This is a genomic window from Mycobacterium sp. C31M, assembly GCF_053345865.1.
This window is the reverse complement of sequence record NZ_JBKFAX010000021.1, coordinates 57,672-114,171: the sequence shown is the minus strand read 5'-3', so window position 1 is coordinate 114,171 and position 56,500 is coordinate 57,672. Positions and strand designations below refer to the sequence as shown.

General features: G+C 66.3%; 60 protein-coding genes (2 of these 60 only partly in view). 37 read left to right on the top strand and 23 right to left on the bottom strand.

The genetic code is table 11. The annotated features are described in order from the left end of the window. Positions 1-476, top strand: the 3' end of a protein-coding gene (locus ACLBYA_RS26880; RefSeq protein ID WP_447712518.1) for a zinc-dependent dehydrogenase. The gene continues 604 nt to the left of window position 1, outside the view; only the last 476 of its 1,080 coding nucleotides appear in the window; the start codon falls outside the window, past its left edge; it ends in the stop codon at positions 474-476. Here the strand turns inward: ACLBYA_RS26880 and ACLBYA_RS26875 are convergent, their stop codons facing one another. Continuing rightward, positions 477-842: a hypothetical protein gene (locus tag ACLBYA_RS26875; RefSeq protein WP_447712517.1), complete on the bottom strand. Its 366-nt coding sequence runs from the start codon at positions 840-842 to the stop codon at positions 477-479. Between the two features lie 32 nt (positions 843-874). Between ACLBYA_RS26875 and ACLBYA_RS26870 the strand changes: the two genes are divergently transcribed. From ACLBYA_RS26870 to ACLBYA_RS26810, 13 genes are all read left to right on the top strand, one after another. Then, on the top strand, positions 875-2,287 hold the full coding sequence (locus ACLBYA_RS26870) for an NAD(P)H-hydrate dehydratase (protein WP_447712516.1): 1,413 nt from the start codon (positions 875-877) through the stop codon (positions 2,285-2,287). Continuing rightward, positions 2,284-3,666 (top strand): glutamate decarboxylase, encoded by a 1,383-nt coding sequence (locus ACLBYA_RS26865; RefSeq protein ID WP_447712515.1) that lies wholly within the window; start codon positions 2,284-2,286, stop codon positions 3,664-3,666. Before ACLBYA_RS26870 ends, ACLBYA_RS26865 begins: the two co-directional genes overlap by 4 nt. Positions 3,667-3,696: 30 nt before the next feature. Beyond that, positions 3,697-4,842, top strand: a complete 1,146-nt coding sequence (gene alr, locus ACLBYA_RS26860; RefSeq protein WP_447712514.1) for an alanine racemase — start codon at positions 3,697-3,699, stop codon at positions 4,840-4,842. Between the two features lie 4 nt (positions 4,843-4,846). Then, on the top strand, positions 4,847-5,944 hold the full coding sequence (locus ACLBYA_RS26855) for an alpha/beta fold hydrolase (protein ID WP_447712513.1): 1,098 nt from the start codon (positions 4,847-4,849) through the stop codon (positions 5,942-5,944). Further along, on the top strand, positions 5,937-6,404 hold the full coding sequence (tsaE, locus tag ACLBYA_RS26850) for a tRNA (adenosine(37)-N6)-threonylcarbamoyltransferase complex ATPase subunit type 1 TsaE (RefSeq protein WP_447712512.1): 468 nt from the start codon (positions 5,937-5,939) through the stop codon (positions 6,402-6,404). Before ACLBYA_RS26855 ends, tsaE begins: the two co-directional genes overlap by 8 nt. Beyond that, on the top strand, positions 6,401-7,033 hold the full coding sequence (gene tsaB, locus ACLBYA_RS26845) for a tRNA (adenosine(37)-N6)-threonylcarbamoyltransferase complex dimerization subunit type 1 TsaB (RefSeq protein ID WP_447712511.1): 633 nt from the start codon (positions 6,401-6,403) through the stop codon (positions 7,031-7,033). Before tsaE ends, tsaB begins: the two co-directional genes overlap by 4 nt. A 17-nt stretch (positions 7,034-7,050) precedes the next feature. Beyond that, the gene (gene rimI, locus ACLBYA_RS26840; protein ID WP_447712526.1) at positions 7,051-7,494 is read left to right on the top strand and encodes a ribosomal protein S18-alanine N-acetyltransferase; all 444 of its coding nucleotides are present in this window, start codon (positions 7,051-7,053) and stop codon (positions 7,492-7,494) included. Next, positions 7,491-8,510, top strand: coding sequence for a tRNA (adenosine(37)-N6)-threonylcarbamoyltransferase complex transferase subunit TsaD (gene tsaD / locus ACLBYA_RS26835; protein WP_447712510.1), 1,020 nt, complete (start codon positions 7,491-7,493; stop codon positions 8,508-8,510). The genes rimI and tsaD overlap by 4 nt, the downstream gene beginning before the upstream one ends. A 26-nt stretch (positions 8,511-8,536) precedes the next feature. Continuing rightward, positions 8,537-8,965, top strand: a complete 429-nt coding sequence (locus ACLBYA_RS26830; protein WP_447712509.1) for a nuclear transport factor 2 family protein — start codon at positions 8,537-8,539, stop codon at positions 8,963-8,965. A 52-nt stretch (positions 8,966-9,017) separates the two neighbouring features. After that, entirely contained in the window at positions 9,018-9,290 is a 273-nt protein-coding gene (locus ACLBYA_RS26825; protein ID WP_447712508.1) for a diol dehydratase reactivase ATPase-like domain-containing protein, read from the top strand. Between the two features lie 159 nt (positions 9,291-9,449). Next, a complete protein-coding gene (gene groES / locus ACLBYA_RS26820; protein ID WP_036421278.1) occupies positions 9,450-9,752 on the top strand; it encodes a co-chaperone GroES in 303 nt (100 codons plus the stop codon). Between the two features lie 108 nt (positions 9,753-9,860). Further along, positions 9,861-11,486, top strand: a complete 1,626-nt coding sequence (gene groL / locus ACLBYA_RS26815; RefSeq protein ID WP_447712507.1) for a chaperonin GroEL — start codon at positions 9,861-9,863, stop codon at positions 11,484-11,486. A 133-nt stretch (positions 11,487-11,619) separates the two neighbouring features. Further along, positions 11,620-11,907, top strand: coding sequence for a DUF1883 domain-containing protein (locus ACLBYA_RS26810; RefSeq protein WP_447712506.1), 288 nt, complete (start codon positions 11,620-11,622; stop codon positions 11,905-11,907). On the opposite strand, the gene ACLBYA_RS26805 is transcribed toward ACLBYA_RS26810, so the two are convergent. Both ACLBYA_RS26805 and ACLBYA_RS26800 read right to left on the bottom strand, forming a co-directional pair. Next, on the bottom strand, positions 11,904-12,467 hold the full coding sequence (locus tag ACLBYA_RS26805) for a hypothetical protein (RefSeq protein ID WP_447712505.1): 564 nt from the start codon (positions 12,465-12,467) through the stop codon (positions 11,904-11,906). The genes ACLBYA_RS26810 and ACLBYA_RS26805 overlap by 4 nt on opposite strands. A 54-nt stretch (positions 12,468-12,521) precedes the next feature. Continuing rightward, entirely contained in the window at positions 12,522-13,046 is a 525-nt protein-coding gene (locus ACLBYA_RS26800) for a hypothetical protein (RefSeq protein ID WP_447712504.1), read from the bottom strand. Between the two features lie 287 nt (positions 13,047-13,333). On the opposite strand from ACLBYA_RS26800, the gene ACLBYA_RS26795 reads away from it, so the two are divergent. From ACLBYA_RS26795 to ACLBYA_RS26745, 11 genes are all read left to right on the top strand, one after another. Further along, complete coding sequence (locus ACLBYA_RS26795) at positions 13,334-13,606, top strand: hypothetical protein (RefSeq protein WP_447712503.1); 273 nt, start codon at positions 13,334-13,336, stop codon at positions 13,604-13,606. Positions 13,607-13,797: 191 nt separating this feature from the next. Further along, complete coding sequence (locus tag ACLBYA_RS26790) at positions 13,798-14,088, top strand: hypothetical protein (RefSeq protein ID WP_447712502.1); 291 nt, start codon at positions 13,798-13,800, stop codon at positions 14,086-14,088. Then, the gene (locus tag ACLBYA_RS26785; protein WP_447712501.1) at positions 14,085-14,864 is read left to right on the top strand and encodes a hypothetical protein; all 780 of its coding nucleotides are present in this window, start codon (positions 14,085-14,087) and stop codon (positions 14,862-14,864) included. Before ACLBYA_RS26790 ends, ACLBYA_RS26785 begins: the two co-directional genes overlap by 4 nt. Positions 14,865-15,301: 437 nt before the next feature. Further along, a complete protein-coding gene (locus ACLBYA_RS26780) occupies positions 15,302-15,970 on the top strand; it encodes a hypothetical protein (protein ID WP_447712500.1) in 669 nt (222 codons plus the stop codon). A gap of 88 nt (positions 15,971-16,058) precedes the next feature. Continuing rightward, the gene (locus tag ACLBYA_RS26775) at positions 16,059-18,686 is read left to right on the top strand and encodes a hypothetical protein (protein WP_447712499.1); all 2,628 of its coding nucleotides are present in this window, start codon (positions 16,059-16,061) and stop codon (positions 18,684-18,686) included. A gap of 148 nt (positions 18,687-18,834) precedes the next feature. Then, positions 18,835-19,587: a hypothetical protein gene (locus ACLBYA_RS26770; protein ID WP_447712498.1), complete on the top strand. Its 753-nt coding sequence runs from the start codon at positions 18,835-18,837 to the stop codon at positions 19,585-19,587. 34 nt (positions 19,588-19,621) lie between these two features. Next, positions 19,622-20,104 carry a hypothetical protein gene (locus ACLBYA_RS26765; RefSeq protein ID WP_447712497.1) on the top strand — a complete coding sequence of 161 codons (483 nt, stop codon included), beginning with the start codon at positions 19,622-19,624 and terminating at the stop codon, positions 20,102-20,104. Between the two features lie 307 nt (positions 20,105-20,411). Then, positions 20,412-20,813 (top strand): hypothetical protein, encoded by a 402-nt coding sequence (locus ACLBYA_RS26760; protein ID WP_447712496.1) that lies wholly within the window; start codon positions 20,412-20,414, stop codon positions 20,811-20,813. 203 nt (positions 20,814-21,016) lie between these two features. After that, positions 21,017-21,313 carry a hypothetical protein gene (locus ACLBYA_RS26755; protein ID WP_447712495.1) on the top strand — a complete coding sequence of 99 codons (297 nt, stop codon included), beginning with the start codon at positions 21,017-21,019 and terminating at the stop codon, positions 21,311-21,313. Positions 21,314-21,425: 112 nt separating this feature from the next. Further along, complete coding sequence (locus ACLBYA_RS26750) at positions 21,426-21,761, top strand: hypothetical protein (RefSeq protein WP_447712494.1); 336 nt, start codon at positions 21,426-21,428, stop codon at positions 21,759-21,761. Positions 21,762-21,787: 26 nt separating this feature from the next. Beyond that, the gene (locus ACLBYA_RS26745; RefSeq protein ID WP_447712525.1) at positions 21,788-22,063 is read left to right on the top strand and encodes a DUF5403 family protein; all 276 of its coding nucleotides are present in this window, start codon (positions 21,788-21,790) and stop codon (positions 22,061-22,063) included. Positions 22,064-22,207: 144 nt separating this feature from the next. Here the strand turns inward: ACLBYA_RS26745 and ACLBYA_RS26740 are convergent, their stop codons facing one another. The 5 genes from ACLBYA_RS26740 to ACLBYA_RS26720 all read right to left on the bottom strand — a co-directional run bounded on the left by ACLBYA_RS26740 (position 22,208) and on the right by ACLBYA_RS26720 (position 28,101). Further along, positions 22,208-23,809 carry a recombinase family protein gene (locus tag ACLBYA_RS26740; RefSeq protein WP_447712493.1) on the bottom strand — a complete coding sequence of 534 codons (1,602 nt, stop codon included), beginning with the start codon at positions 23,807-23,809 and terminating at the stop codon, positions 22,208-22,210. A gap of 221 nt (positions 23,810-24,030) precedes the next feature. Next, a complete protein-coding gene (locus ACLBYA_RS26735; protein WP_447712492.1) occupies positions 24,031-24,666 on the bottom strand; it encodes a hypothetical protein in 636 nt (211 codons plus the stop codon). 624 nt (positions 24,667-25,290) lie between these two features. After that, positions 25,291-26,478, bottom strand: coding sequence for a hypothetical protein (locus ACLBYA_RS26730; protein WP_447712491.1), 1,188 nt, complete (start codon positions 26,476-26,478; stop codon positions 25,291-25,293). Between the two features lie 182 nt (positions 26,479-26,660). After that, positions 26,661-27,302, bottom strand: a complete 642-nt coding sequence (locus ACLBYA_RS26725) for a cutinase family protein (RefSeq protein WP_447712490.1) — start codon at positions 27,300-27,302, stop codon at positions 26,661-26,663. A gap of 40 nt (positions 27,303-27,342) precedes the next feature. Beyond that, positions 27,343-28,101, bottom strand: a complete 759-nt coding sequence (locus ACLBYA_RS26720) for a hypothetical protein (protein ID WP_447712489.1) — start codon at positions 28,099-28,101, stop codon at positions 27,343-27,345. Positions 28,102-28,184: 83 nt separating this feature from the next. On the opposite strand from ACLBYA_RS26720, the gene ACLBYA_RS26715 reads away from it, so the two are divergent. Continuing rightward, complete coding sequence (locus tag ACLBYA_RS26715; protein ID WP_447712488.1) at positions 28,185-29,240, top strand: acyl-CoA dehydrogenase family protein; 1,056 nt, start codon at positions 28,185-28,187, stop codon at positions 29,238-29,240. Between the two features lie 6 nt (positions 29,241-29,246). Here the strand turns inward: ACLBYA_RS26715 and ACLBYA_RS26710 are convergent, their stop codons facing one another. The 7 genes from ACLBYA_RS26710 to ACLBYA_RS26680 form a co-directional block, all read right to left on the bottom strand. Then, positions 29,247-30,071 (bottom strand): IclR family transcriptional regulator, encoded by an 825-nt coding sequence (locus ACLBYA_RS26710; RefSeq protein ID WP_447712487.1) that lies wholly within the window; start codon positions 30,069-30,071, stop codon positions 29,247-29,249. Positions 30,072-30,153: 82 nt separating this feature from the next. Next, positions 30,154-31,470 (bottom strand): histidine phosphatase family protein, encoded by a 1,317-nt coding sequence (locus ACLBYA_RS26705; protein ID WP_447712486.1) that lies wholly within the window; start codon positions 31,468-31,470, stop codon positions 30,154-30,156. 105 nt (positions 31,471-31,575) lie between these two features. Next, a complete protein-coding gene (locus ACLBYA_RS26700) occupies positions 31,576-32,058 on the bottom strand; it encodes a hypothetical protein (protein WP_447712485.1) in 483 nt (160 codons plus the stop codon). 30 nt (positions 32,059-32,088) lie between these two features. Next, complete coding sequence (locus tag ACLBYA_RS26695) at positions 32,089-32,565, bottom strand: nuclear transport factor 2 family protein (protein ID WP_447712484.1); 477 nt, start codon at positions 32,563-32,565, stop codon at positions 32,089-32,091. Between the two features lie 64 nt (positions 32,566-32,629). Next, positions 32,630-33,844 (bottom strand): L-2-hydroxyglutarate oxidase, encoded by a 1,215-nt coding sequence (lhgO, locus tag ACLBYA_RS26690; protein WP_447712483.1) that lies wholly within the window; start codon positions 33,842-33,844, stop codon positions 32,630-32,632. A 108-nt stretch (positions 33,845-33,952) separates the two neighbouring features. Further along, entirely contained in the window at positions 33,953-34,168 is a 216-nt protein-coding gene (locus tag ACLBYA_RS26685) for a three-helix bundle dimerization domain-containing protein (protein ID WP_447712482.1), read from the bottom strand. A gap of 160 nt (positions 34,169-34,328) precedes the next feature. Continuing rightward, positions 34,329-34,619, bottom strand: a complete 291-nt coding sequence (locus ACLBYA_RS26680; protein WP_447712481.1) for a WhiB family transcriptional regulator — start codon at positions 34,617-34,619, stop codon at positions 34,329-34,331. A 397-nt stretch (positions 34,620-35,016) separates the two neighbouring features. Here ACLBYA_RS26680 and ACLBYA_RS26675 point away from each other — a divergent pair, with 397 nt between their 5' ends. From ACLBYA_RS26675 to ACLBYA_RS26665, 3 genes are all read left to right on the top strand, one after another. Next, positions 35,017-35,811: a hypothetical protein gene (locus ACLBYA_RS26675; RefSeq protein ID WP_447712480.1), complete on the top strand. Its 795-nt coding sequence runs from the start codon at positions 35,017-35,019 to the stop codon at positions 35,809-35,811. Positions 35,812-35,899: 88 nt separating this feature from the next. Further along, positions 35,900-36,478 (top strand): sigma-70 family RNA polymerase sigma factor, encoded by a 579-nt coding sequence (locus tag ACLBYA_RS26670; protein WP_447712479.1) that lies wholly within the window; start codon positions 35,900-35,902, stop codon positions 36,476-36,478. Continuing rightward, positions 36,471-37,679: an anti-sigma-D factor RsdA gene (locus ACLBYA_RS26665; protein WP_447712478.1), complete on the top strand. Its 1,209-nt coding sequence runs from the start codon at positions 36,471-36,473 to the stop codon at positions 37,677-37,679. The genes ACLBYA_RS26670 and ACLBYA_RS26665 overlap by 8 nt, the downstream gene beginning before the upstream one ends. 7 nt (positions 37,680-37,686) lie before the next feature. Here ACLBYA_RS26665 and ACLBYA_RS26660 read toward each other — a convergent pair whose 3' ends face one another. Further along, positions 37,687-38,091: a DUF5319 domain-containing protein gene (locus ACLBYA_RS26660; RefSeq protein WP_447712477.1), complete on the bottom strand. Its 405-nt coding sequence runs from the start codon at positions 38,089-38,091 to the stop codon at positions 37,687-37,689. Positions 38,092-38,246: 155 nt separating this feature from the next. Here ACLBYA_RS26660 and guaB point away from each other — a divergent pair, with 155 nt between their 5' ends. The 3 genes from guaB (at position 38,247) to ACLBYA_RS26645 (ending at position 42,872) form a co-directional block, all read left to right on the top strand. After that, positions 38,247-39,788 (top strand): IMP dehydrogenase, encoded by a 1,542-nt coding sequence (gene guaB, locus ACLBYA_RS26655; RefSeq protein ID WP_447712476.1) that lies wholly within the window; start codon positions 38,247-38,249, stop codon positions 39,786-39,788. Between the two features lie 21 nt (positions 39,789-39,809). After that, a complete protein-coding gene (locus tag ACLBYA_RS26650) occupies positions 39,810-40,949 on the top strand; it encodes a GuaB3 family IMP dehydrogenase-related protein (protein WP_447712524.1) in 1,140 nt (379 codons plus the stop codon). 177 nt (positions 40,950-41,126) lie between these two features. After that, a complete protein-coding gene (locus ACLBYA_RS26645) occupies positions 41,127-42,872 on the top strand; it encodes a GMC family oxidoreductase N-terminal domain-containing protein (protein ID WP_447712475.1) in 1,746 nt (581 codons plus the stop codon). 15 nt (positions 42,873-42,887) lie between these two features. Here ACLBYA_RS26645 and ACLBYA_RS26640 read toward each other — a convergent pair whose 3' ends face one another. Beyond that, positions 42,888-44,336, bottom strand: a complete 1,449-nt coding sequence (locus tag ACLBYA_RS26640; RefSeq protein ID WP_447712474.1) for a catalase — start codon at positions 44,334-44,336, stop codon at positions 42,888-42,890. A gap of 200 nt (positions 44,337-44,536) precedes the next feature. On the opposite strand from ACLBYA_RS26640, the gene ACLBYA_RS26635 reads away from it, so the two are divergent. From ACLBYA_RS26635 to ACLBYA_RS26615, 5 genes are read left to right on the top strand one after another with little or no spacing between them, the layout of a single operon-like run. After that, entirely contained in the window at positions 44,537-45,793 is a 1,257-nt protein-coding gene (locus tag ACLBYA_RS26635; RefSeq protein WP_447712473.1) for a GTP cyclohydrolase II, read from the top strand. Next, on the top strand, positions 45,790-47,001 hold the full coding sequence (locus ACLBYA_RS26630) for a URC4/urg3 family protein (RefSeq protein WP_447712472.1): 1,212 nt from the start codon (positions 45,790-45,792) through the stop codon (positions 46,999-47,001). Before ACLBYA_RS26635 ends, ACLBYA_RS26630 begins: the two co-directional genes overlap by 4 nt. Positions 47,002-47,019: 18 nt before the next feature. Continuing rightward, positions 47,020-47,646 (top strand): uracil phosphoribosyltransferase, encoded by a 627-nt coding sequence (gene upp / locus ACLBYA_RS26625; protein WP_447712471.1) that lies wholly within the window; start codon positions 47,020-47,022, stop codon positions 47,644-47,646. Between the two features lie 56 nt (positions 47,647-47,702). Next, on the top strand, positions 47,703-49,283 hold the full coding sequence (guaA, locus tag ACLBYA_RS26620) for a glutamine-hydrolyzing GMP synthase (RefSeq protein WP_447712523.1): 1,581 nt from the start codon (positions 47,703-47,705) through the stop codon (positions 49,281-49,283). A 50-nt stretch (positions 49,284-49,333) separates the two neighbouring features. Then, entirely contained in the window at positions 49,334-50,143 is an 810-nt protein-coding gene (locus ACLBYA_RS26615; protein WP_447712470.1) for a hypothetical protein, read from the top strand. Here the strand turns inward: ACLBYA_RS26615 and ACLBYA_RS26610 are convergent. The 6 genes from ACLBYA_RS26610 to ACLBYA_RS26585 all read right to left on the bottom strand — a co-directional run. Next, on the bottom strand, positions 50,133-51,035 hold the full coding sequence (locus tag ACLBYA_RS26610) for a MerR family transcriptional regulator (protein ID WP_447712469.1): 903 nt from the start codon (positions 51,033-51,035) through the stop codon (positions 50,133-50,135). The genes ACLBYA_RS26615 and ACLBYA_RS26610 overlap by 11 nt on opposite strands. A gap of 9 nt (positions 51,036-51,044) precedes the next feature. Continuing rightward, complete coding sequence (locus ACLBYA_RS26605; protein ID WP_447712468.1) at positions 51,045-52,565, bottom strand: flavin-containing monooxygenase; 1,521 nt, start codon at positions 52,563-52,565, stop codon at positions 51,045-51,047. 1 nt (position 52,566) lies between these two features. Next, positions 52,567-53,487 (bottom strand): ferritin-like domain-containing protein, encoded by a 921-nt coding sequence (locus ACLBYA_RS26600; protein WP_447712467.1) that lies wholly within the window; start codon positions 53,485-53,487, stop codon positions 52,567-52,569. Positions 53,488-53,496: 9 nt separating this feature from the next. Continuing rightward, positions 53,497-54,336, bottom strand: a complete 840-nt coding sequence (locus ACLBYA_RS26595; protein ID WP_447712466.1) for an SDR family NAD(P)-dependent oxidoreductase — start codon at positions 54,334-54,336, stop codon at positions 53,497-53,499. Next, positions 54,333-55,310, bottom strand: a complete 978-nt coding sequence (locus tag ACLBYA_RS26590) for an alpha/beta hydrolase (RefSeq protein ID WP_447712465.1) — start codon at positions 55,308-55,310, stop codon at positions 54,333-54,335. The genes ACLBYA_RS26595 and ACLBYA_RS26590 overlap by 4 nt, the downstream gene beginning before the upstream one ends. A 177-nt stretch (positions 55,311-55,487) precedes the next feature. Next, positions 55,488-56,500: the 3' portion of a zinc ribbon domain-containing protein gene (locus ACLBYA_RS26585; protein ID WP_447712464.1), read on the bottom strand. Its footprint extends 919 nt past the window's final position; 1,013 of the gene's 1,932 nt are visible here — the last part of the coding sequence; the start codon falls outside the window, past its right edge — the gene reads right to left on this strand; the stop codon is at positions 55,488-55,490.

Genomic DNA, 56,500 nt, shown 5'->3' with positions numbered 1-56,500 from the left:
TCGACGTCAACGACGCCCGCCTGACGATGTCGGCCGACGCGGTGAACCCGGACGGGGTCATCAACGCCGCCGACGTCGACGTGGTCGAGAAGGTCATGGAGCTCACCGGCGGCCGCGGCGCAGATATCGTCATCACCGCCACCGCAGCCAACGTCGCCCAGGAACAGGCCATCGCGATGGCCGCCCGCAACGGCCGCATCTCGTTTTTCGGTGGTCTGCCCAAGACCGATCCGACGATCACCTGCGACTCCAATGTCGTGCACTACCGGCAGCTGCACATCCACGGTGCCAACGGGTCCGCCCCCGAGCACAACAAGCGTGCGCTGCAGTACATCTCGACCGGTCAGGTGCCGGTCAAGGATCTGATCACGCGGCACATCCCGCTCGACAATGTGCTCGACGCGTTCGAGATCGTCAAAAAGGGTGAGGCCATCAAGGTGACGGTGGAACCGGCGTCGGTGCCCGCCACCGTCTGATCAGGCTCCCACCGCGGCGATGTACCCCGCGATCCCGAGCACGCACGCCCCGGCGCACAACACAAGTGTGCCGAGGGCGTACGGCCACGCCCGGGAGCGGCGCACCAGCAACACGATCGTCAGTGTCGTGCCGGCAATCCACAGCAGGGCGGCCGCGATGAAGCCGGCGAACATCGCGCTGACCCCGGCATCGATATCGCATGTCTCGGGTGGGCAGTAGTCGGTGAACGCCATGAAGAAGATCCCGAAGAACGCGGCCACGCCACCGCCGCACACGGCCAGCAGCAGCGCCAGGATCGAGAACGCGAGATCGATACCTGAGACGGGGCGCTTGGTCACCGGAGGCGGGTAACCGGGATAGCTCATGGCGCAAGATCGTATGGCCTAACCTGTGGGGGATGCGGCACTACTACGGCCCCGACGCCATCCGCGCCGCCGAGGCTCCGTTGTTGGCCGCGCTGCCCGACGGGGTGCTGATGCGCCGGGCCGCCTACGGGCTGGCCAGCGTCATCGCCCGCGAGTTGCGCACCGTCACCGGACGTAGGATCTGCGCCGTCGTCGGCTCCGGCGACAACGGAGGTGACGCGCTCTGGGCGGCGACCTTCCTGCGCCGCCGCGGCGCCCAGGCCACCGCGGTGCTGCTCTCACCGGAGCGGACGCACCCGGCTGCGCTCAGCGCCTTCCGCAAGGCCGGTGGCCGCATCGTCGAGACCATCCCGGCGCCAATGGATCTGGTGATCGACGGTGTGGTCGGCATCTCCGGACGCGGACCGCTGCGGCCCGACGCGGCAGCCGTGTTCGCGGCCAACGCCGCACCGGTCGTCGCCGTCGACCTACCCAGTGGTGTGGACGCATTGACCGGCGCAGCCGACGGGCCGCACGTCAGCGCGGCGGTCACCGTCACCTTCGGCGGTTACAAACCCGTGCACGCCCTGGCCGACTGCGGCCGCGTCGAGCTCATCGACATCGGCCTGGACCTCGCGCCCTCGGATGTCCTCGGGCTGGAGCCAGGCGATTTCGACTGGCCGGTGCCCGGTCCGCACGATGACAAGTACACCCAGGGTGTCACCGGCATCCTGGCCGGTTCGGCGACCTACCCGGGTGCGGCCATCCTGAGCACTGGGGCGGCGGTCGCGGCGACGGCGGGCATGGTCCGCTACGCCGGCAGCGCCGCGCACGATGTCGTCATGCACTGGCCCGAGGTGGTCGCCACACCGGACACCGATACCGCGGGCCGAGTCCAGGCCTGGGTGGTCGGCCCCGGTCTGGGTACCGACGAAACCGCCTTGACGGCATTACGTTTCGCGCTGGAAACTGACCTTCCGGTGATCGTCGACGCCGACGCGCTGACCCTGCTGGCCGCCGACCCGGCCCTGGTTGCCGGGCGCAGTGCACCCACCGTGCTGACCCCGCATGCGGGGGAGTACCAGCGATTGGCCGGTGCGCCCGTCGGTGACGACCGCGTGGGCGCCGCCCGCCGGCTGGCCGACACGCTCGGGGCCACCGTGCTGTTGAAGGGTCATGTCACGGTGATCACCGATGACCGTGAGACCTACCTCAACCCGGCCGGTCAATCCTGGGCCGCCACCGCGGGATCCGGTGACGTGCTGTCCGGGATCATCGGCGCGCTGCTGGCCGCCGGCCGGGCTCCGGCGCAGGCCGCCGCCATGGCCGCCCACGTCCACGCCCGGGCTGCCGCGCTGGCCGCTGCGGATCCGGGACCGCGACCCGCACCCACCTCGGCGGGGGGAATCCTCGCCCACCTACGCACCGCCATCGCATCGCTGACACCGAAAGGGATATCTGTATGAGCCGCAAGCACAAGCCGCGCGCACCGCACATCTCGCCCGCCTACACCGGCAGGCTGTCGACCGACCCGGTGCCGGCGCTGCGGATGCCCGGCGAATCGATGGACCCGCAGGCCGCCTACCGCTACATCCACGATGAGCTGATGCTCGACGGTAGCTCCCGGCTGAACCTCGCGACCTTCGTCACGACGTGGATGGACCCCGAGGCCGAGAAGCTGATGGCCGAGACGTTCGACAAGAACATGATCGACAAGGACGAATACCCCGCGACGGCAGCCATCGAGGCGCGCTGCGTGGCCATGGTGGCCGACCTGTTCCACGCCGAGGATTTGCAGGACGACGACCCCAACACCGCCGTCGGCGTCTCCACCATCGGGTCCAGCGAGGCCGTCATGCTGGCCGGGCTGGCCATGAAATGGCGGTGGCGCGCCAAGGTGGGCGAGTGGAAGGGGCGCACCCCGAACCTGGTCATGGGTTCCAACGTGCAGGTGGTGTGGGAGAAGTTCTGCCGCTATTTCGATGTCGAACCGCGCTACCTACCGATGGGCGAGGATCGCTACGTCATCACCCCCGAGCAGGTGGTCGACGCCGTCGACGAGGACACCATCGGTGTGGTCGGCATCCTGGGCACCACCTACACCGGCGAACTGGAGCCCATCGCCGAGATCTGCGCGGCCCTGGACACGCTCGCCGCCGACGGCGGTGTCGACGTGCCGGTGCACGTGGACGCGGCCAGCGGCGGGTTCGTGGTGCCGTTCCTGCATCCCGATCTGGTGTGGGATTTCCGGCTGCCGCGGGTGGTATCGATCAACGTCAGCGGTCACAAGTACGGGCTGACGTATCCGGGTATCGGTTTTGTGGTGTGGCGCAACGCCGAACAGCTGCCCGAGGAGCTGGTGTTCCGGGTCAACTACCTGGGTGGGGACATGCCCACCTTCACCCTGAACTTCTCCCGGCCGGGCAATCAGGTCGTCGGCCAGTACTACAACTTCCTGCGGCTGGGCCGGGCCGGTTACTCGCAGGTGATGCACTGTCTGTCCGACACCGCCCGCTGGCTGGGCGATCAGCTCCGCGACAGCGAGCATTTTGAGCTGATCACCGACGGTTCGGCGATCCCGGTGGTCAGCTACCGGCTCAAGGGTGACCGCGGTTACACCGAGTTCGACGTCTCGCAGGCGCTGCGTGCCTACGGCTGGCAGGTGCCCGCCTACACGATGCCCGAGGGTGCCGAGGACGTGACGGTGCTGCGGGTGGTGGTCCGGGAGGGCTTCTCGGCCGATCTGGCGCGGGCGCTCAAGGATGACACGATCACCGTGATCGGCCATCTTGACCAGCTGAAACCCGGTGGCCATTTCGATCAGGTGCAGCCCTTCGCGCACTGAGGTTTCGCGGGGCATGACAAAATCGAGTTGATGCCCGCCACCGATCCGACCGGCCCCACCGCTGAGGTGGACCTCGACGCCATCGCGCACAACGTGCGGGTGCTGCGTCAGCATGCCGGGTCGGCGGCTGTGATGGCAGTGGTCAAGGCCGACGGGTACGGCCATGGCGCCGTCCCGGTCGCCCGGACCGCCCTGGCTGCCGGTGCCACCGACCTCGGTGTCGCGACCGTCGCCGAGGCGCTGGCCCTGCGCGCCGCCGGCATCACCGCCCCCGTGCTGGCCTGGCTGCATACACCGGGCACCGATTTCGCCCCCGCGCTGGCCGCCGATGTCCAGGTTGCCGTGTCCTCGCTGGCCCAGCTCGACGATCTGGTCGACGCGGCCCGGCGCACCGGTGTGACCGCGGTGACCACACTGAAGGTCGACACCGGCATGTCCCGCAACGGGGTGGTCGCCGCCGACCTCGCCAAGGTGCTGACCGCACTCGGACACGCGGTGGCCGAGGGGACCGTGCGCACCCGCGGCATCATGAGCCACCTCGCCAATGCCGACGACCCGGCGAACCCGGGCCCCACCGACCTGCAGGCGCAGCAGTTTGATGCCATGCGCGCGCAGGCCGAGGCCGCCGGCGTGCACTTCGAGATCGCGCACCTGTGCAGTTCACCCGGTGCGATGACCCGACCCGATCTGGCCTACGACATGATCCGGCCCGGTATCGCGATCTACGGTCAGACACCGGTGCCGGCCCTCGGGAATATGGGGCTGTGCCCGGCGATGACACTGAAATGCCCGGTGGCGCTGCTGCGTTCGATCAAGGCCGGAGACGGGGTGTCCTATGGACACACCTGGATCGCGCCGCGGGACACCACCCTGGCGCTGCTGCCGATCGGCTACGCCGACGGGATCTTCCGCACCCTGAGCGGACGCCTGGAGGTGTCCATCAACGGTCGGCGCCGACACAATGTAGGCCGGGTCTGTATGGACCAGTTCGTCGTCGATCTGGGCCCCGGCCCGGTCGACGTGAGCGTCGGCGATGAGGCAATCCTGTTCGGCCCCGGCGATTCCGGCGAGCCGACCACCCTGGACTGGGCCGATCTGCTCGGCACCATCAACTACGAGGTGGTCACCAGCCCGCGTGGTCGGGTCACCCGGGTGTACCGCGGCGGGAAGGGCTGATCCGTTGGCGGCCAAAGACTGGGCGGTGGCCCGCTGGCTGGCGGGCGTGGCCGGGTTGACCGCGGTCGGATCAGTGGCCGGGGTGTCCGTGGCGCGGGCGATCGCGCGCCGCGCCGAATCCGAGGATCCCTACGCGGGCGAGGATTTCACGCTGGTGCACGGCGACCGCAGCGTGGTGGTCACCACCGATGACGGGGTGCCGCTGGCGGTGCGCGAGTGCGGGCCGCCGGATGCCCCGCTGACCGTGGTGTTCGCCCACGGCTTCTGCCTTCGTATGGGCGCCTTTCACTTTCAGCGTGACCGACTGGCCCGGCAGTGGGGCGATCAGGTCCGGATGGTGTTCTACGACCAGCGCGGGCACGGTCTGTCCGGTGATGCTTCACCGGACACCTTCACGGTGCCGCAGCTGGGCCAGGATCTGGAATCCGTGCTGGCGGTGCTGGCCCCCAAGGGCCCGGTGGTGCTGGTCGGCCATTCCATGGGCGGTATGACCGTGCTGTCCCACGCCCGTCAGTATCCGCAGCGTTATCCCACCCGCATCGTCGGTGCGGCACTGATCTCCTCTGCGGCCGAGGGTGTTTCGCGATCACCGCTCGGTGAGATCCTTCGTAACCCGGCGTTGGAGGCGGCCCGGTTCGCGGTGCGCTACGCCCCGGGTCTGGTGCGCAGCGGCCGCGGAGTGGCGCGCTCGATCATCGGGCCGGTGCTGCGGGCAGCGTCCTACGGCAACGAGGACATCAGCCCCAGCGTGGTCGCGTTCAGCGAATCCATGATGCATGACACCCCGGTGCACACCCTGGTCGGCTTCCTGCACGCCCTGGAGGTGCACGACGAAACCGAGGGCCTGGAGACGCTGGCCAAGATCCCGACCCTGGTCGCCTGCGGTGACCGGGATCTGCTGACACCCCTGGAGTATTCGCAGGAGATGGCCGATGTGCTGCCGAAGTGTGAGTTGCTGGTGGTGCACGGCGCCGGGCACCTGGTGCAGCTCGAACAGCCGGAAGTCATCGACGATGCGCTGGTACGTCTGGTCGAGAAGGCCACCCCGTCCAAGCTGGTGGCGTTGACCCGCCGGCTCAGGGAACGGGCCCGGCATGGCTGAGCGGGCGGGCGGGACCGCGTCGCTGGCGACCCCCGAGGACACGGTCGCCCTCGGCGCCCGGTTGGGGCAGGGGCTGCGCGCCGGTGACGTGGTGGTGCTGTCCGGTCCGCTGGGAGCAGGAAAGACCATGCTGACCAAGGGAATCGCGCAGGCGATGGATGTCGACGGCCCGGTCACCTCGCCGACCTATGTGCTGGCACGTGTACATCCGGCCCGCCGCGACGGTGCGCCCGCGCTGGTGCACGTCGACATCTACCGACTGCTCGACCACGGCGGCGACCTGCTCGGCGAGCTCGACTCGCTGGACCTGGACACCGACCTCGACGACGCGGTGGTGGTCGTCGAGTGGGGCGAAGGTCTGGCCGAACGACTGTCCGATCATCATCTCGACGTGCACCTGGACCGCGACCCCGATTCCGAGATGCGTACGGCGAGTTGGCAATGGAGCACGGTGCAATGACGCTGGTACTGGCCATCGACACGGCGACCCCTGCGGTCACCGCGGGCATCGTGACCGTCGCCGATACGATCACCACACTGGCCGAGAAGACCATCGTCGACCCCCGTGCGCACGCCGAGCGGCTCACCCCGAACGTGGTTGCCGCACTTGCCGACAGCGGTCACAGCATGGCCGATCTGCAGGCTGTGGTGGTGGGCTGCGGGCCGGGGCCGTTCACCGGCCTGCGGGTCGGGATGGCCACCGCGGCGGCCTACGGGCACGCGTTGGGAATCCCGGTGTTCGGGGTGTGCACGCTGGACGCCATCGGCGGCGCCACCATGGGCGAGGTGCTGGTGGTCACCGATGCGCGCCGCCGTGAGGTGTACTGGGCCCGCTACCGCGACGGGGTGCGGATCGCCGGACCGGATGTCAGCGCGCCGGCGGATGTGGACACCACCGGGGTGGAGCGCGTTGCCGGATCGCCGTCACATGCCGGGTTGTTCGGGCTGCCGGTGATCGGCCCGGAATATCCGACTGCGGCCGAACTGGCTGCCGCAGTGGCGGACTGGACAGTCGTACCGGAGCCGCTGATCCCGCTGTACCTGCGCCGCCCGGATGCGAAATCGCTGGCCGAACGCGGGTTGGCGTGACCGGAACCGAACATACGATGATCGACAAGCTGACCAAGGCCGACGCGGCGCGCTGTGCCGAGTTGGAGGCCCAGCTGTTCGCCGGTGACGACCCCTGGCCACCGGCCGCGTTCGTGCACGGTATCGCGGCCAGGCACAACCACTACATCGCCGCCCGCGAAGACGGTCGGCTGGTCGGCTACGCCGGCATCTCGCGGCTCGGGCGCATCCCGCCGTACGAATACGAGGTGCACACCATCGGTGTCGACCCGGCCTGCCAGGGTCGCGGCATCGGCCGGCTGTTGCTCGACGATCTGCTCGAATTCGCCCAGCGCGGTGAGGTTTTTCTGGAAGTGCGCACCGACAACGACGCCGCGATCGGCCTGTACGAGAGCGTCGGCTTCGTCCGGGTCGGAATCCGCAAGCGGTACTACAAGGTCAGCGGCGCCGACGCCTACACCATGAAACGGGACCGGACATGATCATCCTGGCCATCGAAAGTTCCTGTGACGAAACCGGAGTCGGTATCGCCCGGCTGGCAGACGGCACCGTCACGCTGCTGGCCGACGAGGTCGCCTCCAGCGTCGACGAGCACGCCCGCTTCGGTGGCGTCGTCCCCGAAATCGCGTCCCGCGCACACCTGGAGGCACTGGGCCCGACCATGCGCCGCGCACTGGACGCCGCCGGGGTGGCCAAACCCGATGTGGTGGCCGCGACCATCGGCCCCGGTCTGGCCGGCGCACTGCTGGTCGGTGTCGCCGCCGCGAAGGCCTACGCCGCGGCCTGGGAGGTGCCGTTCTACGCCGTCAACCACCTCGGCGGGCACCTGGCCGCCGACGTGTACGACCACGGCCCGCTGCCCGAATGTGTCGGGCTGCTGGTCTCGGGCGGGCACACCGAACTGCTGCACGTCCGGTCACTCGGCGAGCCGATCGTCGAACTCGGCAGCACCGTCGACGACGCGGCGGGCGAGGCCTACGACAAGGTTGCCCGCCTGCTCGGGCTCGGCTATCCGGGCGGCAAACCGCTGGATGACCTGGCGCGCACCGGCGATCCGGGTGCCATCGTGTTCCCACGCGGGATGACCGGCCCGCGCGACGCCCCGTATGCCTTCAGCTTCTCCGGGCTCAAGACCGCTGTCGCGCGGCATCTGGAGAAGAATCCGGACGCCCCGCGGGCCGATGTCGCCGCCGGGTTCCAGGAGGCCGTCGCCGATGTGCTGACCGCCAAATCGGTGCGGGCCGCCGCCGATCTCGGGGTGTCCACGTTGCTGATCGCCGGTGGTGTGGCCGCCAACTCCCGGGTCCGCGACCTGGCCGAACAGCGCTGCGCGGCGGCCGGTTTGACACTACGGGTGCCGCGGCCACGGCTGTGCACCGACAACGGCGCGATGATCGCCTCGTTTGCCGCGCACCTGATCGATGCCGGGGCACCGCCGTCGGCGCTCGAGGCCGCCAGCAACCCGGGCTTACCGGTCGTGCAGGGTCAGGTCGCGTGAGCGCCGGAGCGAGTGCGGAGGCGACCATGAGTAGAGCCGAGATCACCGAGCTGCTCCACCGCTATGCCGAGCTGATCGACGCCGGTGATTTCGACGGTGTCGGACAGCTGCTCGGCCGCGGCAACTTCATGGGTGTCGCCGGCGCCGAGGCGATCGCCGGGCTGTTCGCCAAGACCACGCGGCGCTTTCCTGAGCACGGCAACCGGACCCGCACCCGGCATCTGGTGCTCAATCCGATCGTGGACATCGACGGCGATACCGCCCGGGCCCGCTCGACCTTCTGCGTCGTGCAGCAGACCGACAGGGTGCCGTTGCAGCCCATCGTTGTCGGCCGCTACGACGACAGTTTCGTCCGCGATGCCGACGGCTGGTATTTCACCGAGCGCAAGGTCGATGTCGAGATGGTCGGGGATGTATCCGACCACCTGCTGATCGATCCGCGCTCGTTCACGTAGGTTGCAACTCATTGAGGTGATGCACCCGCACGGGTTCTTCAATGACAACCCGGTGAGGTCCTCCGATCAGCTTGATCCGGTACAGCTGCCGTTCACGTCGGTGCTCTCGGGTGCGGAATGGCGAAGTTGGCGGTTGGCGGCCAAGCGCCTGGTGATCGGCGGGGGAGCCGGGGACGACGAACTGGTCCGGGCGCTGGCCGAGGAGCTCGGTCATGACGTCACCGTCGGTCGGGGTGATGTGGCCGGGGTGCTCGGTCACCGGTTCGCGGTGGCGTTCGGACTCGTCGTCCTGGCGAGCGCGGCGTCTGACACATCCCAGCCTTGAGTGCTAGCACTCGCGTGTATAGAGTGCTAGGTGGCACGCGGCCAAACCCGGCGCCGGCACCCGCGACGACGGTGCGAGGGCTCGGACGCATGCCGAACACCTGGTAACCACCGGTCCCGGAGCAATCCAGGACTCACACCCAACTAAGTGGAGGGCTCCATCGTGGCAGTCAACATCAAGCCACTCGAGGACAAGATCCTCGTTCAGGCCAACGAGGCCGAGACCACGACCGCTTCCGGTCTGGTCATCCCGGACACCGCCAAGGAAAAGCCGCAGGAAGGCACCGTCGTCGCAGTTGGCCCCGGCCGCTGGGATGAGGATGGCGAGAAGCGGATCCCCCTGGACGTTGCCGAGGGTGACACCGTCATCTACAGCAAGTACGGCGGCACCGAGATCAAGTACGGCGGCGAGGAGTACCTGATCCTCTCCGCGCGTGACGTGCTGGCAGTCGTCAACAAGTAAGCCTTTGTCCACCGCCCCGGAAGTCCCCGTATTGGGTGACGTCCGGGGCGGTGTGCATTGCCCCACCCCGGGGCGAGCGAAGCGACGGGGATCAACAGAAGGACATTTATGAGCAAGCAGATTGAATTCAACGAAACTGCGCGCCGTGCCATGGAGGCCGGCGTAGACAAGCTCGCCGATGCCGTCCGCGTCACCCTCGGCCCGCGTGGCCGCCACGTGGTGCTGGCCAAGGCGTTCGGCGGACCGGTCGTGACCAACGACGGTGTCACCATCGCCCGCGAGATCGACCTGGAGGACCCGTTCGAGAACCTGGGTGCCCAGCTGGTCAAGTCGGTCGCCACCAAGACCAACGATGTCGCCGGTGACGGCACCACCACCGCGACCGTGCTCGCGCAGGCCATCGTGAAGGCCGGCCTGCGCAACGTGGCCGCCGGTGCCAACCCCATCGCGCTCGGTGCGGGTATCAGCAAGGCCGCCGACGCCGTGTCGGAGGCGCTGCTGGCCGCCGCCAAGCCGGTCAGCGACAAGACCGCCATCGCGCAGGTCGCCACCGTCTCTTCGCGCGACGAGCTGGTCGGCGAGCTGGTCGGCGAGGCCATGACCACCGTCGGCGCCGACGGTGTGGTCACCGTCGAGGAGTCCTCCACGCTGGAGACGCTGCTCGAGGTCACCGAGGGTGTCGGCTTCGACAAGGGCTTCGTCTCGGCGTACTTCATCAACGACTTCGACGCCCAGGAAGCGGTGCTCGAGGATGCGCTGGTGCTGCTGCACCGCGACAAGATCAGCTCGCTGCCCGACCTGCTGCCGCTGCTGGAGAAGGTCGCCGAGTCCGGCAAGCCGCTGCTGATCATCGCCGAGGACGTCGAGGGGGAGGCGCTGTCGACGCTGGTCGTCAACGCCATCCGTAAGACGCTCAAGGCCGTTGCGGTGAAGGCGCCGTTCTTCGGTGACCGTCGCAAGGCGTTCCTGGACGATCTCGCCGTGGTCACCGCCGCCCAGGTGGTCAACCCCGATGTGGGTCTGGTGCTGCGCGAGGCCGGCCTCGAGGTGCTGGGCTCGGCCCGGCGCGTTGTGGTCACCAAGGACAGCACCGTGATCGTCGACGGCGCGGGTACCCAGGAGGCCATCGAGGCCCGCAAGGCGCAGCTGCGCAGCGAGATCGAGAACACCGACTCGGACTGGGACCGCGAGAAGCTCGAAGAGCGCCTCGCCAAGCTGTCCGGCGGTGTCGCGGTCATCAAGGTCGGTGCGGCCACCGAGACCGACCTGAAGAAGCGCAAGGAAGCCGTCGAGGACGCCGTGTCGGCGGCCAAGGCAGCCGTCGAAGAGGGCATTGTCATCGGCGGCGGTTCCGCGCTGGTGCAGGCCCGCAAGGGGCTCGACGAGCTGCGCGGCTCGCTGACCGGCGACGAGCTGATCGGCCTCGAGGTGTTCGCCTCGGCGCTGTCGGCCCCGTTGTACTGGATCGCCACCAACGCCGGGCTCGACGGCGCGGTGGTGGTCAGCAAGGTCGGTGAACTGCCAGACGGGCAGGGCTTCAACGCCGCCACGCTGACCTACGGTGATCTGCTCGCCGATGGCATCGTCGACCCGGCCAAGGTGACCCGCTCCGCAGTGCTGAACGCCGCGTCGGTCGCTCGCATGGTGCTCACCACCGAGACGGCGGTTGTCGAGCGGGTAAGCCAGGATGAAGATGACCACGCCGGTCACGGACATCACGGCCACGCTCACTAGTTAGAACACCCGAGACACCCCCGGTTCCGCTCCGAGCGGCCGGGGGTGTTTTCGTGTACCTGGAGTTGTCGGACCCCGGTTGTAGCGTGATTCTCGCTTTGATCTATCGCCGTCGACCGAGTGGGAGAGCGCCGTGACCGCACAAGGGTTACACAAAGATCTGGGACACCTGCCACGGGGCGCGGTCGTCCGCGTCCACATCAAAGGGACCGGGCCGAACGTTCGGCTGTTCAACAACTCCAACTATCGGGAGTACATCGCGGGTCGGTGGGATCGGGCCAAAGGGCACAACTACCGTCCTACGCGGTCGCCGGTGGACATTCCCATCCCCCGTGGGGATCACTGGCATCTCGTTGTCGACTTCGTAGGTCTCCGTGGCCGCGCCGAGGTCACACACCAGGTGCTCAATCCCACGGGCTAATTCCGTGTCCGTGGTCTCTCGTACCGCATAGGTCCGGGGGTCACATGCTGACCATCGACGGAGAGCACACCGAACCCGTGCTGGCTGTTCTTCGGTAGGTCGCTGCGTCTCTTGGCGGCAGCCAGGTTGCCTACTTCCATCCCGGTCAGTGTCGAACTGACCTTGCCGCCGTATCCCTTGGTCTCCGAGATGACCCCGAGCCGGTACGTGCCTCCCATGACAACCGACACGCCGGCCTTGCGGGCTGTGTGCATCGCGTTGTTGCCCGCTATCTGGGACTGTGTGGCATCGTCGGTTGGCCGGCCGATGCTGACCCATCCCGGCGCGATGTCGTAGAACTCGGGGAGCTGGTCCACTTCGTGATCCCCTACGCTGCCGCCGTGGACGCCGATACGCCCCGCGTACACCTCTCGAAGGCAGTCCAACAGTTCCGGCGATGACTCCGTGCAGACGATCTCGTCGGGCCGGATCTCGGTTACGGACTCCGCAAGCCACGCCAGCACCCGCGTATCTGCCTTCGGTCCGACCGCACCTGTAATCAGAACAGTTCGATTAGTCATCGGCCCAGCGTAGATACTTGACATCGTACGAAAACCGCAGGGCTGCAACGACAGTTAGCCGCCTCGACTGACAGATGTGTTGATCGTTGCGCTGTCCGTCGTGTGTTCGAACTGGGCGACCAGCTTCCGTGCTAGTGGTGTGGCTGTTCCGCCTTCACGCTTACCGGGCTGAGGCTTGGTCAGGTACTTCCCGTCCTCGCGAGCTTTCATAACATGTCCCTTGACCGTCTCGGGTTTTCCTCCGATGGCACGGGCAAGCGTGGCGACAAACGGCGGTCTGCCACGCTCCACAACCTCCTCATACGCGACCGCCAGGTGTGCTAGGTATTCCGGCGTGATCTTGCCCTCAGCCGCCTCGTGTGCAGCTCTAAGGGCTTGCAGCGTCGGTGCCGTCGTCGGAACCGATAGGCGATGTTCGTAGGGCCGTAGCCGGGAAATGATCATGTTGCTGGCCTCGCGGACGGTATCCGAGGTCAGTTTGTTGTCGCCGGTCGCTCTGATGATCGCCTCTACGGGCTTGTCGCCCTCGCGAATCAATTCGACTTCCCACGGCGGTCCCAGCTTCTCAGATTCCCTCATGTCGACCAGCGTAGTTCATCGCGCTGGTACGACACAATAGAACGACGATTGACACGATGATCGAACCGTCGTACTGTCGCACTCGTCCGAAACGACGAACACGAAACAAAGTTCTCCGCAGGAGTCAGCCGGTAGCCCGGTCAGAGTCGCCCGTCAGAGGGGCATCGGTTCCGCGTCTCGGCTGGCGCGGAACGCAAAGCAAGCGCGGACGGTAGCTACTCCGTGCAGTTCTGCGAAACGTGTTCGTCTGAACGGCAATCAACCAAAAGCCATAGGAGGCAATGAAAATGAATGCAGCAGTGACCAGCTACACGATGTCAGAAGAAGCCAAGCAACTCGCAGAGCTGGCCGAACTCAACGGCTGGGAGTTCGAGGACATAGAACTCGACACGGACCTCGGATCGGACTACACCCGTGTGAGTTACACCCACGGCGACTACACGATGCAGTGGTTCGCATCGGGGGAGGCGCAGCCGACGTTGTTCAACAACTCGACGTGCGTGGAACTGGAGGTCGTCTCGGTGAAGAACGCACGGGAAGCCTTCCGCTGGATCTTCTGACCTACCCGATGTGAGATGCCGCCCGTGTTCGGCGGGCGGCACTCCCAACCCTTCAACTATCAACGGAGATAACGATTTTGATTGACTGCCTGTCCTGCACCGTCCCCACCGAGAACACGGCGATGTGCGACTTCTGCCAGGACTACGAACCCCCGCTACCGCTCTCAGAGTTCCATTACGAGAACGACTGCATGATGTACGCCAACACGTTTGACGACTCGTACGTGATTCCCAGGAATCCGACCCTCGAAGCTGCACGCGGCGGGATGTACGGCACAGATGGCAACCGGCTGTGCGTTCGGCGCAGCACCGTCTACCGAGACCGTAGTGAGTTCCCGGAGGTGGTCCGGGACTATCTGGAGAGGTTCGATCTCGAAGTGGTCGGGGAGTTCACCGAAGACGACGAGTACATGATCGGCGGCGAAGCTGTCGTGACCGTCTACCGACTGACCGCCGTAGCGGTCGCAGAGCTGGCCGCGTGACCCCCAAGGGCCGAACGCGGCATCGTGAGCCGTGGCGAGAGGTGCTCGCAGATGAACTGTCCGACGAGACTGAAGACGAGCGTAGGGACTTCGCAGACCCGCAGCGTGACGGGTTCGACTCAGAGCACGGACCGGTGATGGGCCATGACGGCGACGACTGCCCGAAGTACGCACAGCCGAAGCAATCGGCGGTCCCGATCAACGGCACCTCGGTCAAGGTCAAGCTCAACGACGGCGGGACGGGCACGGTCGAAGTCATCGAACCGGGCCAGATCTCAGAGCCGGTTGTGCTCGCACCGCCGACGAGCAACCCGGCCGGGGAGATGGTTTCGGCCGGCCACGGGTTCAAGGTGGAGAACCACCGTAGCCGTCCGTGGAAGACGGCAAAGCGTACGCACTGTGCCCACTGCGGCGGGCCGATGCCAACGCCGAAGGTGGACGCCACGAAGTACCAGTGCGAGTTTGACCCGATGCCGAAGTGCAAATGCTCTGGCTGCACGCTTCGGCGGCAGGTAGCGAACGGCGGGGAGCGCAACGTCGGCGGTCCCGCTATGACGTGCTCGCCGGATTGCGGACGGCTACGTAACAACGAGCGGACCCGTTGGAAGCGTGCAGTCGAACGGGCCGAAGCCAAAGGACTGGAACCACCACCTGAGCCGGAGGACCGGGGCCTAAAGTTCGTCCGTGCGTCGGGGCTGCTCTCGGCCGTCGAAGGCTCAGGCCATCGGTACGTGACGGGTACGGCGGGGCTGGTCAACGATGCGCCGAAGGCATGACGGAGCGACCACGCGGAAGTATTCCGTAATAGGTAAGGGGAGTGGTCCCGCACCTCCCCACCCTGGTCGCTCCGCATCGCCGGTCTCAGTTCCCGAAGGTGTGTCGATGTTGACCGCGACTAGTAGAGCCCTGCCGCCCGTGCCACCACCTCATGCACACGGGCGGTGGGGTTCTTCTATTTGACCACTTTCCGATGACCCATCGAAATGAGAGGACCGTCGACTATGGACGAAACACGCTGCCGCAGTGGGCGGCACATCATCAAGTCATCGCAGGACCGCCGACCAAACGGCGGGTGCGCTGGATGCGCTCGGGACAACGAGGACCGCTATCGGCGCAAGCTCCGGGACAAGGCTGACCTACTGGACAGGTTGGCCTTGATTATGGAGACGCCAACGCTGGCCGACCGTATGTCGGCGCTGCGGGCGGCGGGACAGTGAGTACCCCGCCGATCCTGGTCTGGGATCAGGCGTACAACCGCAACGGTGACGTCAAGCTGCCGAGATCGGTGGTCAATGTCATCCGCACCTACGCCAACAACGACACCCTCGAAGGGTGGGTGACGGCCGAGACTCTGGCCCGGGCCACCGGGCTACAGATCCGAGCGGTCCGAAAGCAGATCGCCGCCAACGTCGCGGCGGGATGGTTGGAGATCGTCAAGAGTGGAAATAGCTCGGGACTCGCCAACACCTACCGACTGACCTACCCGAAGGGTGTCCTACAGGACACCGTTGCCGCCGGGGACACCCCGTCCAAGGGTGTCCCAGAGGACACGGTTGCCAACGATCAAAGGGTGTCCCAGAGGGCACCATTACACCCCGAAGGGTGTCCTACAGGACCGTCAAAGGGTGTCCTACAGAACACCCCTACTTCTCCGGGAACTTCTCCCAAAAGAGAAGTTCCTAGGGGTACTACAACCGAGACCGACCCTACGGGGTCGGCTACGGGAGATTCTCCACCCATCGAAATAGCTTCTGAGTCCAAGGGTGTCCTACAGGACACGGTTCCTGATCTCCCGTCAGGAATTTGGGACATGCCGTCCCCGTTCGACGCGCTACCGGCCTACAGCCGGTCACCCGACCCAGACGACCCGTGGAGCCGTTGATACGGCTCGACCACACAACCACATAGACCCACACCCGTTCGGGCCGCAGCGTTGACGCTAGCGGTCCTTTTTCATGCCTGGAGGGCAGATGGCAGCAGCAGGCGGTAACGAGGTCGGCAGGATCTCGATCCGAGTCGTCCCGAACACCGACAAGTTCCGGGACCGGCTCAAGACACAGCTACAGCAGATCGAACGCTCCAACGTCTTGGATGTCGACGTTGGTCTCGACACGTCACGGCTACGCCAGCAGATGGCCGGGACGATGGCCGCGCTACAGCAGCAGGCCGACCGAGGGGTCACCGTCGAAGTCGACGTAGACCGCAGTCTCGGCAGCCGCGTTGCCCAGCTGTCCCGGTCGCTGTCCGATGCAGGTGACTCCGCAGGGATGGCGCAGCGGACGTTTATGGGCCTCGGTAGAACCGGCTGGATCGTCGGCGCGGTGTTCGCGGCGGCGGCACCAGCCGTTGGGTTGGTCGCGGGGCTGCTCGCGGGGCTGCCCTCGCTGGCCGCAGCAGGCGGCGCAGGTGCAGGTGCGATAGCGCTCGGCCTCGACGGAATCAAGAAGTCCGCCGAGACGTTGATCCCAGATCTCGACGCACTCAAAGCGTCGGTGTCGGGTGTGTTCGAGCAACGGCTGACCCCGATGTTCGATCAACTCCGGCAGGTGTTCCCGGTCCTCGAATCGGGTATGGCCTCGGTAGCCAACGGCATGGCTGACATGTTCCAGGGGGTCACCGATGCGGTGACCTCGGGCGGCGGTCTCGGGATGTTGGAAAACATCCTCGGCAAAACCGGGGAGATGTTCTCGCAGCTACAGCCGATCATTCAGACGGCTACGGGTTCGTTTCTGACGCTGGCCTCGGCGGGTGCGGATTCCTTTGGGCACCTTACGGGTTCGCTGGGAACGTTCGCCACAGAGTTCGACGGGATGGTCCAGCGGATCACATCATCAGGTGCGTTCGATAGTGCGATGCAGGGACTTTCACAGACCCTCGACGGAATCCTCGGTCTATTCACGAGGCTGATGGAGGTCGGTGTCGGTGCGATGGGACAGCTCGGCGGGCCGCTGGAGAACATGCTCGGCGGTCTCGGTGACACGCTGGTAGCGGCGATGCCTGCACTCACGACGTTCGCATCTGTGATCGCCAACGTAATCGGATCTCTCGGTACGAACCTAGCTCCGATCTGGGGGTCAGTGACCCCCGGACTGTCCGCGCTGACGGAAACGCTTGGGACGTTGACGACGGGTGTTCTCGACGGTCTGGGACCGGCATTGACGACGGTAGGCACCGCGTTGTCGACTCACCTCACGACGGCACTACAGGCCATCGGGCCGGTACTGCCAACGTTGATCGAATCGTTCGGACAGCTCGCGGGGACGTTGGGCAACACAGTGGCGGCGGCGATCTCGTCTATCGCTCCGCACATTCCGATGATGGCATCTGCGTTCGCCGACATCACCAACACGTTGATTCCGCTGATACCGAGGTTCGCACAACTGGCCGCAGACGGCATCGTCCCGCTAATGCCCGCTATCGCCGGCCTGATTCCGGCGATTGCTCCGCTGATACAGAACTTCGCGCAGATGGCCCAGGCCATGATGCCTGCCGTCAACGGGTTCTTTCAGATTGCCGGTGCCGCAACCTCGTTCGGTACCGCTCTGATGTCCGGTGTGATCGGTGCGATTACTTCGGTGGTCGGTGCTATCGCAGGAGCCATCGCCAAGGTAGATGAGTGGACAGCCGCGTTCGTTCGTGGCGCACAAGAGATGATCGCCAAGGCCGGGGAGATGGTCTCCCAGATTACCGCCAAGCTGAAAGAGCTTGGTAAGTCTGGCCTAGAGGCCGGAAAGGCTCTCGTTGAGGGTCTGATAAATGGCATCGGTGGGATGATCTCCGCTGCGGTGAACAAGGCGCGTGAACTCGCATCTGGCGTAGCGAACGCGGTCAAGTCGTTCCTCGGGATCAACTCCCCGTCGAAGCTGTTCACCGAGTACGGGCAGTTCACCGCCGAAGGGTTCGGAAACGGACTCGACAACGGATTCGCCGACGTCGTTGCCAAGACAAAGGCGATGGCGAAAGCCATCTTCGAGGCGATGCGCGAGGTGTTCGGGGAGATCAGCGGAGCGACGCTGAACTTCAACTTCGGAGCGGTGCAGGGCCAGATGGATGCCATCAGCCAATCCGCGACGTCGATGCGGCAGTCGTTGAATCGCGCTGTCACGGGAGCTGTTCCGGTTCCGCAGATGTCCGAAGAGACCAAAGAACTCCGAGATCAGCTCGGCCTAGAACGGCAGCGGCTGGATCTGGATAAGAAGCGTCTACAGGTCCAGAAGGCCCAGACCGAGGACAAGGCAGAGAAGGCACGTATCCAGGCCGAGATAGATGCTCTGGAGTTGCAGCGTAAGAGACTCGCTGTGCAGCAACAGGAACTCAGGGTGGCGCAGCAGTACGGGGCCGAGGTGGACAACACCGTGGACCTCTACGAGGGCATGGACCAGAAGCTGTTCACCATGGGCACCGACTTCGTTGGCGCACAAAGCCAGCAGCTCCAGCAAGACCTCGGAATGAGCGGCAACGGCGCTGTGCAGGCGCTGGCGGACTACGGGATGCAGCTCGGCACCAACTTCGTGTTCAACGTGTCCAACGTTGACGAGGCGATCTCGGTAAAGAACAACCAGATCAATAAGCAGGCACTTGGCCTGCACCGCCGGTAGTCACCGGCACCACGAGGACCCCCGACCTAAACCACCGGGGGTTCTCCGCTGCCGACGCTCCGAGAGTCCAGCCACGCGGGCTCTCACTTCCAACACAACAACAACAGGAGGAAACATGTACGCACCAACCGAGAACACCGCCGCAACCGTGGGCGAGTGGCCGTATGTCGGGATCAAGCTATCGAACGAACTTGCTGACGCTGTGGCGTTGTGCGAGGCGGCACGGTGGTTCGAGGTCGGGCACAAGCCGGCCGTGCGGCTCGAAGGCGCGACCCCGGAGAACATCGAAGACCGTATCCGCGAACTGGCTGACGAGTTGCTCCCGACGTTGCAGGTCGATTACGCCGCCGATAGCTACGGCAGCATCTCGACTCTGTCACGTGCCAAGTTGCAGTATCACAGCGCAGCTGCCCACAGGGTCGTTCGACTCGCTGCGGCCGAGGTGCCAGCAGCCATCGAACAGATCAAACCCAAGTTTGACGAAGTCGTCGCCTCGTACATCGACGCTGTCGACCTACTGCCCGAAGACCTCGACGAGAAGTCGCTCGTGACGCTCAGCCCAGACGCTCTCAGCGCGTACGCCGCTGCACGCGGTCTCGCCGCAAAGTTGAATCGGTTCGACCGGTGGGCGGCGTCGCTGGCGTCGCTGCCGGGGCACGGCCGGCGCGGAAACACGTTCTACAACGTGTTGCAGATTCTACGGCCTGAGACCTACGACGATGCCGAAGCGCTGCAACAGGTCAAATCCAACCGACCCGTAAACGAGGTGGTCGGGGCAATCGGACCTGTGTGGCTGACCGCTGTTCGCCGGGGAGTCGAGTTCGCGTTGAACACCCCCGCCGACTCCAACGAGGTGGCTCGTGCGCTGGCCGAAGAGGTCTCGGGATACTCGTTCAACTGATGCCGAACACGTTGCACAACAGAGGTATTCGCAGATGATCAAGAATCCTGCCCAGGCTGTAGCGCGGGCGCTCACACCGAAGGCGAAAGCTGCCGAACAGCCCTTGGACCCGATACAAGCCGCGTTCTTAGGGCAGCTTGCACGCAGGGGAGTGATCGACCTGCCGCCCTCCGAAGACGTCGAACCGACCGGCCCCGAGATGGTTCGGGCGCTGGCCCAGATGAAACGGGAAGAACCACAGCGACAAGCCCAGTTGAAGGCACAGCGGGCGGCGCAGGCGGAGGCAGACCGCTTTGCACAGCTTCCGGTGGCTGCGCAGGTGGCAGAGGTCTGGCGTACGCAGGGACGTACGGCTGACGTTCCGACCGACCCCACACAAGGGGCGGGCGGCAGCGGCCGGCCAAACCGTGCTGTAGCCCTAAACGGTGCGGGTGTGCTCGTGGCCGCTATCCGTGGACTCGGTGCGAAGAACGTCACGATGAACGCCAACGGTGGCAGCGCACGAGGGACGTTGTGATACCCCGGAAACGGCGGAAACGTTGTAGCCGAGAGGGTTGCCCGCTGCGAGCACGGCCAGGTGCGAACCGGGAACTGAGCGACGAGGCCCGCAGTACGTGTTCGTTCCTGTGTCTACGCCTCAAAACGCTACTGGCAGAGGCGGAACAGGTTTGCAGGGCAACCGGGGACACAGCCCATTGGGCTAACGTGGTCGCGCTGTCTGACGCGCTCACCGAGTTCTACCGATCGGATAAAAGGCTGTACTACGCAGCTATCAACAGCGGAGTTACGCCGGAACAGTGGTCCTCGATCAAACGGGGGACGTGGTGACCCGTATCCAGATGATCGACCCCGGTCGGGTGCTCGTGCTCGGTGACGTTGATTCTGTGACGATCTCACGGGCCGAAGGGGTCTCCGACGACGATGACATGGCACGGTTCGCACGGTGGTACGCGGGTGCTGCGGGGCTACAGCTGCGTACGTACAAACGTCCACACCTAGACCGGGCTATACCCGAGGACTGTGCTGACTCGACTCGGGATCTGTTGCACGCCAGCCGAAAGCTGGCAGACCCCGGCAAGTCGCTGGAGATCTACACGAGGCCAGACGCCGAGGACATGCCGAACATGCCAGACGTGGACCTGTCGCTAGGTGTGGTGCACGCGGTACTGCCGGGTGTGATCGACGTTCGCAACGCTGATGACCTGCGGGTATGGCTGCACTCGTGACTATGCATAGACGGATGGCCGATGCATAAGTATGCAGCCCACCCCAGGGGGAGACCCCCTCCCCGGCCGGTCTCGGCATCGGTACGTAATGCGGGTCCGAGGCTGTGAGGGGGTTTGAACCTCGTTTTTCAGCCGAAAGGCCTGATCGCGATGCATAAACATGCATGACAACCGCATAAAAGTCCAGGTGAGAGGAGCCTGATTTGACGCTATCCAAGCCACGCGGGCTCAGGTACCAGGGCGGCAAGCTCTGGGACCGGATAACCGCCGAGTACGACCTAGAGCTGTTCCCCGACCGTGCCCGCATCCTGGAAGACGCGTGCAAAACGGCCGACTGGATACAGAAGCTTGACGCGGAGGCCAAGAATGCGCCTCTCACCGTTCTGGGTTCGATGCGGCAGCCAGTAATCAATCCGCTGATAGCCCAAGTGCAAACCGAGAGGGACAGACTTGCCCGTCTTCTGGACCGGATCAAGCTAGACCCATCGGAGAACGTATGAAACGGGCTGTTCCGAGGCGGAAACGGGACAGGGTCAAGTCGACCGTCGACTTTGCCCGAATGCTGCACGACAGGATGCAAGCGGAAGCGCTGGCACAACACAAAAGGAACCAATGAGTCTGTTAGACAAGGGAAATGAGACCGTTACGGTCTATCCCGAGATCGCCACTACAAGCCCGGACGGCAACATCAAGGTCAAGCCGTCAGATACCGGGGTCACCTGTACTGCCTCGGTGCAATTCATCGGATCGGCCGATGATCCTGCTTTTGCAGCGGGAGACGGCACCGTATCGAAGTACCGTCTACGGCTCAAAGGCTATCCCGAGAAGTTGGGGTCTGCCTCTCAGATCGAGTGGAACGGCGACCGCTACACAATCGACGGTGAGCCCAGGGTTTTCAACGGCAGCCCTCGAACGGCTCACGTGAGCTACGTGATCGTTCGCCGGTAGTGGTCCGGTTGATCGGTGAGAAGGCTATGAACAGAGTCGTCTCACACTTGGAAGGTGTTCACGATGCCGTAGGAGATACCTCCAAACGTGTACAGCGGTCAGCACAGAACCGTCTTGCAGCCCACCGGGATACCGGAGCTGCCGAGGTCACCGCTACCGAAGGTGACGTCGATTGGTTCGTCAACCTAGAGGACGAAGCAGCGCTGTCCATCGAGTTCGGTCACTGGACCAAAGAGGGCAGCGACTCGTACAGGTTCGTTCCTGGTCTCTACGTGCTCTCGACAGCCGCAGGGCTGGCATAAGACATACAAGAGGATGGGAGAACAGCGTGAGCGCCTACGAGGTAGTCACGCTGTTACTCCACCCCCGACTCTAAGGCGTTCCCCCGGCAACCGTCAACGGTGCCGTGATTAGCCTGACACGCAGACAGATTTCCCCCGGTCCCCTCAAAGGGCCGGGGGATTTTCTGCGTTTACGGGCACCACGTCGACTTGGTCGCCGTTGATCTCGATACCGGCGATGCCGTGGTTGCCCATCGTGTCCAACAGCTCTAGCCACCTGGCGATTGGTCCCGTTGGGTTGACCTGTGCGGCGAGATGGTAGAGGTCGCCGAGATCCAAGCGGATACCGCTACGGCCGTTGTATTCGGCTCGGACGTTCATCGACCGTAGCCAGATGTTTCGGCCTTCGATGTCCTGTTCGGCCCACCAATCGCCGAACAGCTCGCCGGTACCTGCCCATGTCCACCCGGCAGGCTTCACGGCTACCGAGGACAGCTGTTCCTGACGCTCAGCGAGCGCAGCTATCCGAGCGTCTAGCGTGGCACGCTGCGGTGTTCCCGGTTTGAACGCAGGTGTCCCGATCTGCCCAACGAGGTCGGTCAGCTCAGCTTCGACGTCCCCCAATTCGGCAGAATGGTCTGACCCCGAATCCCATACGCGTACAAGACGCTCAGATGATCCGAGCAAGGTTGTCACGGCACCGTCGACCAACGGGTCGACCTCGTCTGCCCGGATCGTGCCGTTGCCGCATTTGTCCGCTTTGGTCATCGTCTTGCATCTGTAGCGCGGAAACTGGCTATGGCTGCCGCCGTTGAACTTGTACGCGGGGGACTGGCAGACCCCGCAGTGCAGCACACGCAATAACAACGACGTGCTCGCCTCGCGGGGCTCACCTCGTTTGGTCCGGTTGTCCAGTTCGACCCGTACAGCGTCGAAGTCCTCTCGGGTGAGGATCGGCTCGGACCGCACCACGGGCGAGCCGTCATCGTTGCGGACGGGCTTACCTTTGGACACGGCGTACCCGAGCATGGTCTCGGACAACAGCGAGCGTTTCAGCGTGGTTACGCTCCACTCGCGGTTCTCGATTTTCCGACCACGGAACCGGCCGAAGTGATCTTTCGGCGTCAGCACACCGCGACGGGTCAGATCGTGGGCAATCCGCTGTAGCGGTTCGGTGGCGATGACCCGCTGGGCGACCTCGCGGATCACGTCAGCTTGTTCCTTGTCGAGCACCAGCCGCCATACTCCGTCCACTTTGGCCGGCAGGTACCCCCACGGAGGCTGTGAGCCTCTGTACTTGCCTAGTTTGATGTCCCGCTGAGACTTGGACGCGTTGCGCTCTGAGATCGCCTCTAGTTCCATCTGAGCCACGGTGCCCATGAGGGCAATCACGACCGCCGCGAAAGGTGTGGTGGTATCGAAGTGTGGTTCGGTTGCCGACACCACGAGCTTGTCGTGATCCTCTGCCCAGTTGACGAGCTGTTGCAGATGCCGGATGGACCGGGTGAACCGATCAACCCGGTACGCCACGAGCACGTCGAACGGCTCAGCTTCGTTGGCGAGCCAGCGGGACAGGTTCGGGCGTTTCTTCCCGAACGGATCGACGGCACCTGATACCTCAAGGTCTTCGGCGATACCGACCACCTCGTAGCCACGCTGAGCGCATAGCTCCTCGCAGATCTCCCTCTGCCGTGCGGGGGAGGTAGTAGCGTCGGTGACCTTGGATAGGCGAGTGACGATCAGCGCTCGCTTGACCTGCTCAGACATGGCTTACATCCAACACCACCGAGACGGCTGTCGTCGACAAGCCGGCCGAGGAAGAGGATCACGGGCACGGCCACCACGGGCACGCCCACTAGGTCTGCCGAGCAGTCCCCCGCAAGCGGGAGGTGCCCCCAGCAAACTGCCCCAAATCTTCGGATTTGGGGCAGTTTTGCGTCTGCTCGCGGCGTGAACTGACGGATCACCGTACGCGAACGATTAATCAGTCACTGATTCGGTTGGTAAGTCGATGGCGGTCCGAATTCTGGGCCGTTGAAACAGCTCGGGCCGAACTGCTCCACGCATCGCATCAACTCGTCCGAAGGCGCGGACGGCGACGTCGTTGGTGGGGGTTCCAAGTGGAACATCAATTCACGCGGACTTGCATATCCCGACATAGATTTCTTGGACTGAGCAGAAGCCGGAGATGCTTGGTCGGGGCTGACATGTGGCGCCGGCACTGCCTGGACCGCACCGCCTAGGTCTCCGTAGTAATACGCCGCCGAAATCTCGTAGTTCTGCCACGGCGGTTCAGTCCGGACATCGGCATCCCACTGGCTGTTCGAGATATCACCGAAGCCATACCAGTACCCACCCGCCGGCTTCGGGCCTATCGAAACGACCACGCCCGTGGCGTTGATGTCATGTTCAGTAGAGCCCGATAGGGTGACGCCACCGATACCGTCCATCCTCAGTCTGTTGAATGAAACCTCTTCGCCGCTGTTGCCCGGATCGACGGCGGTAGTCGTCGGCGCCGGTACCGGATGGCTGCTGGTGGAAACGCCGTTGTCGGTGAGCTCTTGATAGACGATTGGCGCGACAGCGGCGATTATCGCCGCGCCAATTGTTCCGTACAGTCCCATCTTTGCTACCGATACCGAGTCCCCGCGCGGCCCCCGTGTATGTGTTGCCATTGCTCTGCCCTACCCGATGATGAAGCTCGTATCCAGTGGTGGTGCCGCCATATGGCGTCTCGAATCGCACTGATCGCACAGCGACTGTCGCGTCGACGTCCGAAAGCTTTGCCGCTCTGTAGTGCCGAACTCGTGACTACCAGCGTCATCATTGTTACGTGAGGTGATGAGGAGCACCTGAGTAATGCAGTACTCAATTCCCAACTCCTGCGAAGGGTCCTGTGTACCGCAGTGGGTGACATCACACGATCTCGTCGTGCCGGTCGTTGGGAGCGAAGTGCACGGTTCGGGGTTTCCTTGCCGAAACCGATCTCGAAAAACCGAGGCTGCTGCCGTCAACAAGGGCCCCGGTCTCGTTGAGCAGGGGGTGTTTTCGTGCTCACGGAAGACCGCTTGTGGGCCCCGGGGTCAGCTGGCCGGTGGCGATGAGAATTGTTGCCCCGACGAGCGCTGCAGCGCATGTTGCGACGATAAGAATCACCACCAGTATGTCGCGCCCGCGCATGACTCATCCTATTTGTTCCGACTGCCCACGACAGAAGGTCATTGAATTGGGCTGCCGACGCGCGGAAGTCAGGAAGCCAGCCGCAGGTGCCGGCCCCGGGGTGTGATCTCGGCTCCGCCGCTGCGGGCATGAATGGTGACCTGGGTGCCGTTACGCACGATCCCGATCGGCCCGGCCCGGACGAAACGCGCCAATTCCGTTCGGTGCAAGGTCATCCGGGCGCGCGCCTGACGGTAGCCGAGCCGTACCCCGGTCGCTGCGCAGACGAACAGGCCGCCGAGACCCGGTAGTGCGCCGGATAGCAGTGCCCACAGCGACATCGCGGCCAGCGCGGTCACCACCGTCTGCGCCGGCGCGCTGTCTGTGGGGGCGGCACTGCGCGCTTCGGCCAGGGGCTGGGTGTCCGGCCGCAGCGTCGAGGCGGCCGACATGATCCGGTCGAGGCTGATGCCGACGAGGGCACTGCCGGCAACGGACGACCCGACCCCCGCCGAGAACGACCGCGCCAGCATGGTGGTCAGCATCGCCATGATCGTGTCTTTCGGCAGGAACGCGCTCGACGGGTACGCGCCACCGCCACCTGCCCGGGCCCACACGATGCCGGGAACGGCGCGCAGGTCGGCGATCAGCGCGATGATGGCCTCGACCACATCGACGGCCACCAGCACCAGTGTCTGGACCAGCTGTGCGACGGCTTCTTCGATGAGCGGTGCCGCGACCATCGGAACCGCAGGCAGCGTAGGCGTCGGGGCCACGATCGCGACCGCGGGCAGCGCCGGCTCCGGGGTTGCCACAACTTCAGGTACCGGTGCAGTCGTGGGGATCGCCGCAACATCGGCGATGATCGGGCCGGCGAGCGCCAAAGGCATCGGCTCGGGGGTGTCGTGTACGACCGGCGACGTTGCTGGGGCAGCGGCCTCGAAGTTGTTCTCGGAATTGGAGTGCGCCGGAGCCTCGATGACCGAATCGGTTTCTTCGCTCTCGGGCGGGTCGGGTAATGCCGCGCCGGCCCCCGGCGAGTCATCCGAGGTATCCGATTCGTCGGTGAGGGGCGGGGCGGCGTCCTCATCGGACTCTTGGTCTTCGGGGTCGGTATCGGTCTCGTGATCCTCGGTCGACGGGGTCTCGTCCGAATCGTCGGGGCCCGGGGCGTCGTTGTCACCGTGGCCGCCGGAATCACTGGTGGATTGGGTCGTCTCCGAGACGGACGGGCTGTCGGGCTCCGCCGCGGCGGTCGCACCGTTGATGGTGCCCATCACGAGTCCGGTGGACAGTAGACAGGCACCCGCAATCAGGTGCGTACGCGTGACAATCAGGGTCTCCCAGCCGTGACGCCAGTTGAGTGGCACGGAGATTCGAACATGAGTGTGACTTTGTCACAACAGGTCTCAATCTTGCGACCGGTTCGCGAAACCTGTCAATGGATCCTTTGGCCTAGTCAGACCCGGCCCGCGATGAATCCGGCGGCCTGCCCGGGATAGGGTGGTAGCTCATAGTTGCTGTGCGCGGCACGATCCCGGCCATTTGTACAGATCGGGTCACCGGGACTGCACAGGTCGATCGCGCGTCCGGCGAACTGCCCGGTCGAGGACAGCGGGGACCCGAAACTTGTGCTGGGATTGCCGAATACCGCCACCGCGGCGACCCGGCCCACCAGATCCGGGGCCAGTGCGGGCGCCGAACCGATGGACCCGATGAACGACCCCACCGGCGGCACACCGGCCAGCATGGAGACCGCGGCCGCCCCCTGCGAGAAGCCGCCGAGCACCACCTGGGTGCCCGGGCACGCACCGGCCAGCCAGGCGATGCGCCCGCGGGCATCATCGGCGCCGTGGCCGGTGGTCAGGAAGTTCAGGCTGGCCGGGTAGTTGACCGCATAGGTGCCCAGGCTGCGGCCACCGAGCATCGGTCCGAGCGCACCGGCGAGCGCGTCGCCCACCCGGCCCAGCCCCGGCGGCTCACCGGTGCCGCGAGCAAACACCAATTCGACATCCGGGCAGGCTTCGGCGGCGGCCGACGGAATCGGCGCGGCGCACAGCGCCGCGCCGAGGCACGCGATGGCTGCGAGGTGTCGGAGCATGGGTCCATCCTCACAGATGTCTCATGGGCGGGCATCGGTATCAGGGGACGAGTGCAGCGGCCAGTCGGCAGCCCGCGTGCACATCGCGCCAGGCGGCCGTCACCGGATCCGAGGCGTCGAGAGCGTGGCGGCTGCTCGCCAGCAGACGATCCATCGCCCTGCGAGCCCGCGTGATCGCCTGGGCGTACGGTGCCGCATCCGCGAGTCCGCTCGTCGCGATCTGCAGGCGTGCGGCATCGAGATCCGATGCAGTGCGGGCAATCTGGGCGGCGGCCTCGTCGGTGATCTCGTCGCCGCCGTAAGAGATGGCCAGCCGGGCCCGCACCTGATCCACATGTCGGCGCCATCCGCCGAGTGCGGTCCCGACCACGGCCGAGGACGAGACCGCCGCCATGACCGCACCGTCGATGGCGATGCGGTCCGCGCCGACCCTGGCATCGATGACCGCGATGTCCGCGATGCCTGCGTCCACGAGCGCGGACGGGCGGTCGTGCACGTCGATCTGTGCCACGCCCGCCGGGATCGGCAGGTATCCGTCAACGCAGTGCAGTAGCAGCCAGTCCGCTTTCGCGGCGCCCACCACCTTCGTCCACCGCCCACTCAGCAGGCCGTCGGCGATCCGTGCGGCACCGTGGGAGCCGATGCTGGTCACGGCGTCGGGATGCGCGTCCCATGCGCGGTCGGCCAGGCCGTACATCGCGGCCAGCCATCCGCGGGAGGCGTCCTCTGATGCGAGTTCGCCGACGGTTGCGATGAATTCGTCCAGCGCACGACCGCGGTGCACGGCCGATTGCGCCATATCCACCTCCAGCGACCATAGGGACTGATATACCTCGATCGTTGCACGGGGAACCACAACCGAGGGAGAGAACGTCGCAGACTGTGCTCGATGCCGTCCGGGATCTGCTGCCCGAGATCGCTGAGGCCGCCGCCGATGTCGACCGCGCCGGGGCCGTCGACCGGGAGGTGATCGTGCGGCTGCACGATGCCGGATACTTTGCGCTGCTGCAGCCTCCGGAGTTCGGAGGTCTTGACGCCGAACCGCACGTGTACCTGACGGCCACCCGCGAACTCTCGTCCGCGTGCACGTCGACCGGCTGGCTCGCGGCCTGGCTGGCCGTCAACAACTGGGGGTTGTCGGTTCGCGATGCGCGGGTGCTGGACGAGATCTGGGGTGATGACCCGCGCGCCTTGCTGTGCTCGTCCTACGCACCCACCGGCCGGCTGGAACGAATCCCCGGCGGTTACCGCCTCAGCGGCCGGTGGACGCGGTGCACGGGAGTCCCGTATGCCTCGTGGTTGAGTGTGGCCGCGTTGAAGGTCGGCCCCGACGGCGCGGCGCAGGATTTCATGGCAGTGCTGGTTCCGCGTGGTGACTTCACCGTCGAACGCCCCTGGAATGGGTTGGGGCTGCGGGGAATCGGTGCCGACGACGTGAGGGTGGCCGACGCCTTTGTGCCCGAGCATCGCGCGTTCAGCTGGCTCGACCTGAGTTACGGTCCTGAGATGCCTGCGTTGCAGCGGCTGCCGCAACCGACGTTGTACACCCTCGCCGGGTCCATCCCGCTGCTCGGTGCGGCCGACCGTGTGCTGCAGGGCCACGCGTCGGGTGTGTTGAGCGCCGATGTCGACCTGTCGATGATGCAGATCCTGCGTAATGTTGCCGAGCAACTCGATTGTGTTCGGGCCGAGGGATATCCGGACGCCGAGCTGATGCTGCGCACCCGACGTGACCAGGTGATGGCGTCGGATCGTGCGTTACGTGTGGTTGCTGCTGTCGTCGACTCACCCAGCCCCGACGTCGACGAGGTTGTGCTGGAACGGGTCTGGCGTGACGCTCAGACCGCGCGGATGCACGTCGCCAGCAATGTCGAGCAGGTTCTGGCCGTGGTGGGCCGGCATACGGTGGGCATCGATGTCGACGATCTGATGTGGTGAGTGGCCTCAGACCCAGGCGTCGGAGGCCAGCGTGCGCAGCACGCGCGACAGCATGTCGTCGGTGACGGTTTCGACGTCGGTGTTCTCGGGGGAGGGTCGGCCGAGCCGCTCGGAGATACCGTTGGCGGACCGAGACAGGAACGGTGCGAGTCGGGCCAGTCGTTGCGCGGGCACCGCACCGGTGAGCGACAGCCCGGCGATCTCGGCGCCCGGCATCACGATCGGTGCGGCGATGCTGGACAGTCCCACGGCCAATTCCTGGTCATCGTAGGCGATTCCGCGACGCGATCGGATGCGTGCCAGTTCTTGGTGCAGGGTCGGCAGGTCGGCGATCGTCGCCGGGGTGCACTTGCGTAATGATCGGTCCAGGGTCCGGTCGATGTCCTCGGCCTGCAGCCGCGCGAGCATCGTCTTGCCCAGCGCGCTGGCATGGGCCGCGGTCCGGCCGCCGACACGGGTCGGTACCGCGGTGCCACCGCCGCCGGCCACCTTGTCCAGATAGAGGGTGTCGGCCCCGGCCAGCACCCCGAGGTGGACGACGAGCGTGGTGTCGGCGTGCAGACGCTCCAGCACCGGTGATGCGACGCTGCGCAACTGCGCGTGGTCGATGGCGCCGGCGGCCGGTAGCGCGGACGTCGCCAGCGAGTATCCGTCGGGGGTGTGCTGCAGGAGCCCGGAATCGTGCAGCTGGTTGAGGATCCGGTGCGTCGACGAGCGCGGCAGGCCGGCGCGGTCGACCACCTGATCCAGCCGCAGCACGGTGCCGGCGCGGTCGAAGGCGTTCACGATCAGCGCCACCCGCGCCACCATCGAAGCGGGCGCGGTGGGCACGGCCCTCACTGTAACGATCCGACCGGTGGCGAAAAGCCAGATTCCCTGCCGCCGGGGCGACAGGGAATCTGGCCGTACCTGATCAGTTGGGGCTGCCGGCACCCACCTTGGCCCGTGGCCCGGCCTTCTTCGCGGTGGTGGCACCGCTCAGTGCGGTCCGTGCGGAGCGGGGGGACTTGGTCGGCGAGCTGATCTTGGGTGTCTGGACCTCTTCGGGATCGGTGGCCTCGACCGGCTCCGGCTCGGTGGCCTCGACGATGTCAGCCTCAGCGCCGCTCGTCTGGAGCACCGTCTCCGCAACCGCCGGCTTCGAATCCGAATCACGGGCACTTGCTTCCGCTGTGCTCGTCGCGGGCTCCTCGACGGCGGCCGTCCGGGCCGCGACCTCGGGTTCGCCGGCGGCGGTCGGCACCGCCTGCACCGTCGGGCTCGGTTCGTTTTTCTTGGCCCACTCGGTGGCCAGCTTGTTGTTCACGGCGCCGGCGAACTTGGCGATCGAGACGACGGTGTCGGAGAAGCTTGCGGCGATCGCGGCGAGCACCTTGGCCGGGTTCAGCGTGCCGAAGGAGGCGACCACCTGGTGCACTGCCCCGGCGAGCTGCCGCTGCAGTGTGCGGAACTGTAGGCGCACCTCGTCGGCCAGCGACGCGTCGGGGCCGAACTTCTGGCCATTCCAGCTCACCAGCTTCCAGCCCTCTTCCGGGCTGCCTTCGATGACAACGTAATTGGTGTTGCCCAGCGGGGAGTAGCGCAGCAGATCGAGCTTCTGCTCCATCGTCAGGTTCGTCGCATTCATCATCGTCCAGAACATGATCGCCCCGCCGTGAGAGAAGACGACGGCGTTGCGGTCGCCGTTGTCGTAGATCTGCTGCAGCGAGCCGTCCATCCGGGCGTCGAACTCATGGCCGTCGATCGAACCGGGGATGCGCAGATCGCGGTTGCCCTGCAGGGCCCAGGCCAGCGGGAATCGGCCGTAACCATTGGCGGCCTCGCTTTCCGGGGTGCCCTCGAAGACGCCGGCCTCGATCTCGTGCACGCCGGGCAGCACCTGGATCGGCAGGTGCAGGTACTGCGACAGCGGCGTGGCGGTCAGCTGGGTGCGCTGCATGATCGACGCGTAGACACCGTCGTAGTTGTTGACGCCCAGTGTGCCGATCACGGCCTTGGCCTGGTCCTGGCCGGTCTGCGTGAGCAGCGGGCCGGGTGTGGAGGTGTCGATCAGGCCGGAGGCATTGCCTGCCGACTGACCGTGCCGCACAAACGTCACGCGCATCAACTCGGCGGCCGCGGGAATCGCGGCACCGATGAGCATCGCCGAGGAGATCAGCGTGATGCCGAGCAGCTTGGCCGTGCGGGACAGATATCTGCGGGTGGGACCGGTTCCGGACGCATCTTTCATGGAGAACTTCTTCCTGCCGGGGGAGTGACAGCACACGGTCACTCCCGGGGCGGGCGCCGAACAAGATGTGATCTCACTCACTGGGACCTGTCGGTCCGGTCGTGGTCACGCAAGCGTCGGCTGAATGCTCACCAGCTGGTACGGCCCATAGGCGTCGCCGGCGGTGAAACTCACCACCAGGGTGCCCGGCGGGAACCCGACGGCCAGATCATTGAGCGTCCTGGGCAGGAACACCCGGGCCTTGGCGTTGCCGTACCAATTGGGATCCGACGGTGCGACGTCGAGGCCGCCGACCTGGTCGATGGTGGTGTCCCAGGTTTGTATCGCCGCCGGTAGCGGGGTGCCGAAGCCGGCCGACTTCAGATAGGCCTCGCCCTGTCCGGTCAGCGTGAGCGCCGGGCCGCCGCCGACGGGGGTGCCCGTGATCGTTCCGTTCACCACATCGGCGGTCACCGACGTCAGCCGCGCGGTGCAGACCTCGACGACCGGTGTGCAGAAGTCCGGCAGCGGGGCGGCCTGCGCCGGCGCGGCACCCAGGACCGCCGTGACCGCCAACGCAACGGCAACCGCAGATCCGCAACTGTCCATACCAGGTCATCGACGATGACGGGCCCGGGGTTACAGCGGGAGGCGGCTGAGCAGGTCATCGAGCGCGACCAGGTCCAGATAGGCCACCACCGTGCTGATCTGTCCGTCGGTCATCGTCATCGACCAGGCGTACTCGTTGACGTAGGGGTGGCCGTCGATCGCCTGGGCCGTCCCGCGCCACAGCGCCACCACCCGGTCACCGTCGACGACCAGATCGTGAATCTGCGCCTGGATCGGACCGGTCAGCCGGTCCAGGATGGGTTTGGCGCCGCGGTCGAGGAAATCCTGCCGGTTGGTGTAGGTCGCCGCTCCCTCGGCTCGGGCCACCGTCCAGCGCACATCCTCGGCGAGCAGGGCGTAGAAGCTGTCGGGTCCGCCGACACCGCGGGCGAATCCGTCCCGGATGATCTGGGCATTGTCCGATGCGCCTGCGGTGGGCGGGCCGACACTCGCGAACAGAGTGACGATGATGCCCAGCAGGGCAGCGGCTTTCGGGATCAGGTGCATTCCTCGACGGTATGCACACCGGCGATCGGCAGCCTGGGTGTGTCACTCCCACGCAGAGCCGTGATCACGTCATCGCCTCCTCGACGGCAGACACCACGTGTTCGGCGATGGCCAGTGACGATGTCGCCGCGGGCGAGGGTGCGTTGCGCAGCACGATGATTCGATCGGTGATGCTGATCCGGAAATCGTCGACCAGGCCGCCGTCCGCGTCGAGCGCCTGCGCGCGGATACCGGACGGACCGGGCACCACGTCATCATCGCGAAGGTCAGGTACATAAGCGCGGGCGGCCTCCATGAAGCGGTGCTTGCTCAGCGACCCGTGCATCTCGCGGACACCGGTGCGCCAGTGTTGGCGGGCGAACCGCCAAAAGGCCGGGGTGCGGGCAACCCCGGCCAGGTCCGAGGCCGACACCGTGCGCCAGTTGTAACCCTCCCGGGCAAGGGCCAGAACGGCATTGGGGCCGACCAGCACCTCGCCGTCCACCCGCGGCGTGAGATGCACCCCGAGGAACGGGTACCGCGGATCCGGCACCGGATAGACCAGTCCGTTGACCAGGTCGCGGCGCTCGGGCCGGATCGCGTAGTACTCACCGCGGAACGGCATGATCACCGGGTCGGGTCCGTCACCGGCCATCTCCGCCAACCGGTCACTCTGCAGACCACCGCAGGCGATCACCCGGTCGAAGGCGGTTTCCGCGGTACCGTCGGCGTTCTGTGAGGTCACCACCACCTCGGCGCCGACCCGGCGCAGCCCGGTCACCTCATGGCCGAGCAGGATCTCGGCGCCGGCGGCCCCGGCGTCAACCGCCAGCGCCGCGGTGACCTGGGCGTAGTCGACGATCGACGTCGACGGCGAATGCAGTGCGGCTATCCCGCGCACATGTGGTTCCAGCTCACGCAGCTCGCCGAGGCTGATGATGCGCACGCCCGGCACCCCGTTGGCCAACGCCCGTTCCTCGATGCCGGCCAGCCGGGCACGCTCGGTTTCGTCGAGTGCCACCAGGACCTTGCCGCAGGCGATGCGGGGGATGGAGCGTTCCGCGCAGAACTGTTCGAGCAGTCCGACACCGCGCCGGCACAGCAGTGCCTTGATGGAGCCGGGCGGGTAGTACAGCCCGGCATGCACCACACCGCTGTTTCGTCCGGTCTGGTGCCCGGCGAGCCGGTCCTCCTTCTCGAAGACCGTGACCTGCATGTCCGGATGTCGGAGGAGGATTTCACGGGTGATGGCGATACCGAGGATGCCACCGCCGATGACGGCGATGCGTGCTGTGGTCATCGAACCTCGACTCCTCTGGCAGGATCAGCAAACTCCAAGCCAGTACACCTCACGCCGACACGGTGTGCACTTCAAGCAAACTCGTTCTGACTGCAAAGACGCGCGCGGCTAGGCACTTTCGGCGAGATCGGCCGCTTCGGCCAGTGTACGGCGTGCGTGCTTCTCCACGAACAGCGGTACGTAATCGCGGATCCGGCTCTCGGTGAAGCGTGAAAGTGCTTGTTGTACAGCAGAAGTGATCACCGATTGGGCGATATCCGGGAACTCCTGGGTGAGCGTGCGCTCCACCTCGGCCAAGGCCTTCTTCTCCGCGATATCGCTCATGCCACCAGATCTTGGCGCCGCGTTCATCTACTGTCAAACGGAAAGACTTTGGGGTGCAACATCTTTCGGTGACTAGACGCGAAGGGCCCCGGGAACGCGGGTTCCCGGGGCCATTGACGTCTACTCGCGAGGGGAAGTCCCTCGGTGTGCGGTGGAGTGTCTACGCGGTGCGGCGCATCCCGCGCTTGAGCAGGAGCTCACGCTCGGACTCGGACAGGCCGCCCCAGATGCCGTAGGGCTCACCCACGGCCAGTGCGTGCGAGCGGCACTGTGCGATCACCGGGCAGGCCCGGCACAGCTCCTTGGCGCGCATCTCGCGCTGGGCGCGGGCGCGGCCGCGTTCGCCGTCGGGATGGAAGAACATCGAGGAATCGACGCCCCGGCAGTGACCCTGCATTTGCCAATCCCAGATATCGGCGTTGGGTCCGGGCAGTTGCTGCGGCTGTGGCATTTGAAAACCCCTCTCTTCACACTCATTTCGCGAAGACGCGTGAGTGCGTGAGTCGCGGAACTGAACCGAGCTCTTGTCGCCGATGACTACTCGTGCACACAAGGTAGAAGCGCTACCGAAAACTCGTCAATAGTCCGGGTCATGGTGAAATCGCATATCCGCAGGGTACGAATTTACTTCACGTTCATCGTGTTCACTTGCGAGCAATGGAGCAGGTGCTTTTCAGACCGTCGATTGACCTCGATCCGGGGTGTTTTCCCTGTTCGCGTCAATTCGGTCCAAAATGCGAATCAGGGCCAGTTGATCTGTCCGTAACGTGGCGACCATCAACTGTTAACCAAGGTCGAATTGGTCACGTTTTTTCGAGCATTGGCGGCGTTGATAGCGTTCGAGCGCGATGAACGACCCGACGATCACCCCCGCGGCTGCGCTGGCCGAGGCCGCGTTCGGCGACAATCCGCAGCTCTGGCCGCTGCCGCCGGCCGTCGACCCCCGCGATCGTTGGCTGCGCGCGGTGGCGGCAGCCGGCCAGGGGCACTACGGCCTCGCCCACACCGAACTCGCGACGATCACCCGGACCCAGCGCACGGGCCGGGTCGTCTCGCTCGCGCACAGCACCCGGGCATCGTGTCTGCGCCAACTCGGTGGACACACCGTTGCCCGCGGCGCTGACGGCCGTGCGCTGGCCCTGGCCGGTGTCGATCCGGCGGCCCGCGCCGATGCTCTCGTCGGGTTGGCGGCCGACGCCCTGGGGATCGGGCGGCTGGCACTGTCGGCCCGGCTGTTGCAACGCGCCGCCACGGTGTCGGGTACTCCCCGCCAGGACGTCCGGCTGCAGTGGGTGTCGGCCGAGCTGGCGATGGTCGGCGGGGACGGCGCCACGGCGCTGCGCCATGCCGAGTGTGCCGTCGAACTGGCCGACACGCTCGGGTCGGTGCGCCACGGTGCCAAATCACAGGTGGTGCTCGCGGCCGCGCTGTGCTGCGCCGGCCGGCTGGACTCCGCGCGCGCCGTCGCCGACGCGGCCTTCACACATACGGCCGAGTTCGGGCTGGTCCCGCTGCATTGGGCGATCGCCGGACTGCTCGCCGACATCGGCAGCAACGCCCTTTCGGCGCCCGCCGTCGAGGCCGCTCGGGACCGGGCCGCCGATACAGTGCGACGCAGAGGCGGCGTGTGGTCGCGTCGCTGAACCGATTCATGCTGTTGCGATCGTTAATGTTTGTTTGACGCACCCGTCCGGTTGCGTCCCATCCGTAACGCTGGAGAGATCACCCACGATGACCATTTCGGGAGAACGTCTCGATGCTGTCGTCGCTGAGGCTGTGGCGGGGGACAGGGACGCTCTCAGGGTGGTCTTGGAGACCATCCGCCCGATCATCGTCCGGTACTGCCGGGCACGGATTGGGTCCGCTGAACGAAGTGGTCTGTCCGCAGACGACATTGCGCAGGAGGTGTGCTTGGCCGCCATCACGGCGTTGCCGCGCTACAGAGATCAGGGACGCCCGTTCCTGGCCTTTGTGTACGGCATTGCTGCGCACAAGCTCGCCGATGCCCACCGGGCATCAGCCCGCAACCGTGCCGAGCCTACCGACAATGTGCCGGAGCGGTTGTCCGGCGAGGCGGGACCCGAACAGCTCGCCATCGATGCCGATGCGTCGGCGCGGATGGAGAAGCTGCTCGCGATCCTGCCCGAGAAGCAGCGCGAGATCCTGATCTTGCGCGTCGTCGTCGGCATGAGCGCAGAAGAGACCGCGGAAGCGGTCGGCAGTACACCCGGCGCAGTGCGGGTCGCCCAGCACCGTGCCCTGGCCAAACTCAAATCGGAGATCTCGGGAGGAGGGGAAGAATATGCCTGATTTCGGTCGCTGGACCGCCAACGGCGGTGACCCCTCCCTCAACGACATCAACCGGGCCGACCGGTTCCTCGACGCACTGGCCAACGAGCAGGCGCCGTTCTCCACCGACCGTGGTGACGCCGAACTCGCGCAACTGCTCTCCGGCTGGCGCGACGACGTCCGGCAGGTGCCGATGGACCATGTCGTGTCGCCCTCGCAGGCCTCTGCCGCGCTGATCGACGCCACCAACCGTCCTGGTCGTCGCAACCGGATGGGGCTCGCCGTCGTCGGCTCCGCGGCCGCGGCGGTGCTCTGTCTCGGCGGTTTCGGCACCGCGGTGTTCGCCGCCGCACCCGGCGACGGGCTGTACGGCATCCGCTCCATGATCTTCGGTGAGGAGCGCGCCACCCGCGACGACGCCGTCGTGCTGGCCGCCCAGACCGAGCTGGCCCAGGTGCAGCAACTGGTCGATCAGGGGCAGTGGGACCAGGCGCAGGACAAGCTCGCCGCGTTGTCGGCGACGGTGCAGAGTGTCGGTCCGGTGGAGCAGAAGCATGACCTCATCGAGCAGTGGAATGCGTTGACCTACAAGGTAGTCGAGCAGGATCCCGCTGCGACGCTGCCGCCGGCCGGTGAACCGATGCCGGTGCTGCCGCAGTCACCGCTGACGCTGCTGCCGGTCCCGGTGGTCGAAGAAACCGACACGGTGACGCCAACCCCGACCGATGTACCGCTGACAACGGTCACCACGTCGCCCGGTCCCGAGGTGCTCTCGACGACGACGTCCCCGACGAGTGGGACGTCGGAGACCACCACCTCGTCGAGCGGTGCGGAGACCACGTCTGCGACCTCGGAGATGACGTCCACCACGCCGTCCACCACGCCACCGACCACGACGTCGACGACATCCGCACCGGCCGCCACCACAACGACCACGACGACACTGCCGCCGTCGAGCACGACGACCACCACCACGGTGGCCCCGTCGAGTACGACGACGACCACCACGGTGTCCCCGTCGAGCACGACGACCACGACAACGGTCGCGCCGTCGGCAGCGGAGGAACCGGTCCAGCAGCAGGAACCTGAGCCCGAGCCGACTCAGGCACCGGTGACGACAGAACCGGTCGTCGAGCCGGCCGAAGAGTCCGCCGAGGAACCCGCGGAATCAGAAATCGTGACGACCACCACAACGGTGCCGGCAGCCGGCGACGGGGAGTGAGCGCGATTCAGCGATAGCCGTCGGGTTCCGACGTCGCCTCGTTGAGCGAGGCGTCGGCGTAACCGCGGCAGTAATCCCAGGTGACGTAGGCGTCGGGCTCGGGATCGTAAGCGGGCTCGTGCGGACGGACGGTGCCGTCGACCAGCAGTTGCAACAGGTTGGCGCGCAGCATGTCCCAGTCGTGATAGTGGTCCTGCTGACACTCGTCACAGCACACCACCAGGCCACGAATGCCCCTGTGCGCCAACAGCGCCTCGTAGACCGCGAGGTCGGCCAGGTCCGCCTCGACGGCGCTGCGCTCCTGCGGATCGAGTGGCAGACCGGGCTCAATCGCGTCGAGAGCCGCCGAAGGATCGGACGGATCGTCGGCGAACGGGTCAGGTGGCAGGCCCGGCGGGAGGTCATCACGCACGGATCTAGCCTACGCAGCCCCGCTGGCTTCGCGCCACCGGTTGCCCGGCGCGCCGCGACGCTGCACCGCGTGGCGGCAGCGTCCAGGCCAGTGCCGATAGGATGGAGCCAGTATTCGCAGACTGCGTACGGGTTGTTCTAGTGGAGGCTCCACCCATGTCGATCGCTGAAAGCAGCGTCCCACTCGCCCTTCCGGTGCCCACCGGCGGCGACGATCCGACCAAGATCGCGATGCTGGGCCTGACCTTCGACGATGTGCTGCTGCTGCCGGCCGCCTCGGACGTGGTGCCCGCCAACGTCAACACGTCCAGCCAGCTGACCAAACGCATCCGGCTGCGGGTGCCGCTGGTCAGCTCGGCGATGGACACCGTCACCGAATCGCGGATGGCCATCGCGATGGCCCGCGCCGGTGGCATGGGAGTCCTGCATCGCAATCTGTCGATCACCGAACAGGCCGGCCAGGTCGAGACCGTCAAACGGTCCGAGGCCGGCATGGTCACCGACCCGGTGACCTGCTCACCCGACAACACGCTCGCCGAGGTCGACGCCATGTGCGCCCGGTTCCGCATCTCGGGTCTGCCGGTTGTCGATGCCCAGGGCTCGCTGGTCGGGATCATCACCAACCGGGACATGCGTTTCGAGGTCGACCAGTCCAAGCCGGTCTCCGAGGTGATGACCAAGGCCCCGCTGATCACCGCTCAGGCCGGGGTGTCCGCCGAGGCTGCGCTGGGACTGCTGCGCCGGCACAAGATCGAGAAGCTGCCGATCGTCGACGGCCACGGCAAGCTCACCGGCCTGATCACCGTCAAGGACTTCGTCAAGACCGAGCAGTTCCCGTTGTCCACCAAGGACAGCGACGGGCGTCTGCTCGTCGGTGCCGCGGTCGGTATCGGCGACGACGCCTGGACCCGCGCGATGACGCTCGCCGATGCCGGTGCGGACGTCCTGATCGTGGACACCGCGCACGCCCACAACCGGCTGGTGCTCGACATGGTCAGTCGACTCAAGGCCGCCGTCGGTGAGCGGGTCGACGTGGTGGGTGGCAATGTCGCGACCCGGGCTGCCGCCGCCGCGCTGTGTGATGCCGGCGCCGACGCCGTCAAGGTCGGGGTGGGCCCCGGCTCGATCTGCACCACCCGTGTTGTCGCCGGGGTGGGCGCACCGCAGATCACCGCCATTCTCGAAGCCGTGGCGGCCTGCCGTCCGTATGGTGTCCCGGTGATCGCCGACGGTGGTCTGCAGTATTCCGGTGACATCGCCAAGGCCTTGGCCGCGGGTGCCTCGACCGCCATGCTGGGCTCGCTGCTGGCCGGCACCGCCGAGGCCCCCGGCGAGCTGATCCTGGTCAACGGCAAGCAGTTCAAGAGCTACCGCGGCATGGGTTCGCTGGGCGCCATGCAGACCCGCGGACCGCAGAAGAGCTTCTCCAAGGACCGCTACTTCCAGGACGATGTGCTCTCCGAGGACAAGCTGGTGCCCGAGGGCATCGAAGGCCGGGTGCCGTTCCGCGGGCCGCTGTCCACGGTGATTCATCAGCTGACCGGCGGTCTGCGGGCCGCGATGGGCTACACCGGCTCGGACACCATCGAGCATCTGCAGCAGGCCCAGTTCGTGCAGATCACCGCGGCCGGGTTGAAGGAAAGCCACCCGCACGACATCACCATGACTGTCGAAGCCCCGAACTACTACGCCCGCTAGAAGGACCTGCACATGCGTGACATGGTTGAAATCGGCATGGGCAGAACCGCCCGCCGCACTTACGAACTCGACGACATCAACATCGTGCCGTCGCGGCGCACCCGCTCGTCGAAGGATGTCTCGACGGCCTGGCAGCTAGACGCCTACCGGTTCGAGATCCCGGTGGTCAGCCACCCGACCGACGCCCTGGTATCGGTCGAGTTCGCCATCGAGATGGGCCGGCTCGGCGGGCTCGGCGTGCTCAACGGTGAGGGCCTGATCGGCAGGCACGCCGATGTCGAGGACAAGATCGCCGGTGTGGTGGCGGCCGCCGAGAAGGAACCCGAGCCCTCGGCCGCGATCCGGTTGCTGCAGCAGCTGCATGCCGCCCCGCTGGACCCGGAGTTGCTCGGTGCCGCAGTCGCCCGTATCCGCGAGGCGGGGGTGACGACGGCGGTCCGGGTCAGCCCGCAGAACGCGCAGGCGCTGACCCCGGCGCTGGTGGCCGCCGGTATCGACCTGCTGGTCATCCAGGGCAGCATCATCTCCGCCGAACGCGTCGCCAAGGGGCAGGACGGGGTCGGCGAACCCCTCAATCTCAAGACGTTCATCTCCGAGCTCGACGTGCCGGTGGTCGCCGGTGGCGTGCTCGACCACCGCACCGCGCTGCACCTGATGCGCACCGGCGCGGCCGGCGTCATCGTCGGATACGGCTCGACGTCGGGGGTGACCACCTCCGACGAGGTGCTCGGTATCAGCGTGCCGATGGCCACCGCCATCGCCGATGCCGCCGCGGCCCGGCGTGAGTATCTCGACGAGACCGGCGGCCGGTATGTGCACGTGCTGGCCGACGGGGATATCCACACCTCCGGTGACCTGGCCAAAGCGATCGCCTGCGGGGCCGACGCGGTGGTGCTCGGCACCCCGCTCGCGGTCGCGGACGAGGCCCAGGCCGGTGGCTGGTTCTGGCCGTCGGCCGCGGCGCACCCGTCGCTGCCGCGTGGCGCGCTGCTGCAGGTCGGTCTGGGCGAGCGTCCGCCGCTGTCGCAGGTGCTCACCGGACCGTCCGACGATCCGTTCGGGTCGCTGAATCTGGTCGGTGGCCTGCGTCGTTCGATGGCCAAGGCCGGGTACTGCGATCTCAAGGAGTTCCAGAAGGTCGGGCTGACCGTCGACGCGTAGGTCTGTCCCGCTTAGGTACTTCTCGCGAGCAGACGCAAAACTGCACTTTTCCGGCTGTTTTCTGCACTTTTGTGTTCCTCGCAAGCGGGAGGTGCCGCCAGCTCGCAGGGGAAGGCTCTTTACAAGTTAGGCCCTCCTGTCTAGCTAGTTACCCATCGGTAGGTACATACTGAATCCATGGAACCTGACTATGACGTCCTGATCATCGGTTCGGGGTTCGGCGGCAGTGTCAGCGCGCTGCGGCTCACCGAGAAGGGTTACCGCGTCGGTGTCCTGGAGGCCGGCCGCAGGTTTGCTGACGCCGACTTCGCGAAGACCTCGTGGAACCTGCGCAAGTTCCTCTGGATGCCGCAACTGGGCATGTACGGCATCCAGCGCATCCACCTGCTGCGCAACTGCATGATCCTGGCCGGCGCCGGAGTGGGCGGCGGCTCGCTGAACTACGCCAACACGCTCTACATCCCGCCCGACCCGTTCTTCAACGACCCGCAGTGGCGCAATATCACCGACTGGCGCTCGGAGTTGATGCCGCACTACGACCAGGCCAAGCGCATGCTCGGGGTGGTCACCAACCCGACGTTCACCGATGCCGACCGGGTCATGAAGGAAGTCGCCGACGATATGGGTGTCGGCGAGACCTTCGTCCCCACCCCGGTCGGGGTGTTCTTCGGCCCGGACGGCCAAAAGTGCCCGGGCGCAACGGTTCCCGACCCCTACTTCGGCGGTGCCGGTCCAGCCCGGACCGGGTGCATCGAATGCGGTGAATGCATGACCGGGTGCCGGCACGGCGCCAAGAACACCTTGGTCAAGAACTATCTGGGCCTGGCCGAATCGGCCGGCGCGCGGGTGCATCCGCTCACCACGGTGACCAAGTTCGCCCAACGTGCCGACGGCGTCTGGGAGGTCACCACCGTGACCACCGGCCGCAAGGTCCGGCGCACCAAGAAGACCTTCACCGCGCAGCATCTGATCCTGGCCGCCGGCACCTACAACACGCAGAAGCTGCTGTTCAAGATGCGCGACACCGGCTTGCTGACCAAGCTGTCGACCCGCCTCGGGGTGCTGACCCGGACCAACTCCGAGTCGATCGTCGGCGCCGGGCGCCTGCAGGTCGGCGACGATCTGGACCTCACGCACGGTGTCGCCATCACCTCGTCGATCCACCCGACGCCCGACACCCACGTCGAACCGGTGCGCTACGGCAAGGGTTCCAACGCCATGGGCCTGCTGCAGACGCTGATGACCGACGGTGCCGGTCCGCAGGGCACCGATGTGCCGCGGTGGAAGCAGCTGGCGACCACCGCACGCGAGGATCCGAAGGGCACGCTGCGCCTGCTGAACCCGCGTCGGTGGAGCGAGCGCACCATGATCGCACTGGTGATGCAGCACCTGGACAACTCGATCACCACGTTCACCCGTAAGACACGGTTCGGCGTCCGGATGCTCGACAGCAAGCAGGGTCACGGTGAGCCCAACCCGACGTGGATCCCGGCCGGCAACGAGGTGACGCGGCGCGTCGCCGCCAAGATCGACGGCGTGGCCGGCGGCACCTGGGGGGAGCTGTTCAACATCCCGCTGACCGCGCATTTCCTCGGCGGCGCGGCGATCGGGGACACCGCCGAGCACGGTGTCATCGACCCGTACCACCGGGTGTACAACTATCCGACGCTGTACGTGACCGACGGCGCTGCGATCTCGGCGAACCTGGGCGTCAACCCATCGCTGTCGATCGCCGCGCAGGCCGAGCGCGCCGCCGCGCTGTGGCCCAACAAGGGTGAGCGCGACGAGCGCCCGGCGCAGGGTCAGCCCTACCGCCGGCTGGGCCCTATCGAGCCGGCCAAGCCGGTGGTCCCGGTGGAGGCGCCCGCCGCGTTGCGACGGTTACCGATCGAACCGGTCAAGAAGCTGTCGCCGTCGGCCTGAGGTTTACTTGACCGGCTACTTGAGGCTGGCCTCGATTCTGTCGCCGAGCTCCTTGTCGACATTGCGCCAGTACTCGAACGCCCGTTGCAGCACCGGGTCGGACACCCCGTCGGACAGATGCCCGGCGATGTTGGACACCAGCCGCTCGCGAGCGGCGTCGTCGAGGACCTCGCGCACCAACGTGCCGGCCTGACCCCAGTCGTCATCCTCGGCGTGCAACGAGTACGCCGAACGCACCATGTCCCCGTCGGCATGCCACAACGGCTCGCCGGTGCGGGCCGGATCGGCGGCCGGCCCACCGTAGGAGTTGGGCGCATACACCGGGTCGCTGACGTTGTTGATGCGCATCGCCCCGTCCTTGGAGTAGCTGTGCACCTCGGTCTTGGGGGTGTTGACCGGGATCTGCTTGTAGTTCACCCCGAGCCGGGCTCGGTGTGCGTCGGCATAGGAGAAATCCCTGGCCAGCAGCATCTTGTCCGGGCTCATCCCGGTACCCGGCACGGCATTGTTCGGTTCGAAGGCCGCCTGCTCCATCTCGGCGTGGTAGTCGGTGACGTTGCGGTCCAGCGTCAACTTGCCGACGTCGATCAGCGGATAGTCGCTATGCGGCCACACCTTGGTCAGGTCGAACGGGTTGAACCGGTAGTCCTTGGCCTCATCGAACGGCATGACCTGCATCTTCAGCGTCCAGCTCGGGAAGTCACCGGCCTCGATGGCGTCGAACAGGTCACGCTGGTGGGCGTCTCCGTCCTTGCCGGCCATCTCGTCGCCCTCGTCCTGGGTGAGGAACTCGATGCCCTGATCGCACTTGAAGTGGTACTTGACCCAGAAGATCTCATCGGAGGCGTTGATCCAGCTGTAGGTGTGGCTGGAGTAGCCGTTCATGTGCCGCCAGGTGCGCGGGATGCCGCGGTCACCCATCAGCCAGGTGACCTGGTGCGCCGATTCCGGAGAAAGCGTCCAGAAATCCCACTGCATATCGTGATCGCGCAGGTTGTTGGCGGCCCGGCGCTTCTGGGACCGGATGAAGTGCTGGAACTTCATCGGGTCGCGGATGAAGAACACAGGCGTGTTGTTGCCGACCATGTCGAAGTTGCCGTCCGGGGTGTAGAACTTGGTTGCGAACCCGCGCGGGTCGCGCCAGGTGTCTGGGCTGCCCCGCTCGCCGGCGACCGTGGAGAACCTGGTCAGGGTCTCGGTCTTGGCGCCGGGCTGCAGGAACGCGGCCTTGGTGTAGGCGCTGACATCGCCGGTCACCTCGAAATGGCCGAATGCGCCGCCACCCTTGGCGTGGGGTTGGCGCTCTGGGATGCGCTCCCGGTTGAAATTGGCCATCTGTTCGATCAGATAGTGGTCCTGCAGCAGGATCGGGCCGTTGGGTCCGATCGTCAGGGAATGCTCATCGCTGGACACCGGGATTCCGGCGTCGGTGGTGGTGGGTTTGGGCTGTGTTCCAGTCACCATCGGCTCCTCTCGCTGGGTATGTGGGCTGAGCGCGGGCACAGAGCCTTGACCCGCCTGCCAGCGGATACCCCGTCGCGGGGCAATCGACACATGATCGATTCTAGGGTGAATCATGTTGTCGGACTGTGATATTCGTCTGCCGGGTGGGGTGCCGGTGGCGCTGCTACGATGCGGATGACAATGCGTGATGGGAGTCGCCGATGGAAACGGGTACCGATCGGGCCGGCGCGCGTCACATCCGGTTGACCTCGCACAGCGGCGGGCCGCTGGCGCCGCCGATCCACTGGGGTGCGCCCACCGCCGCCGAACGTGGCCCCATCGTCGGCACCACCGGTAACCGGGCACACCGCAATGTGATCGGTACCCACAGCGGGTCCTACGGGGTCTACCGGGCGCTCGCGGTGGCGGCCGGGGCGCTGTCCCCGCAACATCGCGCCGATCTCACCAACACCGCGCCCACCGACGTCATCGGGCCGTATCCGCAGTGGTCGGACCCGGCTGCGATCGTCAGCCTGGATCCCTGGGGCGCGGCCGTGGCCGATGTATTCGCCGACCAGTTGGCCGCCGACCACGACATCCGGCCGACCATCGCGGTCACCAAGGCTCACGTCATGCTGCCCGAGGTCGCCGAGGCGATCGGGCGGGGACGGCTGCAGCCCGATGGCCGGGTGCTGCTGGCCGGCGGGGCGGCGGTGGTGACCAAGGTCGCCGTCGAGCCGGTCTGGTACCTGCCGGGGGTGGCCGCCCGGTTCGGTTGCACCGAGTCCGCACTGCGCCGCGCGTTGTTCGAGGAGACCGGCGGCATGTACCCGGAGTTGGTCACCCGCGGTGACCTGGAGGTGTTCCTGCCACCGATCGGCGGCCAGACCGTCTACATCTTCGGTGATCCGCGGGACCTGGCCGATCCCTCGGTCGAGCTGACCGCCCGGGTGCACGACGAGTGCAACGGTTCGGACGTGTTCGGCTCCGATATCTGCACCTGCCGGCCCTACCTCACCCATGCCATCGAGGAGTGCATCGCCGGCACCCAGCGCGGTGGGGTCGGGTTGGTCGCCTATTCACGCAAGGAAGGCCGCGCGCTCGGCGAGGTCACCAAATTCCTGGTGTACAACGCCCGCAAACGCCAGGAGGGTGGCGACACCGCCGACCAGTACTTCGCGCGCACCGAATGTGTTGCGGGCGTGCAGGATATGCGCTTCCAGGAACTCATGCCCGATGTGCTGCACTGGCTCGGCATCACGCGTATCCACCGGTTGGTGTCGATGAGCAACATGAAGTACGACGCGATCACCGGTTCGGGGATCACCGTCGGCGAGCGGGTCAACATCCCCGACGAACTGATCCCTGCCGACGCCCGGGTGGAGATCGACGCCAAGATGGCCGCCGGGTATTTCACCCCTGGCCCGGTGCCCGACGCCGACGACCTGAAGAAGACGGTCGGTCGGGGGCTGACGTGAGCACCCTGGCGGCGCATCCGGCCGTTGTGCTGCGCAGCACCGCCGAGATCCGGGCCCGCGCCGGTCATCTGCTGGGCCGGGCCCGTGTCGGTGATTCGGACTGGTTCACGGTGCACGACGACGCCCTGACCGGCGCTGCCACCGAGGTCGCCGAACTGACCGTGCGACGGTTTCCGGACCTCGACATCCCGTTCCACAGCAGGTGGCGACATTTCGAGGCGGGCGGTGTGGACCGCCGACTGGACCTCGGCGAGGCCGACGGCCCGACCCGTGCCCGGGCCATGATCGATCTTGCCGTCGTCAGCGTGCTGCTGGACGCCGGTGCGGGGCCGGACTGGAGCTACCGCGAGAACGGCCAGGAGTTCAGCCGTTCCGAAGGTCTCGGGGTGGCCAGTTGGCATGCCTTCACCGGCGGGCTGTTCTCGTCGGACCCGGACCGTCCGCTGCAGGCTGACGCCGCGGGCCTGATCGATCTGGATACCGAACGGCTGGCCACCGCCATGCAGGTGACCCCCGACAACCCACTGGTCGGCTTCGAGGGTCGGGTCGACGTGCTGCGTCGGCTCGGTGCGGCGCTGGCCGACCAGCCAGAGGTGTTCGGTACGCCCGCCCGCCCGGGCGGCATGTACGACCTGCTGGTCACCGAGCCGGTGGCCCCGACCGTCGCCGCGCACGACATCCTGGGTGTGCTGCTGTCGGCGCTGTCGCGGATCTGGTTGGCCGACAACATGATCGATGGCGAAGCGCTCGGTGACTGCTGGCGTCATGGTGCGGTGCCCGGGCCGGGGGCGACCGCGGGCTGGATGCCGTTCCACAAGCTGTCGCAGTGGCTGACCTACTCGCTGCTGGAACCGTTCACCTGGGCGGGGGTGACGGTGACGGGGATCGATGCGCTGACCGGGCTACCCGAATACCGCAACGGGGGGCTGCTGCTGGACTCCGGTGTGCTGGCACTGCGGGACGCCGGCTGGGCCGAGCGTGCCTGGACACCGGCCGACGAGTTGGTGGTCGAGTGGCGGGCGCTGACGGTGGCCCTGCTCGACGAGATCGCTGTCGAGGTCCGTCGCCAACTCGGGCGCACCGCCGATCAGCTGCCGCTGGCCTGTGTGTTGGAGGGCGGCACCTGGGCCGCCGGCCGGGTGCTGGCGCAGCGGTTGCGTGGCGGGCTGCCCCCGCTGACCGTCATCAGCGACGGCACCGTCTTCTGATGCGAGAGGAATTCCGCTGTGCCTGAGGTCCATGTGATCGAGCACCCGCTGGTCGTGCACAAGCTGAACACGCTGCGTCAGAAAGACGTGTCCACCAACAGTTTCCGGCGCCTGGTCAGCGAGGTGTCGGCGCTGATGGCCTATGAGGTGCTGCGTGATGTGCCGCTGCACGATGTGCAGATCGAGACGCCGCTGGAGACCATGACCGGCCGGCTGATCGACGGTAAGAAGCTGGTGTTCGTGTCGATCCTGCGCGCCGGCGGCGGCATCCTCGACGGCATGCTGTCGCTGCTGCCCAACGCGCGGGTCGGGCACATCGGGCTCTACCGCGACCCGAAGACCCGCGTCGCGGTCGAGTACTACTTCAAGGTGCCCGGCGACCTGCACGAACGCGATGTCGTCGTCGTCGACCCGATGCTCGCCACCGGCCACACCGCCATTGCCGCCATCGACCGGCTCAAGGAATATCAGCCACGGTCCATCAAGTTCGTCTGCCTGCTCACCTGCCCGGAGGGGTTGGCGGCTCTGCACGGCGCGCATCCGGACATCCCGGTGTACACCGCGGCCATCGACCGCCAACTCGACGAACACGGCTATATCGTGCCCGGCCTGGGTGACGCGGGGGATAGGCTGTTCGGCACCTGATCGCCGACGGGGATCGTGCCCGGCCTCGGTGATGCCGGGGACCGGCTCTTCGGTGCCTGACCACTACACTGTCGCAGGTGGAGCCAGCCTCGAACCGCCCCGTGCTCGTCATCGACTTCGGCGCGCAGTACGCCCAGCTGATCGCCCGCCGCGTCCGCGAGGCCCGGGTGTTCTCCGAGGTCATTCCGCATACCACCACTGTCGAGGAGATCAAGGCCCGCGATCCGCAGGCGATCGTGCTCTCCGGCGGGCCGGCCAGCGTGTACGCCGACGGCGCGCCGCGACTGGATCCCGCCCTGTTCGACCTCGATCTTCCGGTCTTCGGTATCTGCTACGGCTTCCAGGCCATGGCCCAGGCCCTCGGTGGCACCGTTGCGCACACCGGCACCAGTGAGTACGGCCGCACCGAGTTGAAAGTGGCTGGCGGACAGCTGCATTCCGAGCTGCCCGGTATCCAGCCGGTCTGGATGAGCCATGGTGACGCCGTCACCGAAGCGCCCGAAGGCTTCGATGTGGTGGCCGCCAGCGCCGGGGCGCCGGTGGCAGCGTTCGAGAACCGGGAACGTCGGCTGGCCGGTGTGCAGTACCACCCCGAGGTGCTGCATTCACCGCACGGCCAGCAGGTGCTCAGCCGCTTCTTGCACGATTTCGCCGGGATCGGCGCCAGCTGGACTGCGGCGAACATCGCCGACCAGCTCATCACCGCGGTACGGGAGCAGGTCGGTGACGGCCGGGCGATCTGCGGTCTGTCCGGTGGGGTCGACTCGGCGGTCGCCGCCGCGTTGGTACAGCGCGCCATCGGTGACCGGCTGACCTGTGTGTTCGTCGATCACGGTCTGCTGAGGGCCGGCGAGCGCGCCCAGGTCCAGCGCGACTTCGTCGCCTCCACCGGGGCCAAGTTGGTGACCGTCGACGTCGCCGACCGCTTCCTGGAAGCCTTGAGTGGGGTGACCAATCCCGAGGGAAAACGCAAGATCATCGGGCGCGAGTTCATCCGGGCCTTCGAGGGCGCGGTCCGCGACGTGGTCACCGACGGCGCTGGTGAGGTCGACTTCCTGGTGCAGGGCACGCTGTACCCCGATGTCGTGGAGTCCGGTGGCGGTGCGGGCACGGCGAACATCAAGAGCCATCATAATGTCGGTGGCCTGCCCGACGACCTGAAGTTCAAGCTCGTCGAGCCGCTGCGACTGCTGTTCAAGGACGAGGTCCGCGCCGTTGGCCGCGAGCTCGGCCTGCCGGAGGAAATCGTTGCGCGCCAACCCTTCCCGGGTCCTGGACTGGGTATCCGCATCGTCGGTGAGGTCACCGCGGACCGGCTGGACACGCTGCGCCGCGCCGATGCCATCGCCCGCGAGGAGCTGACCTCGGCCGGGTTGGATGGCCAGATCTGGCAGTGCCCGGTGGTGCTACTGGCCGATGTCCGTTCGGTCGGTGTGCAGGGCGACGGCCGTACCTACGGTCACCCGATCGTGCTGCGGCCGGTGTCCAGTGAGGACGCCATGACTGCCGACTGGACCCGGGTGCCCTACGAAGTGCTGGAACGGATCTCGACCCGGATCACCAACGAGGTGCCCGAGGTCAACCGGGTCGTGCTCGACGTGACGAGTAAGCCACCCGGCACCATCGAGTGGGAGTGAGCTTTCTTCTGCTCGGCACGGGAAAGTGCTCGATCTGATAATTTGCCGCCATGGTCAACATTTCCGTGCGCAATGGACTGTGCGGTATGGCGGTGCTGTCCCTGCTCGCGGCCGGTTGCTCGGCCGAGGCCGGGCAACCGGTGGCCGAATCCAGCAGTACCGTTGCCGCGGAATCGAATCGGGGGTGCGGCGGTCGGGAGGCGCGGCCGGCCAAGGTACCGGCCAGGGTCAAAGAAGAGGAACGGGCGCCCGAACCGGTATCCAATCCCGAACCCGAGGACGGTGTCTACGGTGACCCGGAGGCCGCCACCCGGTACTGGGTCGCGCAGTCCGAGGGTGACTGCGGGCTGATGGCCACCCGGATGGTCATCGGCGAGATCACCGGTGACCCACCGACCGAACGCGAGATCATCGACCTGGCGGCGGACACGCCGAGCGAGTGCAGCCCGGGCGAACCCGTGTACGACGAGAGCTTCGACCCGGCCGACGGCGGTATCGGGCACGGCACCTGCACCACCGATCTGATCCTGCTGTTCGATCAGTTCGATATCGACACCGACTACACCAATGACGATGTCGCGGCCGACGGCGGCCCGGACACCGGTATGGATGCGCTGCTGGACTATCTGAACGACGGTCGCCAGGCCATCGTCTGCGTGAACTCGAAGATCATCTGGGACACCGAGGGTGACCGGACCACCTGCGGGCACTTGATCACCGTTGCTGCCGTGGATGTTCCGAACGATACCGTCTATCTGGGCGACAGCGGCGGCGAGGACACCGAGGGCGAGACCGTCAGCACCGACACCTTCGAGGCGGCCTGGGCCACCGGCGGCCACGAGCTGCTCATCACTCAGTGACGTCCTCGCGGTCGATCAGATCGCCGAGGATCTGGCCGACCGCCGATTCGATGGTCGACTCGATGGAGAAGGCCAGCGTCGCCGACACCACCGAGACCGCCTGGGTGCGGAACCGCACCAACATGGTGAGCAGCTCGGCGATCTCGGTATCCGGGGGCAGCTCGGCACCGGGGTTGATGCGGTGCAGCACCTCTTCGATCCCGGCCTGCACCAGCAGCCCACTGATCTGATCGACCAGTGGTGCGATCTGCTCGTGCAATCCGATGAGCTTGTCGGGGGCCACCCCGTACTGCCGGATCTCGTTGAACGCCTCGATCAGCTTGGGGCGCACCACGATCGCTTCGTCGTCTTCGAGCTTGATCACGCCGAGTCCGACCATCCGCTCGAAGCCGGTATCGTCATCGACGAGCCGCCGGGCGTCGGCAACACTCATCCGCTCGGGTTTCTCGGTGGCCCAGCTGCCGGCGATCGCCGATTCCAGGCCCAGCAGATCACCGACACCCTTGCCCTGCTCCCAGGCCGACAGCATCTCGTGCACATGGGCGATGTTGTAGCCACGGTCCAACAGTGAGGTGATGAGCCGCAACCGGGTCAGGTGCGTGTCGTTGAACAGCGCGATGCGCCCGACCCGCAGCGGGGGATGCAGCAGACCCCGGTCGCGGTAGACCCGGATGTTGCGGGTCGTGGTGCCGGCCTTCTGCGCGAGCTCCTCGATCCGGTATTCACCGGAGGCTGCCGCCCCGTGTGGCTGCACCGCCGCATCGAAGAGCTGGGTGACCGCGTTCTCGACGACATCGCGGGAGCTGCGCCGGATCTGCCAGGGCGCCCGGCGCAGTCCGGTGAGGATCGTCGAGATCGCGCCGGCGGGTTGCCGGGGCTGTTTGGCCGTCACCTCAGCGCCTCAGGCCGAGCTCAATGCCGCCGCGCGTGCATCGTGCGCGACGGCCGTGTAGTCACCGAATCGGAACTCCCGCATCTGTCGAAGATACTGGGTGGCGAAGCCTGGGTACATCGACGCGTTGAATCCGTCGGCGGTCAGGTACCAACTGCTGCAGCCGCTCATCCAGGTGGTCTTACGCAGTCGGCGCTGCAATGCCGCATTGTGCCGGTGCTGGACGTCGGCGCGGACGTCCAGGTAGCGCAGGTTGTCGGCCAGGATGGTGGTGACCGCCTTGACGGCGTAGTCGATCTGGCCCTCGGAATAGACCAGCAGCGAGTTGTGGCCCGGCCCGGAGTTGGGACCGGTCATCATGAACAGATTCGGATAACCGTGCGCCTGGATGCTCTTGTAGGCCTGCGCACCGCCGGCCCATTCGTCGGCCAGTGACCGGCCGCCGAGGCCGGTGACCGGGAACGGCGGTCCGGACAGGTGGACGTCGTAGCCGGTGGCGAAGACGATGGCGTCCAGGTGGTGTTCGATACCGTCGCTGGTGCGGATACCGACCGGGCTGATGGTGGCGATCGGCCAGTCGATGAGCTTGCAGTTGTCCTTCTGCAACGCCGGATAATAGTCGTTGGAGATGAGCATCCGTTTGCAGCCCGGCGTGAAATCCGGTGTGAGCTGGCGTCGTAACCACGGATCCTTGACCTGGCGGTGCAGGTGCGCCTTGCCCAGCCGGGACACCAGACCGGTCAGCGGGGTGTCCCAGACCAGTGCGGTCGCGGTCGCCTCGTGCCCCCAGAACAGCACCTGCCGCGCCAGTTCCTGGGCGGCGGGCACATTCTTGAACAGGGTCTTCGCCACATCCGGGGTGGCGATGTCCAGGCGTGGCACCACCCAGCCCGGCGTGCGCTGGAACACCTTGACGAATCCGGCCTGCTTGACCAGTTCCGGCACGATCTGCACCGCGCTGGCGCCGGTGCCGATGACGGCGACCCGCTTATCGGTGAAGTCATAGTCGTGATCCCAGCGCGCGCTGTGGATCTTGTGTCCCTGGTAGCTGTCCAGACCGCGGATATCGGGGAACTTGTGGTCGGTCAGCGGGCCGGACGCCAGCACCACGGTGCGTGCCCGCAGCGGTTTGTTCGCAGCGGTTTTGATGGTCCACACGCCGGTGTCCTCGTCGAAGGACAGGCCGTTGACCTCGACGCCGAACCGGATGCGTCGGCGCAGGTCGAAATCGTCGACCATGTCCTCGATATGCGTGCAGATCTCGCGGGCCGGTGAATAGGCCCGCGACCAGTCCGGGTTCTTGGCGAACGAGTACGAGTACAGCAGTGACGGGATATCGCAGGCCGCACCGGGATAGGTGTTGTCCCGCCAGGTGCCGCCGACCCGGTCACCGCGTTCGACGATGACGAAGTCCTCGACGCCGGCCTCGGCGAGTTTGATGGCGGTGCCGATGCCGCTGAAGCCGGCGCCGACGATGACGGTGTCGTAGGTTTTGGCGCGCACACGACGAGCAGATTGAGCAGAAGTCATATCAGGCCGCCGGCTTGTGGGTCAGTTCCTTGAACCAGGACGGGATCGGCTTCAGGATGGCCTTGGGCAGGTAGTCCGAGGCGGCCACCATCGGGTTGGCCACCCAGTGATAGGGGTTGCGGTCGTTGACGACCATGCGGGAGTGCAGTTTGAGGATCTGGTAGGTCGGTACCTTCCAGGTGTGTTCGGCGCGGCCGCCGAGTTCCTTGAAGCGGGCCATCGCCTTGTACAGGCGTTCGGGTTCCAAGCCCATGTCGACGATGTTGTTGCGCATCCGGTTCAGCAGCGGGACGTAGATGATCATCCCGATGATCAGGCCGGGGGAGGCGACGCTGCCGACGAAGTCGATGGCCAGCTTGCGGGCCTTGGCATGCCCGATCATGTTCAGGACCTCGAAATCTACGGCGATGTGCCGGGATTCGTCACTGTTGATCTTCTGGAAGACCTCGTGGCAGACGGGATCGTCGACCTCGTCGAGCAGGAACTTCAGCAGTGCGCCGTCCAGGGCCACCTCCAGCATCGGGATGACGGTGCCCAGTACCGACAGCGACATGTCGTCGGCGTAGGTGTCCAGCCAGTCGATGGCGAGCCGGATGTTCACGTTCGGTTCCGGCATCTCGCCGTCCTCGAGCATGCCCCAGCGCTTCATCAGGGCCAGTTCGGCATTGGCGTGTCGCTGCTCCTCGGCGTGAAAGTAGCGGTAGATCTCCGCCAGCGTCGGGGTCGGCGCCTTCTTGGCCAACGCGGCGAAGCCACGCGCACCGACGTTCTCGATCCAGCACAGGTCGGCCATGAAAGCCTTGAGCTTGGGCCGGAATTCGTCGCTGATGGTCTCCGCTCCGGGGGCGTCCCAGTCGATATCGGCCAGCGCCCACTGCCGGTCCTTGATCTTGGCGAGCATGACATCCATGTCGATTGCCATCGGTGTCTCCTAGGGTGCGGTGATGCGGGTGGTGAGGCCGACGGCACGGGTGTACATCGTCGGGGTGAAGCGTTTGATGCCCCAGCCGATCCGGGCGTCGGGTTGCGGCATGCAGTAGAGGCCGCCGCGGTCGTTGGTATCCAGGCACATCCGGGCCACCCGTTGCGGGGAGAAGCCGGTCCAGCGCATCAGGGTGTCCGCGAGTTGACTCGACTGATCCGTGATGTGGTCGGATTGCAGGATGTTCGTCTTGACGAACGTCGGGCACAGCGCGGTGACGTTGATCCCGGTGCCGGACAGTTCGGCGGCCAGCGTCTCCGACAGCGACAGTGTGCCGGCCTTGCTGACGTTGTAGGCGGCCATCCCGGGGGCGGCGCCGAACGCCGCGGCCGAGGCGACATTGATGATGCCGCGCGGGCGGTCGTCGTCGCTGGCCCGCAGGATCGGGGTGAAGATGTGGCAGCCGTGGATCGGTCCCCACAGGTTGATGCCGAGAACCCACTGCCAATCCGTAAGGCTCACTTCGCCGATCGGGGTTCCGCCGGCTCCGACACCGGCATTGTTGACCACCAGGGTGGGCGGGCCGCCGAACCAGCCCTGGGCGGCCGCAGCGAGAGTCTCGACATCCTCGATACGCGAGACATCGCAGTGCACGACGGTCGCCTCACCGCCGGCGTCGGTGATGGCCGTTGCGGTGGTCTGCGCGGCAGCGTCGTCGATGTCGCTGCAGACCACCCGGCCGCCTCGGGAGGCGAGTTCGAGGGCGAATGCGGCTCCGATCCCGCTGCCCGCGCCGGTCACCACGGCGTCGGCGTTGCGGCTGCGCTTGGGGCCACCGAAGAGGTTCATCCGGCCATGCCGATCGTGTTGGTCTGCAGGGCATCCGCGATGAAGGCGGCGACGCGGCGCATGGCGGGCACCGCTTCGGGGGACAGCCGGGGCAGCGCTTGGAAGACGTGGACCTGATCGGGCCACACCTCCAGGGTGCTGCTACCGCCGGCGTCGGTGATATCGGTGGCCAGTCGGCGCGCATCGGCCTGCAGCATCTCGGCGCCGCCGGCCTGGATCAGCGTGGGCGGCAGGACGCGGCCGCCGGCCACATCGAGGGTGAGGCGCGGGTCGGCGAGATCGGTTCCGGCGCTGTACAGCCCGACCAGTCGGGCGGCGTCGGCGGCGCGGATCGCCGGGTCGGTGCGCAGCGCCTCGCGGGCGCGGGCCAGTCCGAAGGACAGGTCGATCAACGGGGAGAACAGTGCCACACCGGCGGGGTGTGGCACATCGTTCTGGAGCAGTAGGTCGACGGCGAGGTGACCGCCGGCGGAGTCCCCGGCGAGGAACACCCGACTCGGGTCGTGGGTCGACAGCAGCCAGTCCCAGCCCGCGCGGACATCGTCTGCGGCGGTGGGGAAACGGTGCCGCGGTGCCAGCCGATAGTCGACACAGAAGACGGGCAGGCCGGTGAGCCGGGACAGCCAGGCCGTCAGCCGTCGGTGGGTGCGCGGCGAGCAGAGTGCGAACCCACTGCCGTGCAGGTAGTAGATCGCCGAACCGGTATCGCCGGCCCGGTCGGCGCGGACCCATTCGCCGACGACGCGGCGGCCGTCGGGCAGTCGGACGTCGACGGGTTCGATGCGGGTGCCCGACATCGACGGCCCGAAGGTGTCCATCACCCCGGCGATGATCTGCCGGGAGGCCCACAGCCCCCAGCTCTGTTCGGGCGGCAGCACCGCGCTGATCTGGCGCAGGGTGGCGTGGCTCAGTGCGGCGGCGCAGCGTGAACGCAGTGACCCACGGGCGGGTAGGCGGACCTCCGGTATCGGCATTCGTCGAGTACACCGTCAATTGATGACATTTGTCAATGTCAACATTGAAGGTTGTGTGGCCCCGGTCTCTCGGTGAGCAGGAGGTATCCCCAGCCCGCTGCCGCACCGAGCGACCCCGAACTGCTCTCCGCCGCGGCGTGTTGGCGTACCGACACGGTCACTCGCGGGCGCGAATGGCTACCTCGGTGGGTCGCCGCGCCAGCTGAAGCTGTTCACGTACTTGCCCATGTCCAGGGCCAGCTGCAGGTTGGCCGCCGACGGTTTACCCGACCCGAAATCCGGACCGAAGGCGCGGTACGGGCCGATCGCCCCCGCGATCAGGGCCAGGTCGTTCTTGACCGCCACCATCACGATGATGCGCATCCGGCTGAAGCTGCTCATCGCGGCCTGCGGCCAGTAGTCCGCGGCCATGCCGTATCCCAGTTGATAGCCGACCATCGTGTTCGGGATCTCGTAGGAGGTGGTGGTGTCGGGAAAGGTCTTGTTGATCAGCTCGACCGCGATCTGCTGCGGAGTACGACCGGCGGCAGGCTCACTGAACAGCTGCATGGTGCCGCCGTCGCCGGCCTGCAGCACCGCGGTGACGCCGTTGTCGTTCTTGGTGATCTGATACGCGGCGTTCTCCACCGGATAGGACACCGAGAACGAGCCGTCGGCCGCGGTGAACCGCGGATTGATCTCCACCGCCCGGCCCATCGGCGGGGTACCGCAATCCGGTGGGCAGGCATAGCGGGGGATGGGTTTGGTGATCAACCCGGACAGCCCGACCAGGCCGGCGGCCACCGCGACGATCACCGTGCCGAGGACCAGCGCCACCTTGCGGAACGAGGTCTTCGGTGGTTCGGTCGCGGTGTAATCCCCGGCGTAGAGCGAATATCCCGGGATCAGCCCGACCACGATCTCACTGTCGGCGGGCTTCTCGGCGAGCTGGATCGGCCGCTCATCACGGCGGGTCCGGCGCGAGCGGCGCGACGACGCGTGCATGGCCGCGCCGCACCGGGCGCAGAAGGGCGCATCCGGTACCACGTGATTGCACTCGGTGCACAGCATCGGCTCGTCGGGGCGGATCTCGTCCTGCGCCTCGTTCAACAATGCCAGCTGCAGGCCCACCCGCAGCGCCAGCAGTGCCAGCACCGACAACGTCAGGTGCCCGGCCAGTTGCACGAACTGCGGGAAGCGGGCGACATCCA

Bases quoted from the DNA above. Each gene is read 5' to 3' on its own strand.
- ACLBYA_RS26675 (WP_447712480.1), top strand. From the start codon at position 35,017: ATGAACGACCCGACGATCACCCCCGCGGCTGCGCTGGCCGAGGCCGCG.
- ACLBYA_RS26800 (WP_447712504.1), bottom strand. From the start codon at position 13,046: ATGAGGGAATCTGAGAAGCTGGGACCGCCGTGGGAAGTCGAATTGATT.
- ACLBYA_RS26605 (WP_447712468.1), bottom strand. From the start codon at position 52,565: ATGACTTCTGCTCAATCTGCTCGTCGTGTGCGCGCCAAAACCTACGAC.
- ACLBYA_RS26700 (WP_447712485.1), bottom strand. From the start codon at position 32,058: ATGGACAGTTGCGGATCTGCGGTTGCCGTTGCGTTGGCGGTCACGGCG.
- tsaB (WP_447712511.1), top strand. From the start codon at position 6,401: ATGACGCTGGTACTGGCCATCGACACGGCGACCCCTGCGGTCACCGCG.
- ACLBYA_RS26775 (WP_447712499.1), top strand. From the start codon at position 16,059: ATGGCAGCAGCAGGCGGTAACGAGGTCGGCAGGATCTCGATCCGAGTC.
- ACLBYA_RS26595 (WP_447712466.1), bottom strand. From the start codon at position 54,336: ATGAACCTCTTCGGTGGCCCCAAGCGCAGCCGCAACGCCGACGCCGTG.
- ACLBYA_RS26695 (WP_447712484.1), bottom strand. From the start codon at position 32,565: ATGCACCTGATCCCGAAAGCCGCTGCCCTGCTGGGCATCATCGTCACT.
- ACLBYA_RS26865 (WP_447712515.1), top strand. From the start codon at position 2,284: ATGAGCCGCAAGCACAAGCCGCGCGCACCGCACATCTCGCCCGCCTAC.
- ACLBYA_RS26670 (WP_447712479.1), top strand. From the start codon at position 35,900: ATGACCATTTCGGGAGAACGTCTCGATGCTGTCGTCGCTGAGGCTGTG.
- ACLBYA_RS26635 (WP_447712473.1), top strand. From the start codon at position 44,537: ATGGAAACGGGTACCGATCGGGCCGGCGCGCGTCACATCCGGTTGACC.
- ACLBYA_RS26640 (WP_447712474.1), bottom strand. From the start codon at position 44,336: ATGGTGACTGGAACACAGCCCAAACCCACCACCACCGACGCCGGAATC.
- ACLBYA_RS26680 (WP_447712481.1), bottom strand. From the start codon at position 34,619: ATGCCACAGCCGCAGCAACTGCCCGGACCCAACGCCGATATCTGGGAT.
- tsaE (WP_447712512.1), top strand. From the start codon at position 5,937: ATGGCTGAGCGGGCGGGCGGGACCGCGTCGCTGGCGACCCCCGAGGAC.
- ACLBYA_RS26590 (WP_447712465.1), bottom strand. From the start codon at position 55,310: ATGCCGATACCGGAGGTCCGCCTACCCGCCCGTGGGTCACTGCGTTCA.
- ACLBYA_RS26870 (WP_447712516.1), top strand. From the start codon at position 875: ATGCGGCACTACTACGGCCCCGACGCCATCCGCGCCGCCGAGGCTCCG.
- ACLBYA_RS26705 (WP_447712486.1), bottom strand. From the start codon at position 31,470: ATGAAAGATGCGTCCGGAACCGGTCCCACCCGCAGATATCTGTCCCGC.
- guaB (WP_447712476.1), top strand. From the start codon at position 38,247: ATGTCGATCGCTGAAAGCAGCGTCCCACTCGCCCTTCCGGTGCCCACC.
- ACLBYA_RS26765 (WP_447712497.1), top strand. From the start codon at position 19,622: ATGATCAAGAATCCTGCCCAGGCTGTAGCGCGGGCGCTCACACCGAAG.
- lhgO (WP_447712483.1), bottom strand. From the start codon at position 33,844: ATGACCACAGCACGCATCGCCGTCATCGGCGGTGGCATCCTCGGTATC.
- ACLBYA_RS26650 (WP_447712524.1), top strand. From the start codon at position 39,810: ATGGTTGAAATCGGCATGGGCAGAACCGCCCGCCGCACTTACGAACTC.
- rimI (WP_447712526.1), top strand. From the start codon at position 7,051: ATGATCGACAAGCTGACCAAGGCCGACGCGGCGCGCTGTGCCGAGTTG.
- ACLBYA_RS26735 (WP_447712492.1), bottom strand. From the start codon at position 24,666: ATGGGACTGTACGGAACAATTGGCGCGGCGATAATCGCCGCTGTCGCG.
- ACLBYA_RS26600 (WP_447712467.1), bottom strand. From the start codon at position 53,487: ATGGCAATCGACATGGATGTCATGCTCGCCAAGATCAAGGACCGGCAG.
- ACLBYA_RS26725 (WP_447712490.1), bottom strand. From the start codon at position 27,302: ATGCTCCGACACCTCGCAGCCATCGCGTGCCTCGGCGCGGCGCTGTGC.
- alr (WP_447712514.1), top strand. From the start codon at position 3,697: ATGCCCGCCACCGATCCGACCGGCCCCACCGCTGAGGTGGACCTCGAC.
- ACLBYA_RS26685 (WP_447712482.1), bottom strand. From the start codon at position 34,168: ATGAGCGATATCGCGGAGAAGAAGGCCTTGGCCGAGGTGGAGCGCACG.
- ACLBYA_RS26615 (WP_447712470.1), top strand. From the start codon at position 49,334: ATGGTCAACATTTCCGTGCGCAATGGACTGTGCGGTATGGCGGTGCTG.
- ACLBYA_RS26790 (WP_447712502.1), top strand. From the start codon at position 13,798: ATGATGTACGCCAACACGTTTGACGACTCGTACGTGATTCCCAGGAAT.
- ACLBYA_RS26745 (WP_447712525.1), top strand. From the start codon at position 21,788: ATGAACAGAGTCGTCTCACACTTGGAAGGTGTTCACGATGCCGTAGGA.
- ACLBYA_RS26805 (WP_447712505.1), bottom strand. From the start codon at position 12,467: ATGACTAATCGAACTGTTCTGATTACAGGTGCGGTCGGACCGAAGGCA.
- ACLBYA_RS26750 (WP_447712494.1), top strand. From the start codon at position 21,426: ATGAGTCTGTTAGACAAGGGAAATGAGACCGTTACGGTCTATCCCGAG.
- ACLBYA_RS26795 (WP_447712503.1), top strand. From the start codon at position 13,334: ATGAATGCAGCAGTGACCAGCTACACGATGTCAGAAGAAGCCAAGCAA.
- ACLBYA_RS26730 (WP_447712491.1), bottom strand. From the start codon at position 26,478: ATGGGCACCATCAACGGTGCGACCGCCGCGGCGGAGCCCGACAGCCCG.
- tsaD (WP_447712510.1), top strand. From the start codon at position 7,491: ATGATCATCCTGGCCATCGAAAGTTCCTGTGACGAAACCGGAGTCGGT.
- groL (WP_447712507.1), top strand. From the start codon at position 9,861: ATGAGCAAGCAGATTGAATTCAACGAAACTGCGCGCCGTGCCATGGAG.
- ACLBYA_RS26875 (WP_447712517.1), bottom strand. From the start codon at position 842: ATGAGCTATCCCGGTTACCCGCCTCCGGTGACCAAGCGCCCCGTCTCA.
- ACLBYA_RS26720 (WP_447712489.1), bottom strand. From the start codon at position 28,101: ATGGCGCAATCGGCCGTGCACCGCGGTCGTGCGCTGGACGAATTCATC.
- ACLBYA_RS26665 (WP_447712478.1), top strand. From the start codon at position 36,471: ATGCCTGATTTCGGTCGCTGGACCGCCAACGGCGGTGACCCCTCCCTC.
- ACLBYA_RS26740 (WP_447712493.1), bottom strand. From the start codon at position 23,809: ATGTCTGAGCAGGTCAAGCGAGCGCTGATCGTCACTCGCCTATCCAAG.
- ACLBYA_RS26645 (WP_447712475.1), top strand. From the start codon at position 41,127: ATGGAACCTGACTATGACGTCCTGATCATCGGTTCGGGGTTCGGCGGC.
- ACLBYA_RS26830 (WP_447712509.1), top strand. From the start codon at position 8,537: ATGAGTAGAGCCGAGATCACCGAGCTGCTCCACCGCTATGCCGAGCTG.